The sequence below is a fragment of the Acinetobacter sp. CAU_H_29a_1 genome (genome assembly GCF_058599505.1).
In genome coordinates this window covers 576,714-634,384 of record NZ_CM178655.1, presented here as the reverse complement: position 1 = coordinate 634,384, position 57,671 = coordinate 576,714, and the positions used below count along the sequence as shown (strand labels likewise).

The following is a 57,671-nucleotide window of genomic DNA, read 5'->3' as shown; positions in this document are numbered from 1 at the left end:
AGGTGCCGCAAACTCTTCGACTGGCTCGTACTGTGCATCTACTTCTGCGAATTGGCTTTGATCATCGGTCAACAAACCATCAAAGTCGGCATGCGACAAGTTCAATTGCATCGCTTCAGCTTGAGCTTGCTTTTGAGCTTCCATTTCAGCCAGCTCTTCAGCCGTTGGTACATGTACGCGAGATAAGTCAGTTACAACATCCGATTTGATAATCGCCAACATATTTACAAATAAGTTATACGCTTCTTTTTTGTATTCTTGCTCAGGATTTTTCTGTGCATAACCACGTAAGTGAATGCCTTGACGTAAATAATCCATCGCTGCCAAGTGATCTTTCCAGTGACGATCCAGCGAGTTCAACATGAAGTGACGCTCCAGCATAACTGCTGTTTCATCGCCCATTTGCTCACGGCGGCTACGGTAGCGCTGTACCACTTCATCAGTAATACGTTCAACCAAAGATTCTTCATCTAAACGACGGTCATCTTCCAACCATTGATTGATTGGCAAATCAATCGCGAGGTCTTCACGTAACGCTTTTTCAAGCCCGTCAATATCCCATTGATCATGAATTGACTCAGGTGGAATATAGTTAGAAATCACGCCTTGCATCACATCACGTTGCATCTCTTCGATATAATCTTGCAATGTGCTTTCGGCCAAAACCTCATCACGTTGAGAGTAAATAATTTTACGCTGTTCGTTGTTGACGTCATCGTATTTCAATAAGTTCTTACGAATATCGAAGTTACGTGCTTCAACTTTACGCTGCGCATTTTCAATCGAACGTGACACCATTTTATGCTCAATGGCTTCGTCTTCTTGTAAGCCCATCGCACGCATCATGCCCACAACACGATCACCCGCAAAGATACGCATTAAGTCATCTTCAAGTGACAAGTAGAAACGTGACACACCTGGGTCACCCTGACGACCTGCACGACCACGAAGCTGGTTATCAATACGACGTGATTCATGACGCTCAGAACCAATGATGTGTAAGCCACCCGAACTCAATACCATTTCATGGTTTTGTTCCCATTCGGCTTTTAAGCGCGCTTCGTCTTCAGCAGTTGGGTTTTCAATTTTTGCCAGTAAAGCTTTCCAGTTACCACCGAGCAGAATGTCTGTACCACGACCTGCCATGTTGGTTGCAATGGTTACTGCTCGCGGTGCACCCGCTTGCGCAATAATATCCGCTTCACGTTCGTGTTGTTTTGCGTTCAACACTTCATGCTGAATGCCTGCATCACGCAATTTATCAGAAAGAATCTCAGACGCTTCAATCGTTGCAGTACCAATCAAAATTGGGGCTACACCAGACTCATGCACGCGTTGAATTTCTTGAATAATCGCGTTGTATTTACCATTACGATTTAAATAGATTAAATCGTTTTGGTCGAGACGAATCATTGGACGATGCGTCGGAATGATCACCACGTCTAGACCATAAATTTCTTTCATTTCCGCAGCTTCAGTATCGGCAGTACCGGTCATACCCGAAAGCTTTTTGTATAGACGGAAATAGTTTTGGAAGGTTGTGGTTGCAAGCGTTTGGTTTTCAGGCTGGATTTCTAAGCCTTCTTTTGCTTCAACTGCTTGGTGTAAACCTTCTGACCAGCGACGACCTGGCATGGTACGTCCTGTGTTTTCATCGACAATGATCACTTCACCATCATTGATGATGTAGTGCACATTGCGTTGATATAAGTAATGCGCACGAATGGCAGCAGTCACATGGTGAACCAAGTTCAGGTTGGTCGATGAATATAGACTTTCACCTTCAGCCAACAAGCCCATCTCAATCAGTTCATTTTCAACCGTTTCAAAACCAATTTCTGTCATTTCAACAGAACGTTGTTTTTCATCAATCCAGAAATGCCCGCCATCCGCGACTTTTTCTTCTTTCTGCGCATGCAGTTTGGGTGGAATGCTATTGATTGCAGCATACAACTGTGAAGAGTCATCACTTTGACCTGAAATAATCAACGGCGTACGTGCTTCATCAATTAAGATCGAATCGACTTCATCTATGATGGCATAGATCAAACCACGTTGTTTTTTCTCAGCAAGCGAGAACACCATGTTGTCACGTAGATAGTCAAAGCCAAATTCGTTGTTGGTACCGTAGGTAATATCGGCACGATAGGCTTCAGCTTTCTCTGTTGGATCTTGCATGGAATAGATAATCCCGATGCTTAAACCCAAAAATTCAAAGAGCGGACGGTTTAATTCAGCATCACGCTGTGCCAAATAGTCATTCACGGTAATGACGTGAACACCTTGAGCACTAATCGCGTTTAAATAACACGCCAAGGTACCCATTAGGGTTTTACCTTCACCTGTACGCATCTCTGCAATTTTACCTTCGTGTAAGGTAATACCACCAATCAACTGTACATCATAATGACGCATGCCCATGACACGCTTAGCTGCTTCACGGCAGACGGCAAATGCTTCCGGGAGTAATTTATCGAGGCTTTCGCCCTTGTTATATCGTTGTTTAAATTCTTCAGTTTTTGCAGATAAGTCTGCATCGCCAAGAGCGGATATCGTCGGCTCGAGCGCATTAATCTTGTCTACGATTTTACGCATGCGTTTGAGTTCGCGCTCATTTTTGGTACCGAAGATTCCTCCGATCAGACTTGCCAACATGAATAGACTCTCTAAATCTTGCTTGTCAAATGAATATGTTTTCTTAGTCGTTATTATGGTGCTAGAAATTTGAAGTACAAGGGCTTTACACAAAACCATTTAAAAAATCTATTCATTGTTTCTAGCCCGTCGAATCTAAGGCAAACTAATGTAACAAATTTTAAACAGCCGACATAGAGATTTCATCCGAACTCATCAGGATTCAACAGTCTTTTTAAAGTAGCGACTTTAATTGTTTGCAGTTATTCAAGGTTTTGCTTTCAAGCGCTTGATTTTTCCGCAGCGAGGCTTTCACCCCATTATTGGACTGACTTGGATTCATGCTCTGTAGAAAACCCAAGAGTTGTTCATCATTGACTCGCATTGCGGTAAGAATCGGAACAAGCTGTACACAAGCAACTTGATAAATATTATTCGTATTCTGACCTTGAGCTAACTCTCGCTCGAGAGCCTGTGAAAGGGTGGCTTTACGCTGTTTGAGGCTTTTTTGAGACGCTAGATATTGATCTGTAATTTGTTGTGGCGTTTGACGAGCAGTACTGACTTGGGCTTGTTTCAATTGCCCACCATTCTGCGCATGGGTTACTTCCAGTCCCCATAACACTAAAGTCAGGGCTATCCCTATTTTTTTCATTGTTCTAATACTCAAGTTTTTTATACTTTGTGAAATTGCTTTAAAAAACAACTATAAATCAATGATGAAAAGAATTATATCCAATCATAAACCGATCGAATGCGCAATCAATTCTATAGAGCGATACACTTCACAGAAGCAGAAAAAATCTCGTCTAAACACCGTTACCAAATATGCAAATAAACGGTCTCTAGAGCAACAATGAGGTCATCTTTGGCATCCCCAAATACATAACAGCTATCCGACCAATTATGAATATTTTGTATAAATAAATAATAAAACACTATTTTTCATGCAAAAGAAATTGCGCCATAGTGATGTTCATCCCATAGACATAAAGATAATTTGAGGTTCAACATGAGTTTACGTTTAGGCGACATCGCACCCAACTTTCAACAGGCTTCGAGCGAAGGCAAAATCGATTTTTATCAATTTTTAGGCGATAGCTGGGGAGTACTGTTTTCACATCCTGCTGACTACACGCCAGTATGTACCACCGAGCTTGGCTTTACCGCAAAACTCAAAGATGAATTTGAAAAACGTGGGGTAAAAGCCATTGCTCTCTCGGTCGATGATGTTGAGTCACATCTAGGTTGGATTAAAGACATCAATGCAACCCAAAATACCACGGTGAATTTCCCGATCATTGCCGACCAAGACCGTAAAGTGTCTGAGCTATATGGTTTTATCCATCCTAATGCCAGTGAAACATTAACAGTTCGCTCTTTAGTGATTATCGATCCAAACAAAAAAGTCCGTTTGATTATCACTTATCCTGCATCGACTGGTCGTAATTTCCATGAAATCTTACGCGTGATTGACTCACTGCAACTGACCGATCACCACAAAGTTGCAACTCCTGCGAACTGGCAACAAGGCGAAGATGTGGTGATTGTGCCGTCACTCAAAGATGAAGCTGAAATCGCACAGCGCTTTCCGAAAGGTTATAAAGCAGTTACCCCGTATTTACGCCTGACTCCACAGCCTGAGCAAAGATAAAATATTCTGCTGTGGCAGCAGACAAGTGAAGCCCGAGGTTTTGACCGAGCAGCTCCATTGAAAACAAAATGGGGCCCGAACTTCAAGCAATCAAAAGAGGAGACTAACCCATAAAAATACGCTCTGAGTCACCTTGTATGATCGTTTCAAACTCCAATGACGAGCCGGGTTTGAACTTTTGAAAGCCTGTCAATCGACAGGCTTTTTTCCGCTTAAAGCAGGCATGCATGACTCTTTAACAAAATCAAACTGTTAAAACTAAAATCTTCCGCTATAACAGTCAAAACAATACGATAAAAATGACTTTATGATCTATAACATTCACCATTTACATTGCGGCACCATGTGTCCAGTGTGTGCCCCACTCTTTGGTCAAAAAGGTTTTCAAGCTAAGGTCGTGTGCCATTGTCTTTTGGTTGAAACAGATCAAGGGCTGGTGCTGATTGATACGGGCTTAGGCATACAGGACTATCTACACACCAAACAGCGTTTGGGGCAGTTGGTGGCTCGAATTGGAAAAATTGAACAAAACTTAGAATTAACAGCCATTGCACAAATCCAAAAACTTGGCTTTAGCCCAAAGGATGTCAAACACATTTTGGTTTCACATCTGGATTTTGACCATGCGGGGGGTATTTCCGACTTTCCCAATGCAACAGTACATATACTTTCTAACGAATATAATGCTGCACAAAACCTGAAGTCATTTAAAAATAAAGCCCGTTATAAAACACAACAATTTCAGCAGCATCGCCATTGGCACTTTATTGAGCCGATTCACGGTGACGCATGGTTTAATTTGACTCAAGTGCAAGGGTTTGACTTATTTCATAATGAGATTCTTTTGATTCCACTGTTTGGGCATACTGAAGGCCACTGTGGCATTGCCATTAAAACCCAACAAGGTTGGAAACTCTTCTGCGGGGATGCTTACTACTCCCACCTAGAACTTACCCCCCAAAACAGACTTCGCAGCTTAAATGCCTTGGAAGTATTTTTTGCCGAAGATAATGCACAGCGTTTAAGTAACTTGCATAAAATTCAACACTTGGCACAGTCTGAACCACGTATCGAAATCTTTTGCGCGCATGATCCGGTTGAACTTTCACACCATCAGAGCCTGATCCTATGACCAAATATCTTGTTATGCTTTCTCTGTGTATCAGTGTTTCTGGCTGTATGACTACACCTTCACTGCCAGATACAGAGCGCCCACAACACTGGGGGCAGTCGATGCAGCCTGCGCATAATTTCTATCAAATCAGTGAAACTGTTTTTCGTAGTGAGCAACCCGATCAAAATTTAGTTCCGAGTTTAAAAGCACAGAAAATTGATGTAATTATTAATTTACGCTCACGCAATCAAGACCTGAAAAAACTGTCCAACCAAGGGTTTAAACTGGTGCATATCCCCATTCATACATGGGCGATTGACCGAGAAGACTTGTTAAAGGTGATGCAGCAAATCCAACATGCGCAGCAAAACCAGCAAAAAGTTTTATTGCATTGCTACCATGGTTCAGACCGTACAGGCGCCAGTGTGGCTATGTACCGCATTATTTTTCAAAACTGGTCTACCGCTGATGCCTTGGCTGAGATGAAACATGGGGGTTATGGTTTTCATCCAATTTGGCAAAATATCGAGCCTTTATTTAGCCCCGAAAATATAAAATGGATTCAACAGCAACTGTTAAATCCATCTTAGTGAAGGCAATTGGATTTAACCCGATCTTAACGTTTGTCGAGTGGCACCCAGTCAATCACCCATGCGGACTTCATACCGAGGCTCGCATCTGCAGTAATCTTTTTGCGGGCTGCATCGGCAGTATCACGGTCTTTAGATGGCCCCACCATAATCCTTACACCTTTAGATGTTGGACTTTTAGTGACCTTATAGCCCTTGGCACGAAGCTTAGCAGCCAGTGCATCCGCATTGGCTTCATTGGCAGCCAATGCCACCTGTACCATCCACTGCTTATCGCCATGTTCAAGCAAATCACGCGCTTTCTCAGCTTCCGCCTTTTTCTTGGCTTCATCAGCTTTACGCTTTTCATCTGCCTTACGTTTGTCTTCCGCTTTTTTCTCAGCATCTGCTTTACGTTCGGCTTCTTTTTTCGCTTCAGCTTTACGCTCATCTTCTGCTTTACGTTTAGCCTCAGCTTCTCGCTTAGCTTTATCTTCAAGCGCTTGCTTTTCTGCTAAGGCTTTTTGCTCAGCCAGTTTTTTTGCAGCCGCTGCTTTTTCAGCTTCAGTACGCGCTTGCAGCTTTTGCTGTTCCAACTTCTTTACTTCAGCCGCTTTGTCCGCAGCAATTCGCTGTTGCTTGGCTTTTTCATCTTCAACCAATTCTGGTGGAATGTTGTCCGAGCTTTGCTGTGCAGCATTACGGTGCGCATTCAACGCGGCATATTCTTCCGCTGCTTTACGCGCAGCATCTGCTTCGGCTTGCTGTTGCATTGCTAAAAATTCGGCCGCACGAGCTTCTTGTTCAGCAACCGATTTTTCACGTGCTACACGTTGTTGTTCAAGTAAACGCTTTTCTGTTTCGACATCAACCGTTAACGGCTGAAGTTGAACCAACTCACCTTCGGCATTGCGTTGCACATTTTGTGTGACTAGCTCTGGTGTTTTAATATTATTTTGATGTATTTCTTCTTTGCCTTTAAGCAGTAATGCCGCCAAAAGGACACCACCACCTAATAAAACAACGCCACCCATCCAACGTTGTTTGCTATTCATTGACATTCTTCCAAATACTCCCATACCGCTTCTAAGGTATGAAATGAACCACATACCAAAATCAGCTGATTATTCTTTGTTTCGTCGAGCGCTGATTTAAAAGCCAATTTCACACTGTCAAAGTGCTGCACATGTTGCCCTTGCAGCGCTTGATCCAATTGTTCAATTGGAGCTGCACGCGGGACAGTTAATGCCGCAATTTTCCACATTTGTATGGAGTCTTTCAATAACTCTGTGACAGATTTCACATCTTTATCTGCCAACATCGAGAAAACACTGACTACTTCAGTGTACTGTTTATTGTATTTTAGGAAATTTCGCAATTGATTTAATAAAAAAGCAACACCATGCGGGTTATGCCCTGCATCAAAAATTACCGTTTTGTTCTGTATTTGGCGAATTTCAAAACGACCTTGCAATTTTGCGTTTTGAATTCCTTCAGAAATAGCCGCTTGAGTGACAGTTAAACCACTCAATAAAACAGCAGCAACAGCTGTTGAAATATTCTCAACCGCCAATGTGCCGAGAGGTAAATTTAAAGTAGTGCCGCTGGATGCAAACATCCATGACTGACCATGCTCACTGCGTTGATAAAAATAGTCACGATTCACTGCATAAAGTTTTGCAGCACAAGCATCCGCTTTATCGATAATCGCTTGAGGGATTTGTTGTAAGCCGCCAAACACCACAGGAATATTGGGACGGATAATGCCTGCCTTTTCAAAGGCAATCTTTTCAATGGTATCGCCCAGCCAGTCAGTATGGTCTAAACCAATATTGGTGATCACCGCAACATCGGGTTCAATCACGTTGACCACATCTAAGCGACCACCTAGACCGACTTCAAGGACCCAAACATCACATACTTGGTCTTTAAAAATGACAAAAGCCGCGAGTGTGGTCGCCTCAAAGAACGAGAGGCTTAAATCACAATCACGGCGCGCTTGATCCACTTGTACAAAAGCATCGACCAAGCTTTGGTTATCGACCTCTACACCACGTAATTTAATCCGCTCATTAAAACGGTAAATATGTGGTGACTGATACAGTCCCACCTTATAGCCTTGCGCATTTAAAATGGCAGCCAGTGTGGTGGTGGTCGAACCTTTCCCGTTGGTTCCCGCTACAGTTAAAACTTTGGCATCGGGACGCGTTACACCGAGCTTTTCAGCTACAGGAATAACCCGTTCCAATCCTAAATCAATCCCCGTAACGTGAACATGGCCCCAATAATCGAGCCATGTTTCTAAAGAGTCTGTTGCAAGTGGTGCTGTGTTCAAGACAAATTCATCAGTTTCGCGACAATACGATAAACTGTATCACGTAATGCGTGACGGTGAACAATTTGATCGATTACACCATGATCAAGCAAGTATTCCGCACGCTGGAACGGCTCTTCTAGCTTTTCACGCACAGTTTGTTCGATCACCCGTTTACCTGCAAAGCCAATCATCGCTTTCGGCTCTGCAATATGTACATCACCGAGCATTGCTAAAGATGCGGTTACACCACCATAAACAGGATGGGTCAACACCACCAAATAAGGTAAGCCAGCATCTTTCATTTTTTGGATGGCTGCTGAAGTACGCGCCATTTGCATCAAAGACAACATGCCTTCTTGCATACGCGCACCGCCCGAAGCAGCAAAGCAAATCAAAGGTTGTTTGTCCGCAATGGCTTTTTCAGCCGCTTGCACAAAACGGTCACCAACAACCGTACCCATTGAACCACCCATGAAGTCAAATTCAAAGGCACAGGCAACCAAAGGAATACCTTTGAGTAAACCTTGCATCACCACCAAGGCTTCAGTTTCACCTGTTTTGGTCTGCGCTTCACTCATACGCGCTGGATATGGCTTTGAGTCGACAAATTTCAACGGATCTTTGGCTTTAAATTCCTGTCCCAATTCTGTTTGCACTTGGTCAAAGAACCAATTCAAACGATCACGGGCTTTCATACGCAAATGTTCATCACACTGAGGGCAAACATACGCGTTAAATGACATTGCAGTACGTGTAACAAGTGCATGGCACTCAGGGCATTCAATCGTTGGTTCTGTAAACGTCGCCTTGAGTGAGGTTTGCTCATCAGGTACTTGAATACCGGGTACACCACGTTCAGTCCATGGCGTCGATGGGCTTAGGATTTTCCCTGATTTAACATCTTGACTCATACTAACTCATCGAGCGCTGCTCGAAGCTCCTTGACTTTATTAACCGTTTCAACCACGGCTTGTTCTGGTGCTAAGTTTGCAAATTGCTTAACAAAAGCACTACCAACAATCACAGCATCAGCCACTCCGCCCATTGCTTTGGCAGATGTCGCATCACTGATCCCAAAACCAACACCGACAGGAATATCTGTTTCTGCTTTAATTTTCGCAATTCGGTTTGCAGCTTCAGCAACGTCTAAAGTTGCTGCACCTGTGACCCCTTTTAAAGACACGTAATAGATGAAACCACTCGCCTGTTTCACCACATGTTTAATGCGTTCGTCCGTTGACGTTGGCGCTAGTAAAAAGATTTGATCCATATCAAATTGCTTCAATACAACATCAAGCTCTGCTGCTTCTTCTGGTGGTAAGTCCACCAGTAGAATGCCATCGACACCACATGCATGCGCAGTCGATACAAACTTTTCATAACCAATGACTTCAACTGGATTCAGATAACCCATCAATACGACTGGGGTCTCTTGATCCTTTTGACGGAACTCTTTGACCATATTCAAAGCGTCTAAGGTATTGGTGCCACCTGCCAATGCGCGTTCTGCAGCAAGGGCAATCACAGGACCATCTGCCATAGGGTCTGAAAATGGAAGACCGAGTTCAATCACATCTACACCCGCCTCGACCATCTGATGTAACAAAGGAACTGTTACCTGTGGATGAGGGTCACCAGCCATAACATAAGAAACCAAAGCTTTACGCTGTTGAGATTTAAGCTGTCCAAAACGAGTGGCTAAACGTGACATAGGGTTGTGCTTTCCTTAACTTGTTTAAAATTAAAACTACTGAGGAGTTGGCTTTGTAAAAATACAAGACGCTGCATTGTAACGCTATTTTTTACTCATTGAATAGAGCACATCGCGTTCGCGTTCCAATTCATTTTTCGTCAAATATTCTCAGAACAACCGTAAAGCACCATTTACTGATATTTCGGTTTTTTTCTCAATGATCAAAGATGCCTAATTTTAGGAAATACCAAAATGTCTAAGTTTTAGATAAACTTATTTTTATTTGCAAAAAAATGATAAAAATAGGTGGTTTAGCTTTTACATTTAAAGTTTTATGAAATAGCAAAACCTGCATTATACTACGCACATTCTTTCATTTCCCTATCTCCTATGACCACCGATAACTCAGGTTTAGTGCAAGCACGTGCGCTTGCGCTGTTACCGCTTATTGTTTTTTTAGCCATTTTCTTAGGCAGTGGTATTTACCATTCTGTGATTGGAACCGAGTTTGCGTTCTATCAAATGAAAGCGCCTGTTGCGGCCATTCCTGCCATTATCTTGGCGGTGTTGATTTACCGCGGTGAGCTGAATCAAGGCATCGAAACCTTTCTGCGCGGTGCAAGTCACCCGAACCTCATCTTAATGTTTATGGTGTTCATGCTGGCAGGTGCATTTGCCAGTACCACCAACGCCATTGGTAGTGTTGAAGCCACAGTACAAATGGGCTTGTCTGCAATTCCACCCGCCTTTGTGTTACCGATGCTATTTATTATTTCAGCGTTCATTGCAACAGCAATGGGCACCTCGATGGGCACCATTGCGGCCTGTGCACCGATTGCCTTTGGTTTCTCTCAAGCCACCGATATTGCTGCGGTCTATGCCATAGGTGCGGTCGTGGGCGGTGCGATGTTTGGTGATAACCTATCGATGATTTCGGATACCACCATTGCAGCCACCACCAGTCAAAAAGTTCAACTTCGAGACAAGTTTCGCGTCAATGTCTGGATTGCAGTACCTGCGGCTTTAATCACAATCGCGATTTATGTCTTTAGTATTCACCAAACCGAAACCGTTCAGTCGAAAGACTTTAATCCTTGGCTAGTATTACCCTATGTGGTGGTATTTTTCCTCGCATTCAGTCGTTTACACGTGCTTGCGGTACTTACAGTCGGTGTAGTGCTCTCTGGGGTGATGGGACTGATTACACAGCCAGAATTTACGGTCATTCAACTCAACACAGCCATCTATGATGGTTTTGTCGGTATGTTTGAAGTCGCTTTACTGTCGATGTTCTTGGGCGGTCTTTCGACCATTATGCAAAAAGAAGGTGGTCTCGACTGGCTTATTCAACGCATTTACAGCCTAACCCGTTTATTTAAAGTGGGTCGTGAGCGCGCAGGTGAAATCGGATTGAGCTTTTTGGTGGTTTTCTCCAACATTTTTGTGGCCAACAATACTGTAGCGATTATTTTATCGGGAGATATGGCACGTGAAGTCGCGAAAGAATATGGCGTAGACCCCAAACGTGCAGCCGCTTTGCTCGACATCTTTTCATGTGTTGTACAAGGGCTTATTCCCTATGGTGCACAGCTTCTATTGGCCTGCTCAATTGCAAAGCTTTCGCCAGTTGAACTCATCGGCAGCATTTACTACTGTTGGATACTGGCAATTTTTGCCATCCTTGCGATTGCATTCCGTTTTCCACGACTGAAATCAGTCTGATCATTGCATACATTTCAGCGCCTCCCCAAAGGCGCTTTTTTTATGCCAGCTGTTATTTCAGTTGTCGTTTCAACTGTAATAATGTCTGTCCACTGTGCTGTTTATAGGCACGCGCTAAAGCAGACTGTCCCGAATAGCCGAGTTGTAAGGCGATTTCAGTTAAACTCAAACCTTGTTGTAAGAGATATTCACATCGTTTCATGCGCTCTGACTCAAGTACTCGCTTAAATGAACTATCCCAGTCTTGCAACTGGCGTTGTAAGGTTCGCGTCGACAAGTGTAATTCATTGGCAATCTGTTCGATTTTAGGGACTTCCGCATACGCTTTAAGATAATCAGCCACGGCGCTATGAATCTGTTGTAATACGCTTTCATAACGAGGCTTGAGGGCAATTGCAACCTCTGCTTGTTTCAGTAAAAGCTGCGTTAAAGAAGGATCAGCAAAGCCCGATTTTAAAATCAAACTGTCCGCACTCATCACATAGGCATAGCAGGCTTGATTAAAGCTCACTTCACAGCCATAAAATTTTTGATAATGATACTGTGCCATCTGGGCTGGATGCGCCATTTGGATTTTTAAGAATTGTAATTGATCGGGGAAAATTTTCTTGGCCAAATGAACAATAGATGCCATGGTTATTTCATTCAGTGAAGCATATTTCTCATTGAGAAAAGGCCAAGTCAGCCAAATTTCATTGCCCCTTTGTTGCATCTGCATGGGACTAACTTCCGCCCCATCAATCACCAAACGACTAAAACGCATCACATAACTCAGTGCTTCAGCCACGCTATTACTGCGTGTGGCCATATAGCCCAAAACACCAAAATGCTCAGGTTGAATAAATTTTGCCATCTCCATAATCAACTGAGGACAATCCAATTGTTCTCGCGTCAGTTGTAAAATCGTTTGAAAGAATGAAAATGGCGATTGGGTATCGATTGGCAGTTGTAATACATGCTCCAGTTCATACTGATATTGCGCTAAAAAACCGAGTTGATGAAAATCAATTCCTTGCTCTATGAGATACATATTCCAGAGCTGAAAATAACCATTGGGGATTTGTAATTCTTGCATGACGGCCCACCCGCTATTTGACATGCGATATTTTCACATTGGCGTAAAATGTATAAAAAATGGCAATATCTGTCAAAACAAACTGCATTTTCTCCGACATACTGCAATCATCCAAGGCAAATGAAGTAAAACAAAATGAATGCCATTGTTAAAGCCCCTGTTGAACCGATTGTGCGAACCCAACTCAATTTTAAGCTCGATGAAGTGCCCCGTTTTTGGTTTGGCGGCGACCCATTTCGGACGCGCATGTTCGATGCACTCAGCCTCACTTTCCCCGATGGAGAACGCTATTTTATTCAAAGCGTGCGTTTGTTTCGGGACCAAATTACAGACCCAAGCTTAGCGGCTCGTGTAAGCGACTTTATTAAGCAAGAAGCACAGCATGGCATTGTCCACGACAAAATGAATCAGGTCATGCGAGAACAAGGCATGCCTGTCGATCAGTTTATTCAGCGTTTAAATAAAATCTTTAAGTTCGAATTAAGCAAACGCTCGCCGCAATACAACATTGCCATGACTGCGGCAGCAGAACATTTAACCGCACTGATGGCCGAGACTTTTTATAGCCATAAAGCCACGTTGGCTGAGGCCCACCCCTATGTGCGTGCTTTATTTGCATGGCATGCCATTGAAGAAATGGAACACCGTGATGTCGCATTTGATGTGATGAAACAAGTCGGACATGTGCCTGAAGCGACGCGTCTATTTGCATTGGCCTTTACCACGGTGATGATGTTTGGTTTCACCACCTATCGTGCAGATGTCATGCTCAAACATGATGGCTTTAACCGTATTCAGCGCTTGCAAATGATGCGTAAAGGGCTGCCTTGGTTCTTTGGGCAAAAAGGGATACTGTCTCGGATGCGTGGTCAATATCTGGATTGGTTTAAGAAAGACTTTCATCCCAATCAACATCCTGTGATTGAACAGTACGATGTTTGGATCGATACCCTAGCAGAAAGTCATGATCCGATTTTAGCCGGTGAAGCTTTTTGGCAAGCAGGGAAATAAATTCATAAACATAACAAAAGAAAAAACCAGCATGATGCTGGTTTTTTTGTTATAGGTCTTTTACCACTTTGCATAGTGCTGTTCGAGCAGTCCATATTCATTTAGCAATACAATTTCTTGATCATCCTGCTGAATCGTACCGCTAATTTTGGCTTGCCACTGACTAAACTGACTGCCCACAAGACGCAAATTTAGGTTTTCAAAACGGCGCCAACCCGTAGTCACTGTTAAATTTAAGCGTTCATCTAACGAGCGAATGCTCCAATGTCCTTCTTCTTCCATTTGGAACAGAACATCACTCACGGTATAGAGCTTTCCATTCATCCACAGACAGTTTTCATTACCATAACTTTCATTCACACCAGAAGCTAAATTGAGCCCAATACGTCTGCCCTCAGCATCCCAAAAACTACAAGAGAGCCAAAACCAAGCTGTTTCCGGTCGGAGGAAACCACAGGTATCATCTATCGCAGCCAAGGTTCGCTCATTAAACTGAATGATCTGCCCCACTTTATTGGTAAAAAAACCCTCACAGGCTAAGGTGGTCAATTTTTGGGTATAAGTCCAACCATTAATCCCTGTTGGACTGCACATACTCAATGGATCAGTGCCTGCGCAGAAAATACGGGCACTCAGCTTAATTTCACCATACTTGGTGACTTGAACATAGCGCACACCATTGGCATGCTGAATTTCAATTTGAAAAGGTGAATTTGCAAATACACTTTGATTATATAAAGGCTGTTCATCTAATACAGTTTTACGCGCCAGAAAATTGACGGCGTTCCATTCAAGCACTTCATTTTTGAGATGATCATAAATATAAACAAAACCATGGCCAGCCCAAGCAATATCAGCAATCGCTAAGCCAATGGTGTAATGCTCATGTTGAATACTACAAAACTTGAATTTCTTATATTTCAGCTTTTTCCGCCAACCGGTGAGTACTTCACCATATGGGGTTTTATACTGATACTTATTTAAATCAATGGTTTTTGGAAGTTCGCTAAACCGACCATAATGTGGTTGTCCGTTGGACTGTATCAAATCCATTGATGCTTTATCCTTAAGCAAAAGTTAATTAATATCCATAAGCCTATTATGCCTATAATTTTAAAGGTGAAAAGTATTTAGTTTGTTTTTTCATCAAATTATTCGCTAAACCTGCTTTTCGTTTTAATACATCACTTAAAAAATTAGGAATAATCCAACCTAATTTAACATGAGATATGTATTTTCCCATGTGTTTGCATCGAATTCAGCTTCAACCAAAACCACATAACGCCCATGTACACAATCAATCGCAATACAATCATCGACATCTAAAACACGGTCAGTATGTTGCTTTTGCCACTTTTGATCAAAATATTGTTTGCCAAGCTGTTTGGCTTCTGAGGCATGTTGGGCAACGACGAGTACATAACGATGTAACTCACCAAATTCACGTGTGTCATAGCCACCCAAGTTGATTAACCACAGTTTTTCATCTGTGACTTGAGGCTGTGCATCGCTAAACTGTATTTGATATTTTTTCCCTCGACATTCAATACCATTCACTTGCGTCCAAGCATCAATATGTAAGCCTTTTTGTTCACCAAACCACGCATTTTTAAGTTGCGGGTAACTCTCTTCTAAACTGTCAGCGACTGCAAATACAACATCATGAACTTCGGTATTGGCACGGGCATGACGACCACCAAGCATGACCATAAATAGGCTAGGCATGTTTTACTCCTTTTCAAATTAAAATGTACATGACGGAGTCTTACAGTTTGTACTTCTTATTTGCAGAGCTCGTCATGTTACTTTGGTTTTGCCCAAAGTAACCAAAGGCATTTCCGTTTGCAAAACTCGGCACATATCATCAATTCGTTCACTATATCGCAGAAACTGTATAGTTCAACTAATAGTCTGCCTCAAACAATTGCAAACAGTCTTTCCTCGAATCAAATAATTATATTAATTTTTAAACTCTTAAGCGCTCATTTTTGAACCAAAACTATCTACATAAGAAAAAATCGTGCTGAGCTTTCACCCAACACGATTCTTTAAATCTAGTCGTAAAACCTCCCCTACATGGGGGAGGCTTCAAGGAAGTAATTACATCTCAACCATTTCTACGCCATCAATACGTGCCACAGTCATTAAGTCCTTATCACCACGGCCTGAAACCGTCGCAATAATAATTTGGTCTTTAGACATGGTTGGCGCAAGTTTAGTCACATAGGCCATGGCATGAGAGCTTTCCAGTGCTGGAATAATCCCTTCAATCTGGGTTAAATCACGGAAACCTTGTAAAGCCTCATTGTCATTGATTGGCACATAATCCACGCGGTGCATATCTTTTAAGAAACTATGCTCAGGGCCTACACCTGGATAATCTAAACCTGCTGAAATCGAATGGGTTTCAATGATCTGACCTTGTTCATCAGACATCAAATATGTACGGTTACCATGCAATACACCAACATGACCAGCATTTAACGGTGCAGAATGTTTGCCCGTTTCAATGCCATAACCTGCAGCTTCAACACCGTACATTTTCACATCAGCATCGTTTAAGAATGGGTAGAACAAGCCCATTGCATTTGAACCACCACCTACACATGCTACCAAGGCATCAGGTAAACGCCCTGCTTGTTCCTGAATTTGTTTGCGAGCTTCACGACCAATAATCGATTGGAAATCACGAACCAATTGAGGATATGGGTGCGGGCCTGCAACTGTACCAATCACATAGTAAGTTGAATCAACATTGGTCACCCAATCACGCATTGCTTCGTTCATGGCATCTTTCAATGTTTTAGAGCCACTTTCCACAGGCACAACGGTCGCACCGAGTAAACGCATACGATAGACATTCATGGCTTGACGTTTCACGTCTTCTGCACCCATGAATACCACACATTCAAGCCCTAAACGCGCTGCAATCGTAGCCGTTGCAACACCGTGCTGACCTGCGCCAGTTTCAGCAATAATTCGTTTTTTACCCGACAATTTTGCCAATAAAGCCTGACCAATGGTGTTGTTCACTTTATGTGAACCTGTATGATTGAGGTCTTCACGTTTTAAGTAAATTTGCGCACCACCCAATTCTTTCGACCATCGCTCAGCATAATATAAAGGACTAGGACGACCTACATAATAGGCGAGGTCACGGTCGAATTCTGCCAGAAACTGCTCATCATCCTTCATACGGAAATAGAGCTTTTCTAAGTCTTCTAATGCTGCCATTAGAGTTTCTGACACAAAACGTCCGCCATGGATACCAAAATGCCCACGTTCATCTGGGTATTGGGTATAGTCAATCACATTACTTTGCTGATCCACGATGGACTCCTTGCATGAAGTTTTCTATAAGTTGTTGGTCTTTTATACCTTTAGCGGATTCGACGCCTCCGCTGACATCTACAGCATAAGCCCCAGTCGTCTTTATAGCGTCTTCAACATTAGTTGGGGTTAAACCACCAGCTAAAATTAAAGGAATATCGAGCTTAGGGAATTGTGACCAGTCAAAACTGTGTCCTGTTCCCCCTTTCAGTTCAGGATGCCATGCATCTAAGAGCACTGCACTTGCCCCGGCCTGTTGGAAGCGTTGAACTTCTGCAACCACATCCAGTTCAGGTTTCACCTGAATGGCTTTATACCAACGACGTCCTACTTGTGCCGCAATTGCCTGACAGTCTTTTGGTGTTTCATCACCATGAAACTGAATAATATCCAGTGCCACTTGTTTTAACACATCGGCAATGTCATCCGCAGTTGCATTCACAAAAAGCCCAACAGTTTGCACATAGGCAGGCACATATCGAATCAATTCTTTGGCTTGAGCTGCACTGACATGACGTGGACTAGGCGGGAAAAATACAAAACCAATCGCATCAGCCCCAGCATTGACCACAGCTTGAATATCTTGGCTACGGGTAATTCCACAAATTTTGGCACGGGTTCGCATAGGTTATGACTCTGGCTCAACCCTATTTATAGCTGATCTATAAATAACAGGGCGAATCATTGTAATGCAATTTTTTCACCTTGCGTAAAGTTCATCCTGAAAAATCTTTACATAGATTGTTTAATTCGCATACAAACCTTATACTTCGCCCAAATGCAATAAGTCTGAGCACTATGCTTTAGGGAAGTTGGTGAGAGTCCAACACTGCCCCCGCAACGGTAAAACGAAACGTATATCTTTATAAGTGTTTACACTTACATCACTGCACTCGTGTGGGAAGATGGATATACCAATATTGTTCGCAATATTTATATTTAAGTCCGGAGACCTGCTTATTGCGCCATTTAACTCAATCATTCACGGGGGGTGAATGTATGGAGCCAGCATGCCAAATTTATTTCAGCCTACAGCTTTAGTGGGCGCAATCGCTATTGCGATGGGTTTCTCCGCAACAGCATTTGCACAAGACAATACGAATGTTGTTAATGCTTCTTTAGACACACTCGTTGTAACTGCAACACGTTCTGAAGAAAAGATTAAAGACGTTCCTTCAAGAATCTCTATTATTGAACCACAAATTGTTGAACAATCTCCTATTGCAGAATTACCACATTTGCTCATGAGTGATGCTTCTATCGATATGATGCAATATGGCGGTTATGGTCAAACTGCATCTATCTATATGCGTGGAACAAACGATACTCATACTCTTGTATTACGAGATGGTGTTCGTCTAAATACTGGCTCTGCAGGTTCTGCTTCACTCTCATTCATTGATACCACTGATATTAAAAAAATTGAAGTACTCAAAGGTCCAGCCTCTGTATTATATGGAACAGATGCAATTGGTGGCGTAGTACAACTCGTATCCAAAACACCAGAAAAAACTGGGGCTTTTGTAACTGGTGAAATCGGTGAGCATAATACCTATAAGTCTGTCATTGGTGCAGATTTGGCTGAGAATGGAATTTATGCACAAATTCGTGGACAACGCTTAGAATCTGATGGTACACAAGTTACAGACTTCAAAGATGCTCAAGTCAATGCAGGAGCCTATGATCAAAAGGGTTTTAGTGCAAAATTCGGTGTAGAAAAAGAACTATATGCGGCTTCTGTTGATTATTCGGAAAACCAAGGTAATTCAACTTATGTTGATGGTATATATGATAATGATTGGAACGTCATAGGCTTAGAAAATATCTCGCAAGATTTTAAAAATGAAATCATTAATGTGAAAGGTCGTATAAACCTAAGCGATAACTTTGCACTTCATGCTCGCTTATCTCAATTCAAAGATGAACTTGAGCAAAATGATTCTCATGATGCAATCTACAATACAACAAAAGAAGCTGAACTTTATAGTAAATGGCAATTTAGCTCTACTCAGAATCTCTTGGCAGGAATTGCAACAAAAAATATTAAATCTGATGTCTTTTCTGTAAGTTCTTTTGGTATTGTCGACTACGATAAAACCGTTGAAAGTACAGGTTATTTTGTTCAACACCAATACCAATCCGAAAAACTACACACCCAATTAGGTGTCCGTGTAGAAGATCATGAGACATTTGGGACTCATACAGTAGGACAAGCTGCTGCACGTTATCAAATTTTACCAGCTACTAGTATTTATACCAATATTGGTACTGCTTTCCGCGCTCCAACGAATAATGACTTATATGCATTAAGCTGGGGTGGGAATCCTGAGTTGAAACCAGAAGAAAGTATTTCATATGAAATTGGTCTCGACCAACAACTTACAGATCACTTAACAATGGGCTTATCTGCATACCGAAATGAAGTTGATGATCTGATTACTTATGTAACCGATCCAATTACATATGAAGGTCGCCTATACAATGTTAAAAAAGCAACATTTACAGGTGGCGAGTTTAACCTTGATTGGGCAAAAGATGAGTTATTTACCAATCTTTCATATGCTTATGTACAACCAAAAGACAAAGAAACTGATAAAGATATATCTCGCCGTTCACGCCAAAGTCTGACTTTGACATCAGGACTACAAAATGAAGTGTATGGCATTAGTGCATCACTTTCAGCTAAATCTAGACCCAAAAATAGTACAATTTCTGGATATGCTACTGTTGATGTAAATGCATTCTGGAATGTAAATCCTAACGTTAAATTATTTACAAATATTCAGAATATTGGTGATGTTGAATACAAAACGACATCTTATGGTAGCGGATACTATTATGTGAATGGCGGTCGCCTTGCTACCGCCGGAGTCACTTTCCGTTATTAATTTAATGTAAAGACTCAAAAAACAATTTAAAACAGCGCAGTTTATGGATAATGTTTTGACCGGCATTATCCTTTTTTTTTCATTTCAACATAAGGAAAAGTTATGGGCCACCGTTTAAGTAAAATTTATACCCGTACTGGCGACTCAGGCACCACAGGTCTGGGTGATGGATCACGTGTAACTAAAGATGATCTACGAATTACCGCACTTGGTGATGTCGATGAGCTCAATTCAACAATTGGTGTACTTCGTGCTCAAATTAATGTAAGCCAAATCACAGACAAAGCCACATGGGACAAAAGCTTAAGCCTCATTCAACATTGGCTTTTCGACTTAGGTGGTGAAGTGTGTATTCCAAACTATCACTTGCTTCAACCGGTTTGTATTGAGTTTCTTGAACAAGAAATTGACCGTATGAATGAAGACTTACCTATGCTTAAAGAATTTATCTTACCTTCAGGTTCTTTAGCATGTAGCTATGCCCATCAAGCACGAGCGGTATGTCGCCGAGCTGAACGTAGCTTAATGTCGGTGCACACTCGTGATCAAAATATTCAAAGCACCGCACTACAGTTACTCAACCGCTTATCTGATTGGCTTTTTGTTGCATCGCGTGCTTTACAGCGTGCTGAAGGTGGCTCGGAAGTACTTTGGCAAAAAAATATCAATGAAACTATTTAAACGATTCTAAGTTTTTAGAACGAAATAGATTTTTTCAGAGTCTTCCTGTGATCAATTCACTGGAAGACTTTTTGATATTATTTTTCTTTTGTGAAAAGAAACCAAAACCATTTTCCAAGCGTAAAACGTAAGCGTCCGCTGAATCCCATACCAATTTTTAATTCGATTTAGGTTTCCAGCAGTGCGGCAGCAATTCTTCAATCTGGGTCACTTTATGCGTCGGCAGCCTTTTCAGCACATCACTTAAATAGGCATACGGATCCAAGCCATTCAGCTTTGCTGACTGGATTAAAGTCATGATATTCGCCGCTCGCTGGCCGCTGCGCAGCGAGCCAGCAAACAGCCAGTTCTTGTGCCCTAAGGCCCAAGGTCGCATTTGATTCTCTACCCAATTATTGCAAATCGGTAGATTGCCATCATCCAAATAGCGGCTTAAAGCTGGCCAACGCTTCAGAGTGTAATTGATGGCCTTGGCGGTGGGAGAACTCGATGGCACTGTCAGATGATGTTGGTTGAGCCATTCATATAGTTGTTGCATCACTGGTTGACTATGCTGTTGTCGGTATTCGCGGCGGTCTTCCGCTGTACCATCGGTCTTTTTCCTGAGTTCTGCTTCTATCGCATACAGTTTCTGAATCAGCACCAATGCCTGTTCAGCGACCTGACTTTTCCCAGTTACATGCAGTTCATGGAATTTACGACGTGCATGGGCCATGCAGCCCACCTCTATGACCTGGCCTGATTTAAAGCGTGCTTTATAACCACTGTAATCATCACAGACTAGATAACCCTGCCAGCCTTTCAAGAACTCTGCAGCATGCTGGCCTGAACGACTATCCTGAAAGTCATAGATCACCGCCTGAACTGGATTGTACTGTGTAGTGGCATAGGCCCAGACATAACCTTTCTTCGGTTTTTTATCATTCTCCCCCATCCGCATGATGGTGACCGGTGTTTCATCTGCATGCAGCACCTGCTGTTGTAGTACCACCTCTTTTAAGGCATTGGCCAGAGGTTCCAGTTCTACACCGCAGCGACCTATCCAGTCAGATAAAGTTGATCTAGAAAGTTCGATTCCCGCCCGCTGATAGATCAGACGTTGACGGTACAGCGGCAAATGATCGGCATACTTCGATACCAGCACATGGCTGAGCAATTCAGGTGAAGCAATGCCTTTATCAATCACATAGGCGGGCATCGCTTGCTGAGTCAGAGTGTCACACTGATCACAGACCCATTTACCACGCACATGCTGTTCCTTATAGAACTGTGCCGGTCTGAAATGCAGTTTTTCACTGACATCTTCGCCGATACGACGAAGTTGGCAGCCACAAGCACATTGGGTTGATGCAGGTTCATGCTCAATACGGATGGTGTGTAGATGATCTGGCAGTGGTCGACGTTTAGGTTTATTGGTTTTGGCTTTCTGTGTCGCTGCATTGGTTTTATCTGCATTTAGCCGTTCCAGTTCTAGATCAACCGCGGCAATATCTTCTTCAACCGCTTCATCCCACAGATGGATTTGTTTTGCCGTTAAGTGTTCATTCTTTTGGGCGAATTTGTGCTTTTTAAACAGCGCCAGTTCATGCTCGTATTTTTGATTGAGAATAGAAAGATGTTGAACTTTAGAATCTAATTGCTGATTGGTGACTTCAAGATGTTGAACTCTGGCATCTAATTGCTGATTTGATTGTTCCAGTTGTTGTTTAGATTGTGCCAGAGACTGATGCTGCATCGCCAACTGTCTGGTGAATTCCAGCAGTTGTTCATGGGTCAGTTGGCTTAAGTCAGGCAGCGTATTCATGACCGCAGTATGCCTGAGGTCATGAAGATAATGAAATAGAACGTTTGGAGGATGGCAGAATGGTCGAGCTTGGTTTAGAGCATATTCACCACTTGCTGCAATCCAATTCTCTGCCAGGGCAAACCTTGGATTAATGCCTGTAACTGTTCCGGGCTGAGGGCCACGGTTTCACCTTGGTGAACTTGAGCCCAGTGAAATTTACCCTGTTCCAAACGCCGGGCACACAGCCAGATGCCCAGTCCATCATGTACCAACACTTTCATACGATGACCACGTTTATTACAGAACAGGTAGGCGCAATGCGGTTTGATGTAGCCAAAGGCTCTCACCACCTGAGCCATGACAGTATCCATACCTGCTCGCATATCCATGGGCTGGGTAGAGAGCCAAATTTCATTGATACGGATCATGTTGCAAGTGCCTTGAGTAATTCTGCCAAGGCAGGTATTTCTGATGTCTGCCATTTTAGCTGAATATCATTATTCGTATGAGGCACGGTGATACACAACGTGATCCTCTCATCAATAGGTTGGCTGATTGCAGCAGTGTAAGGCAAAGCAATAAATGCTGGATTCACATGAGTAGGATCCTGCACGGCACCATCATGATGGCTGAAGATCCTGATCCAACGACTGACAAGGTTGGCATTAATACTATGTTGCAGTGCGACCGAAGCGATCGAGGTATTAGGATTTTTGCAGGCATTGACAATACTGAGTTTGAATTCTTTGCTGTATTTTCGGCGTTTTTTAGCAACAGGAAGTGTTGCTGAATATATATCCATGTTCATGGATTAAGTCCCCACTTGTTTTTAGGTGGGAACTAAATTAAGGCTTATAGGATCGCTTGGTAAGGCTGTGTTAGCCGGATGCTTACCGTAAAACTCGTCTACTACCATCTCTTATCCTAAATATCACAGAAACATTTCATTCAAATTCAGTCCTACCTCAAACCATTACGAATCGCATTTACGCATATCTGATATTTCCACCTTAGAATCTATCCCAATCAGATATTTTTAGCGCTACAATCACGCAAAAGACGTATATAGATCAGGTTCAATATGAGAATCATCGGACATCGTGGTGCACGTGGCGAAGCCCCAGAAAATACACTCGGCGGTTTTCGATATATTCATGATCTAGGCATACGTGCGGTTGAATTTGATGTTCGTCAGCTCAACGACCATGAGCTGATCATTATGCATGATGACAACATGCTCCGAACCACTGGGATCGACCAAGCGCTCTACCCATTAAGCAGCACACAACTCGATAGCTATAACCAAGCACATATTTGGCTAGACTGGGAAAAGCAAAGTACCCCAACACTACGACAAGCACTCCAGATTATGCAGGACTTTGAACATCTTGAAGTTGAAGTCAAAGCTGTAGAAACACAAGCTGAAGCGGAACGACTAACACACCATCTCACACAGCAACTTAGAGGCTTTGAACACAGTGCGGTCATCACCAGTTTTGATCTTAAAATCCTACAAGCACTCCAAGATCAACACTCAACATTTAAACGTGGCTTATTGATTGAAGACGATATTCAACATCTTGCGATTGAACAAGCGCTCAAATACGACTGTTGCCAAATCGGCTGGATGAACCAACTGGCAACCGATGACTTGTTAAAAGCCACACAACAAGCGAATTTAGCCACTAGTGTCTGGACGGTAAATGACATCGAGCGCGCCAAACATTTACGTGACTGCGGCATTGATGGATTAATTACAGATTTTCCTAAAATGATGCTACAACATTTGATAGATGTGCATTGAACAGGCCACAGATTGACTTGAGTTTTACATGAGCAGTGGCACTGAAAATGTTTATTTTTCATATTGATCGCTCTGCTACGATAAAGCCTAGAAATGCTTCGATAATTTCGATATCTAAACATTCGTATTCTGTTACTGTTTAGTACAATACATCTGTACAATAATGCTAGTGAACCAAGGTTCGCTCATGCTAATATGCTGTAGCTTAATCCATGCAAAAAGTAATGGATTGACCTTCCATTTATACCTCCCAAGGTTTCAGGAGTGCTGTTGGAGATGAATGCTCCCCTACCCAAAGCCCCATTTAACTGGGTTGCAATTTTTGCATTGGTTTTTCTTCCCATTGTGGCTGTGATTGCAATTCCCTTATATGCCTTTCAGCATGATTTCAGCTTAGCCGCTTGGATCAGCATGTTTGTATTACTGGGTGTTAGTAGCTTAGGTATTACCGCTGGCTATCACCGCTTATGGGCACACCGTGCTTATGAAGCAAGCTTACCTTTAAAAATCATTTTGATGATTATGGGTACCTTTGCCGTGCAAAACAGTATTTTATTTTGGAGTTCAGGTCACCGGACCCATCACCGCCATGTCGATGATATCGAGAAAGATCCGTACTCGATTAACAATGGTTTTTGGTATGCGCACATGGGGTGGATGCTTCGTGACTATCCATCAGCAGAACCTGATTTTAAAAATGCACCCGATTTACTGAATGATAAATTGGTGATGTTCCAACACAAATACTATGTTCCTTTAGTAATCAGCGTCCACATGGGTATTTTATTACCGATTGGTTGGGCCGTAGGTGACTTATGGGGCGTGTTATTATTGGGTGGATTAATGCGTTTAATCCTGAGCCACCACGTCACGTTCTTCATTAACTCTTTATGCCACATGTGGGGCAAACGTCCATATACCGACGAAAATACTGCACGTGACAACTTCTGGTTAGCCATTGCCACTTGGGGTGAGGGTTATCATAACTACCACCACATTTTCCAATACGACTATCGTAACGGGGTGAAATGGTGGCAATATGACCCAACCAAATGGTTGATTTGGTCATGCTCAAAACTGGGTTTAGCTAAAAACTTACGTCGTATTCCGAGCTTTAATATTAAAAAAGCTGAACTTGCAATGAAGTTTAAATATGCTGAACAAGACTTAGAAGTTCATGGTCTGAATGTCAGTGATGACATTAGTTCCGCGAAAGCTCGTATTGCGCAAGAGTATGATGCATTCACCCAAACCTTGAATGACTGGGCAAAATTGAAAGAACAAGAAATTCAAGCCAAGAAAACAGCAGTGGCTGAAAAAATCCATCAAATGGATGAGAAGCTCAAAATTGAATTTCAATTGGTTGAACAGCGCTTAGGTCATCACCGTCAAACCTTGACCACACTGATGCGTAGCATTAAAAAAGCCCCTGTTTCACAATAATTAATCTCTGATTCAGCATTTCAAAAGAAAGCTCCGCAAGGGGCTTTTTTTAGCAGTTCATAAAGGATAACAGCATGGATATTAAGAATATTCCTTTCGGTATCACCAACTGGGCCGAGATACCAACCACCCGCCATACAGGTGATCAGGGTTATGCCCTATGGCGTACTCAGCAATTTGACGCGATTCGCGTGCGTATGGTGGAGTATTCGGAAAACTATCTGGCCGACCATTGGTGTTCTAAAGGACATATCCTGTTGTGCTTAGAAGGCGAACTACACACCGAACTAGATGATGGTCGTAGCTTTACCCTCACGGCTGGCATGAGTTACCAAGTTGCGGATCAAGCCGAAGCCCATCGCTCATCCACCTCAAAAGGTGCCAAACTGTTTATAGTTGACTGAAACAGTTGGATATATGTCTTAACACTAAAACTTTGCTATATTGATGGGGTCATGGCTTATCCCTTGTGATCCTTCACTATGCAGTTCAATTCACGCTATTCTCTCCTTCCGTCAAAACTTTATCACCATCAACAGCCCCTGCCACTAAAAGGCGCAAAAGCAGGTCACTTCAATGCAGCCTTGGCAGAACAGTTGCAATGGTCTGAAGCCGACAAACAGTCTTGGGTAGAGATTTGTAGCGGACAAAAAACCTTTAGTGAATTTGAACCATTGGCAATGGTCTATGCAGGACATCAATTTGGTCAGTGGGCAGGACAGCTCGGTGATGGTCGGGGTTTATTGATCGCACAGATTCTCAATCAACATGGGCAAACCATTGACCTGCATTTAAAGGGTGCCGGCTCTACTCCTTACTCACGTATGGGAGATGGTCGTGCGGTACTTCGCTCCGTCATTCGTGAGTACTTGGCTGGACATGCGCTGAATAGTTTAGGCGTGGCTTCAAGCAACGCGGTGGGCTTTACTTCATCAGCTCAAGGTGTGCAGCGGGAGAAACTGGAACTCGGTGCGATGATGTTACGTACATCGGACTGTCATATTCGCTTGGGACATTTTGAGTGGATAAACCAGTACCAACCTAATTTACTCGACGAATTTACCCAAAAATGCATCGCTTGGCATTACCCCGAGTGTTTAGAGGCAGAGCAACCTGTTTTGGCATTTGCAACTCAAGTGATTCAACGGACTGCAGTAATGATTGCCAAATGGCAACTGGTCGGCTTCGCACATGGGGTGATGAATACTGATAATTTAAACATTACAGGTTCAACCCTCGATTTTGGCCCTTATGGTTTTATGGAGCGCTTCCGCCCGAATTGGATTAACAATCACTCCGACTACCAAGGTCGCTATACCTATCAGCAGCAGCCGAGCATTGGACACTGGAACTTATGGACATGGTTGAATAACCTCATTCCACTTTGTCCGCAAGACTATGACAAAGAACAATGGAAGCAAGACCTTGCAGATTGCTTAGAGCACTATGAACCCACGTTCTTGGAGCACTACAAACTGGGTTTAAGTCAAAAAATGGGCTTACCTCATTTCCACATGGACAGTTTTGACTGTGCCATGACTTTCTTACGGATTCTACAAACCGAACAGCTCGACTACACACAAAGCTTTACGCGTTTACAGAATCAACAATATGAAACGATTAAAGATGACTGCCTTGACCGTCGTCAATTTGAAAGTTTCCTCGCACAATATGAACAAATTCGTGCAAATCAAGACACAACAGAACTCAATGTAGCCATGCAACAAGCCAATCCCGTTTATATCCTACGCAATCACATGGCACAAAAAGCGATTGAACTAGCTGAGCGGAATGACTTCTCAGAAGTCGAACGCTTATTTGACCTGCTTAGCCGCCCGTTTGAGCGGAATCTAGCACTAGAGAAAGCTGAGGATTTAGCACCTTTACCAACGGATGTTCCTGAGGTGATGGTGAGTTGTTCCTCTTAAGCATTTGGCTTAAACTGTGGATAAATTAAACAATATCCACAGGGCTTCGCCCACTAGAGTGATGATCAACATGTCCTTACACCTTATTGCTGCAAAAGCTGCACTTGCCCTGCCAGAAGTGACGTGTAGTCAGCCCTTTGGTGAAGGCTGTGATGTATATAAAGTCATGGATAAAATGTTTTTGCTCAATTCATCTTTAAGTGGCGCGGCTTTAAGTAACTTAAAAGTTACGCCTGACCACGGCGCGATGCTACGTGATATTTATCCGTATATTCATGCAGGTTGGCATATGAATAAAAAGCATTGGATTTCAATATATGAAGATGAAGACTTAGATCCGGATTTAGTCATTGATCTGGTACATAGCTCTTATGAGCTCGTGGTATCCAAGCTGAATAAACTACAAAGACAGCGAATCGCTGCGCTTCAAGCCATCACCTAAATATGTATTGAATGAAAAAATTTTTAATTATTCCTATTACATTTTGTAAAGCTCAACCCTATCACTGCATCAAACAGGTCATGGATTTGAACGTATATTGTCTCGGCTAGACAGTTTTTCGACGTTTTCTACGTATTGCCCATTTGAACCCAAATTTTGAAACTAAAAGTGAAATGAGGCATTCATAGATCATAAAAAAAGCCCGACATCCTGTCGCAATGCTGTTCACTTAAGAGGAGCAGCATTTCGATCTACTGGATAACGGGTTTTTGACATCTTAACCGTTCGGGGTGTTGTTGCCCTCGAACGCCTTTCCAGAAACAGGCTACCTATCCCTGATCTCAGCTCCGATAGCCGCCTGCCAGTTCTTGATAATGGGTTGGCATTCGCCATCACGATCAGCTGAACGGCTATGTACTGGCATACAGGCTTGAAACGGATATCCGAAGGTGAACGCCCAAAGGCTACCGCTGCAAATGCCGCTTCTCGCCGGATAATATTGTAGGTCAGCAATAGACCCCACAGCTCTTGATAAACCAGCTCTACTGTCTTGCTGCGAAGCGTGATGGCATTATGCTGCATCGAGCTTTTGATATCCCGAAAACCTAATTCGATTTCCCAGCGTTCTTGATAGAGTCTAGCGATATCCTTTGCAGGATACTGATCGGCCGGCAGCGAGGTCAGAACCGTCTTTATTCGTCCCTTATCCACAGCATAACTGACTTGCCTGACTTCCCAGTATTCGGGGAGCATCGGGTTGTTCTTTCTTGCTTGGGGTGATACTTTCATCCGTACCCGCACGTCATCTTCTGCATACGTCTCGATCACCTCACTTTTCAGATTTTTGCGTTCCGGAATCAACCAGTGACGACCTTGACCCTGCATCGAGAGTGAAAGCAATAAGTCCGCACTCCAAAAACCCTTGTCAAACAAGGTGATCGAATGATCGGGAATCTGGCTGAGAAACTTCGACGCCAGAGGAATCTCCCCCCGGCGATAGGGACTGATCTGCGCATCGACTAATATATGCGAGCGCACATTCATCAGTGCGACGAGCCGTAGCATCGGAAATGGCGTCTGGCGCTGCGTGGAAGTATTCCCTGAGCCAAAATGCTCACGAAGATCATTTGTATCTTGGGTTCGCAAGAGTGCACCGTCGACAGCAAAGACCTGAAGCCCCTGCCATTGATCATCTGGGTAACGCTCATGTCCCCAGTGCTGACCTGTCTGGCGAAACAGCCACTCCACAGGATCTGCACCCAAACGCTTACGTGCTTCAGTTACCCCGCTGCGTGCCAACAGGTCAAGAGAGGCCAGTCCTTGAGCGCAAATATTTAGTCTTCTTGCCACTTCATGGACAGGCTCATCACGAAAAATCGCCATTCCGAGAACCAGCCAAAGAACCTGATCTGCGGGCAAGCGTCGCCTGCGGATAGTAGCCGAACTGCTCAATTTAAGTGCAGATTCAACCCACTCAATGGGGATATTATGAGTAAATGTATTCAGATCCGAGAAGTTAAACAGACTGTTGAGGTCGAGAAGATCCTGCTGAAACACCATAAAAAATCCAATGCCAAACCCGACATCGGATTCTCTAACAAACTCCGCCACGCTTCAATTGCTTAAGTGAACAGCATTGCGACATCCTGTCGGGCTTTTTCGTATTGGTTAGCTAGGTATAACTCCTGTCGTACCTCACATCCTAGTGTTGAACTTATCATTTTTGTTTTATGTTTTGGAACTTCCTGTTCTCTATGACTGCATCATATAAAAAATCTTGGGACTGACCTAGACGCAATCCGCTTGAATAGTTGTAAGCCAAAACGTACATGGAAAAATAAGCTTAATTAGACTTACCCCCAAAATTATCCGCAGAAATTGTGGATAGTTTTCAGGACAACTGAAGCTAAACTTGACTCCTTAAAATGAATTTTTGAGTACTTTAAAAGCAACTTTATAGCTCAGTACTTCAATCTGTTGGAAATACAATCACTCTTTCTCGATTTTGCCTATTTAATTATCTATACATATCAATCCGAAAAGATGAAGTATGAGAGTCGCTCACTCTCCACCCAAGTTAATCAGCAGGTCATGCCAAACCTCAGATAAAGACCCATTGAGAATCAGTAAAATCTTGTTCATTTTCATATTCAGTTGCTGATTTGAATATCGACTCATCAACTTTGTCTAAAACAAACGTAAAAGTAAAAAGACAAACTAAAACATTATTTTAGATACTTATAATTCACCCATGAACCAGAACCCTAAATGATCAAAAACCCAATAAAAAAAGTACTCAATATGAGTCCTTTTCAACATCATCACTTGCGCTTTAGCTCTTCTTCGGCTTCAATGTTTTAAATAACACAAATAACACGAGGATCCACACAGGAAGCATCAACACGGAAAGCATAAAACCCTGATTCCACATGATATATAAAATCATCAGCATAAACACTAAAACAAAATAATTGCTAAACGGTGTAAATAACGCTGGAAACTTAGTTTGAATGCCCTGCTTTTTCATACTCTGTCTAAATTTAAGATGGATCAAACTGATCATCATCCAATTCAACACCGCCGCACTGACCACAATATAAATCAGATAACTGAGCGCTTTTTCAGGCAAGAAGTAATTTAGCAGCACACACCCAAAAATCAGTAATGCTGAAAATAAAACAGCCGCAATCGGTGTCCCTTGCCGATTCACCTGCTTAAAAACTTGCGGGGCATTGCCTTGTTCTGCCAGACCTAAAAGCATGCGACTATTGGCATACATCCCACTATTACAAACAGAAACTGATGCCGTCAGAATAATAAAATTCAGTAAATGCGCTGCCCAATCAATGCCAATTTGCTTAAAAATAAGCACAAATGGACTTTTATCTAAGCCACCCAAATCCAATTCATTCCAAGGCACTAAAGACAAAAGAATCGCCAGTGAGCAAATATAGAACAGGAAAACCCGAATCACCGTTTGATTGACGGCTTTTGGAATGTTCTTTTCAGGATCTTCTGTTTCCGCAGCCGCCATACTGATCAGCTCAATGCCGCCAAAGGCAAACATCATAAAGGCCAGCATATAAAACAAGCCTTCAAAGCCATGCGGGAAAAACCCGCCATGTGCCCATAAGTTCGTGACGGATGCGGTTGAACCGACATCAGCCGTCAACAACAGATAAACCCCGAAGATGATCATGGCGATAATCGCCACAACTTTAATCATCGACAGCCAAAACTCAGACTCCGCATACAGTTTGACATTGGCAAGATTGGCCAGTGTGATCACCACAAAAAACACCAGCACCGAGACCCACGCAGGAATATGTGGCCACCAGTAATTCACATATTTACCAATCGCGGTCAGCTCAGTCATCACCACTAAGATGTACAGCACCCAGTAGTTCCAGCCCGTTAAAAAGCCTGAAAACCGCCCCCAATATTTAAAAGCAAAGTAGCTAAATGAACCCGTCACTGGCTCATGCACAATCATCTCACCGAGCTGACGCATAATTAAAAATGCAATCAAACCGCCAATCATATAACCCAAAATAATCGATGGGCCAGCAGATTCAATAATATGTGCTGAACCTAAGAACAGCCCTGTGCCAATTGCACCACCCATGGCGATCAACTGGATATGGCGGTTCTTTAAACGGCGCTGAAGTTTAGGCGTCTCGCTGCTCAAAACACATGCTCATCTGATAAAAAAATGAATTGTACCGCTTGCACAGACGATCAACCAGTCTTGTCCTTTTAAATTGCAGATTGCTCGGTTTCATTTCACAAGCTAGAGGTTTAAGCGAACTGCTGATTTCGATTGCCGCCTTTGCTTGAATCCCATAAAAAAAGCGGATAAACCTCAGCTTATCCGCTTTTTTTATCGTTCAGAAAACTGAATTAATCTTCAGGATATTCAAAACGGTAGCCTACACCATATACCGCCTGCACCCATTCATGACGGTTACCTGTTTCAGCTGCATCCGAAATCTTACGACGTAAGTTCTTAATATGGCTATCAATCACACGGTCAGCTACTTCAAAACTGTCTGGGTTAATATGATCTAGTAACTGCGCACGTGAATAGACTTGTCCCACATGCTCTAAAAACAACTCCAGTAAACGAAACTCGGTCGGTGTTAGGTTTAAAGGCTTTTGTTGATACCAAATACGTTGCTGCGCTTTATCCATACGGAACAAAGACTGATCTTCAGGCTCAGCCTTACGCTCTAAACGGCGTAACACAGCTTGGACACGCGCTACCAATTCTTTCGGGCTAAAGGGTTTACACACATAGTCATCTGCCCCCATGTTCAAGCCAAGCACGCGGTCAATTTCTTCCGTACGTGCAGTGACCATAATGATCGGCAAATCAGACTGTTCACGGACTTTACGGCAAATGGTCAAGCCATCCATACGCGGCACCATTAAATCTAAAATCATCAGACTCGGTTTACGCTGCGTAAAGCTATCAAATGCGTCCTGACCATCGTGAAACATACTGACTTCAAAGCCCCCTGCTTCAAGATAATCGCGGACCAATTGTGCAAGTTCTACTTCATCTTCAACCAGCATAATATGTTTCATACATACTTCCTTTTGTGTTTCATTTTTTTGGGAACGTTAACTTGCAACGTAAACCACCCAAAGGCGAATGATCAAAACTCAATTCGCCGCCCAAAGCCTGAGCCAGTTTAGCCGATAAAGCCAAACCTAAACCTGTACCACCTGTGCTCCGCGTACGCGAGTCATCGACTCGATAGAAACGCTCACCGAGTCGTGCCAGTTGCTCATCAGTTAAACCATATGGACTGTCATCGACATAGACTGTCCAATCTGTTGCAGACTGTTCCGTATGGACTCGAACCTGACCACCCGCTTCGGTATAACGAATGCTATTGCCCAACAAATTGACCATGATTTGCTTAAAGCGGTCAATATCAAGTTGTAACTCGGCGCCCTCACCTTCGACACTAATGCTTAAATGGGCCTGTTCAAATTTAGGCTTAAAGTTTTCCACTTCTTGCTCAATCACCGCCCACGGGTTCACGGTTGCAAAGTAACAGTTTAATTGCTGTGCTTCCGCTTGTGCCAAATCAGCCAAGTCATGCGTGAGTTTTTTCAAGCTGGTGACTTGACGTAACATCGATTCAAAATGCTCAGGCGTTGGTTTTCGAATTCCGTCTTGCATCGCTTCGATCTGCGCTTGTAACACTGCCAGCGGTGTTTTCAACTCGTGCGAAGTATCTGACACCCACTGACGACGTGAAATTTCATGCTGATCTAAAATCACCGCCAGTTGGTTCAGTTCATTGGATAAATCACCCAGCTCATCGTTTCGATTCACTTTAACTTGATGCTGAAAATTACCCTTGGTTAATTCACGCGTACCATTCAATAAACGTTGAATTGGCGTCTTAAAATAAGTCGCAAGTAACAGTGCAGCAATTAAACTAGCAAAAACGGTTAAACCATAGACCAGCAATAAATAACGTTTTTGGTTACTAAAGAAGTTGATACTCAACGCATCATCTTGATCGAGAACTGGTTTCAGCCCCAAGTAGCCCACCACTTGGTTATTCACCACAATAGGACGGAAAGAAACTTGATCATCCGAGGGTTCACCGACCACAAACTGACGCTGCGTATCGTATAAAGACAAACGCGAGCTAAGACCTAAACGGTCAGGCGTGGAAATAAACTGTTTTTTGCCTGCGTTTTGTTTGCTCTCTTGTTCAATCTCTTCTTTTTTACGATCTGGACGGAAAACATTTTGATTGGCGCTGAGCGGAAACTTTAAACCTTCAAAGGGTTGAAACTCCGAAGGTAAGTTTTCCTCCAAAGCTTGCAGTTCTTGTTCGGTTAAAATCTGTTTTTCATGTTTGACTTCAGTGGTAGAGACATCACTGAGTAAGGTTTTGGTATTCTCTTTAAAATAACGCTGTTGCAGAGCAATATCGTACTGGCGGCGCAGCCACCAACGAGAGAGACGGTCATAATCATCTGGCGCGGCATGTCCTTCAATCTGCAAAATTTGTGCTTGAATGGCATTGCCCCAGTCATGATAGGTACTATAAACGCCAGCCAAGTTATCAATCAGATGATCGAGCTTTTGCATTTCCACGTCCGCCACATATTTGGCAAAATTCTTTTGCATCGTCCAATGCAGCACACCTAAACTCACCGTGGTAATCACCAAAGTGGTCAGCAATACAGTGAGGAATAAGCGTAAAGCAATCGGTACGCGGCGAATCTTCAAAAGCAATCTCTCGGTCGTTCTTTTGCCTTGTTATTGTATAGAACACTGCACCAAAAAACTCTCCATTGTTTCTACATCTTTATTATTTAATCTTTAATCATCCAAAATGAGATGCTCTTGTATGGGGGAGTTGTAGAATGAATAAGATGACAAAAATGGCTTTAGCCACTGCCAGCGTTTTATCTGTAGGTGCGTTGACTGCCTGTCAATCCACCCAAGCACCGAAAGATATGGAGCAGTCGCAACATATGCATGGTCATTATCAGAAAGACCGTCACATGACACCTGAACAACGCGAACAGTTTGAAAAAATGCGTACTGAACGTAAACAGGTCATGCAAGACATTAAAAAAGCCTGCGATGGCAAAGCAGTGGGTTCAGCAGTCCAAGTTAAAGCAGGTGAACAAACACTAGAAGGCACATGTGCGATTTCGTTTAAACCGAACCGTGATGAAATGAAACGTGGTGAACATCGACCAATGCGTGGTGATCAAGCCGATCGTGGTGAATTCCGTGGCATGCATATGCAGCGTGGCGAACCACTAACCGATGCGAAACGTGCTGAGTTAACCCAGCAATACGATCAACGTTTAGCTGAACGTCAAGCGCGTCAACAAGCCGCAACCAAAGCCTGCCAAGGTCAAACCGATGGTAAAGCCGTGCAGTTAAAAGTTGGCACACAAACAGTAGATGGCAAATGTATAGTTCACTTCCAGCCTAAAGCCCCTGTTTCAGCACCGAATAAGGCCGCTTAAGCCACTCTAAAAAGCATAAATAGATAAAAAAGGCGCAAATTGCGCCTTTTTTATTGGACATAACTTTTTACGCTTTTTGACTATTTATGTCATGCCAAAAGCAGCAAAACTGTTTACACTCAGTGCACTTAGCGATTTTGAATAATATTTATTTGACTTTACAGTCACCAAGAAAAGCACCCGAACCGCTTGTACCAAATTAGAAGATGTTGCACGATTAAGTTATTCCAATCCGTGTCAAAGAAGACACGTTTTTATGTTTATTAGGATTATAAGCTGGTTAAACCAGTATTGAGGAAACCGATATGCCACAATACAAAGCGCCCTTACGTGATATGCAATTCGTACTGCATGAGCTATTGAATGCAGAAGAACACTATTCTAAATTGCCTGCATTTCAGGAAACCGTAAGCCGTGAATTGGTTGACCAATATTTAGAAGCTGCTGCAGATTTCTGTGAAAACGAATTGTCTCCAATCAACCAAAGCGGCGACCGCGAAGGTTGTACTTGGAATGATGGCGTTGTTACAACTCCAACTGGCTTTAAAGAAGCGTATCAAAAATATATCGAACTTGGCTTCCCTTCTCTTTCTGCTGAAGAGCAATACGGCGGTCAAGCATTACCTGTTTCTTTGGGTAACGTGATTTCAGAAATGGTCGGTACTGCAAACTGGGCATGGGGCATGTACCCAGGTCTTTCTCATGGTGCAGTTCGTACTTTAGAACATCACGGTTCTGCTGAACAAAAAGATGCTTACTTACCAAACCTTGTTTCAGGTGTTTGGACAGGTACGATGTGCTTGACAGAATCTCATGCAGGTTCTGACTTGGGGATTATCCGTACGAAAGCTGAACCACAAGCAGACGGTAGCTATGCAATCACGGGTGAGAAAATCTTTATCTCAGCGGGTGAACATGACATGGCTGAGAACATTGTTCACATCGTCCTTGCTCGTCTTCCTGGCGCACCTAAAGGCACCAAAGGTATTTCTTTATTCATCGTACCAAAGTTTAATTTAAACGCAGACGGTACTGTGGGTGAGCGTAACGCGGTGCGTTGTGGTTCTATCGAACACAAAATGGGTATCCATGGTAACTCAACTTGCGTGATCAACTTTGACAATGCAAAAGGTTTCCTGATTGGCCCTGAAAACCGTGGCTTAAACTGCATGTTCACTTTCATGAACACCGCACGTATTGGTACTGCTGTTCAAGGTCTTGCTGCATCTGAAGGTGCATTCCAAGGTGCATTAACTTATGCGAAAGACCGTTTGGCAATGCGTTCTTTGACAGGTCCTAAAGCACCAGAAAAAGAAGCCGATCCAATTATTGTTCACCCTGCTGTTCGTAACATGCTGTTAACTCAAAAAGCATTTGCTGAAGGTGGTCGTGCACTGGTTTACTTATTGTCTCTACATGCTGACGTAGTTGAGCAAGGTGCAACTGAAGAAGAGCGTAAATCTTCTGACAACATCTTGTCACTCCTTACCCCAATTGCAAAAGCATTCTTGACTGAAACAGGTTCTGAATCTGCAAAACACGGCGTTCAAGTGTTTGGTGGTCATGGTTTTATTTCAGAGCATGGTATGGAACAAATCGTTCGTGATACACGTATTGCGTGTCTATACGAAGGGACAACTGAAATCCAAGCGCTTGACTTGTTAGGTCGTAAAGTTTTGGGTACTCAAGGTGCAATGTTGAAAGACTTCACTAAGATTATTCACAAATTTGTTGAAGCAAACAAAGACAATGCTGCAATGAAAGAGTTTGTTGAACCTCTTGCTGCTCTGAACAAAGAGTGGGGCGACTTAACCATGCAAATTGGTATGAAAGCAATGCAAAACCCAGATGAAGTGGGTGCTGCTGCGGTCGATTACCTCTACTTCTCTGGTTATGTAACCCTTGCTTACCTATGGGCGCGCATGGCACTTGTAGCACAAGAAACATTGGCTGCAGGTACCACTGAAGTTGACTTCTACAACGCAAAAACAACGACTGCACGTTTCTACTTCAAGAAGATCCTTCCACGTGTTCGCTCACACGTTGACGTGATTGCTGGTGGCGTAGAACCGTTATTCGCATTAGATGCAGAGCACTTTGCATTCTAAGTAGTTAATAACTAATTCGATATTCGAAATAGTTGTACTCTTGAGTACAGAAATGAAAAAGGACAGTCATAGCTTTGGCAGTCCTTTTTCTTTATAAATAGAGCGTTATTTCGCTTGGGTCATCTGACAACACTCTCCGTTGTTAATTAAGCTGTCCTAAGTCTACAGAAATTCAAACAATAAACAGGTGAACGAACATGCCAATTTATAATGCCCCACTTGCGGATATGAAGTTTATCCTCAATGACGTTTTCAATGCAGATCAGTTCTGGCAGTCTAATGAAAATCTAGCTCATGTAGACAGTGCGACGGCTGAAGCGATCCTCGAGGAAATGGCTAAATTTGCGCAGAACGTCACCCTACCTATAAACCGTACAGGTGATGAAGAAGGTGCAACATTTAGTAATGGTGCAGTGACTACCCCTGCGGGTTTTAAAGAAGCGTTTAAGCAATATGCTGAAGGCGGTTGGATTGGCTTAGCGGCTGATGAAGAATGGGGCGGTCAAGGCATGCCAAAAATGCTGACTGTTCTTGCAGATGAAATGCTGTTCGCAACTAACCCATCATTCATGCTCTACCCGCTTCTTTCTGTCGGTGCTGGCATGGCGCTGAACAGCTATGCATCGCAAGAACAAAAAGAAACCTATTTACCTAAAATTTACTCAGGCGAATGGTCTGGGACCATGTGTTTAACTGAGCCACATGCAGGTACAGATTTAGGCATTATCAAAACTAAAGCTGAACGTAACGAAGACGGCACCTATAACATTACAGGGACCAAAATCTTTATTACTGGCGGTGACCACGACTTAGCTGAAAACATCATTCACTTAGTTTTGGCAAAAACTCCTGATGCACCTGCGGGTTCACGTGGTATTTCATTATTCATCGTACCTAAATTCTTAGTGAATGCAGATGGTTCTGTAGGCGAGCGTAATGCGGCAGGTCCAGGTTCAATTGAACACAAAATGGGGATCAAAGCGTCTGCAACTTGTGTAATGAACTTTGACGGTGCCAAAGGTTACTTGGTGGGTAAAGAAAATGAAGGCCTTGCGGCAATGTTCGTGATGATGAACTACGAACGTTTGTCGATGGGTATTCAAGGTTTAGGCGCATCTGAATTTGCTTACCAAAATGCGGCACAGTACGCAACAGACCGTCTACAAGGTCGTAGCGCTTCTGGTGTTCAATCGCCAGCTAAACCTGCTGATAGCATTCTAGTTCATGGTGATGTGCGTCGCATGTTGCTTAATGCACGTGCCAATAATGAAGCATCTCGCGCATTTGCAGTTTACGTGGGTCAGCAACTGGATATCACCAAGTTCTCAACAGACCCTGAAGCTGTGAAAGCAGCCAATGACCGCGTGGCATTGTTAACCCCAATTGCAAAAGCGTATTTAACCGACACAGCATTCCAAGCAACTTTAGATGCACAAATGGTCTTCGGTGGTCATGGTTATATTCGTGAATGGGGCATGGAGCAATGTGTACGTGACTTACGTATTGCACAAATCTATGAAGGTACCAACGGCGTTCAGTCTCAAGATTTAATCGGTCGTAAAACCATTAAATGTGGTGGTGCATTCATCGCAGACTACATTACTGAAATCCGTGACTTTGCTAACGGCTTAGATGCAGACCTAAACTTCATTAAAGATGCAACACTCGATGCAGCAACTGAAGTGGAAGAAGTGACCAAGTATGTTCTTGAACGTGCTGCTGAAAGTGCAGAGTTCCCGAATGCAGCAGCAGTAGATTACTTACATGCAGTCGGCCTACTCAGCTTTGCCTATATGTTTGCAAGAATTGCCAATGCTGCAAAAGCTAAAGATGGTGACTTCTATCAAAACAAACTGGCACTTGCAGCTTATTTTGCTCAACGTATTTTGCCTGAAATCGACTTACGTATTGCAAAAGTAAAAGCAGGTGCAGAAGTCATCATGAACTTCTCTGAAGACTACTTCACCAGCCAAGCTTAATCGCTTAAAGACTGAATAAAAAAACGCCTGCTTCGTCAGGCGTTTTTTTATGGCTCAGCTTTATTTTTGCTTTTATACGTCATGTGCATGAAATTTGCTTATGATGCAATAAACCACCATCAACATATCAGGAGGCAGCCATGACTAACCGTGACCCTAAAATAGAGAAAATAGAAACCCTCCTCGATAAACTGGGCAATACTGCAGTAGAAAGCTTTCACTATGTGGCTTTATTTATTATTGGCTGTATGGTGATTTGGTCGGCAGGACATACCGTTTATGAGATCCTGACCATTAAACAATATGCCTCAATTGATGATATTTTACTGTTATTCATCTACTTAGAACTTGGTGCAATGGTTGGTATCTATTTTAAAACCAACCACATGCCTGTCCGCTTTTTAATTTATATTGCCATCACTGCCCTCACCCGACTTTTAATTTCCGATATCCAGCATGACCACAAAGCTGATATGGATTTGGTGATTATTACGGGTTCAATTTTAATTATGGCGATTGCAATTTTGGTGGTGCGTTATGCATCGTGGAATTACCCTTCAGTTATTCGGGATAAACATGCCGACAAGCCTTTGCCTGAAGGGAAAACACCACGCCCACAAGATGATGAACTCGCTTAATTCTTTATTGACCACTAAAAAACCCTCCGTCTAAACAAGGGAGGGTTTTCTGTATCAAGCAAAGATTCATTTATTTTGAATCAGGTTCTAAAGTGTAGCGCCCATTTTCATAGATCCAGTGCATACCTTCAGGTGGGTCTGGCAATCCCAAACGTCGCCAATCGCTAATCAACACATAATCACGGCTTTCAATACTGGAGTCGCCATCCCCATACACATAGCTATTGGTTTCCTGACTATAGGTTGAATAGCTGGGCGCTCGGTAAATAATACTCACACCGGGTCGCATTGGATATCCGCCATGTGATGGATGGTGCGGAGGTGGTCTGTGATGAGGGGGTTCAATTTGAGGCGGTGATGTAGGTCTGGGCATTGCACCTTGATACGGTCCAGCATAGGTTGGGAAACGCTGGGTTTGCGAAGTCAGCGGTTTTCCATAATAACGCGTCGCTGGTTGAGCAAAACTCAGTGCAGGAAATAAGCTGAGTAAACTTATTCCATAGATTATTTTTAAATATTTCATCATCTTCCTCCACTGAGGTTAATATTATAGGACTTACGCATTGACGGATTCAAAAAAGTATTAAAATACTTTATAAAGTATCTGTGATCAGACGAATTAAAAATGCTTCTACAGCAACTTGTACTCTACCCATTTATATGGGCTTTCTCATGACAGAACCGAACTCTATTAGCTGCACACAACTTGCCGAGACTTATAACATCTCGCATGATAGTGTAAATCGCTTTCTAGAACGTGAAGACTACACACCTCACGACCTATATCAAGAAGCAATTCAACATATTGATAATAATAAACTTATAGTCAGTATTGATGATACTGTTTTAGATAAACCATATAGTCAGCATATGGACTTAGTTAGCTATTTTTGGTCAGGCAAACACCACCGATCCGTCAAGGGTATTAATCTCATTACCTTGTATGCGACAGATCAAAATGGTCAAAATATTCCAATTAATTTCCGAATTTATGACAAATCTGAAGGTAAAACCAAGAATGATTACTTTATGGATATGTTAAGTGAAGTACTCAGTTGGGGTGCAAAGATTCAATTTATTACAGGTGATAGTTGGTATTCATCGACTGGAAATCTAAAAACCATAAGAAAACATGGTATTCGATTTATGTTTGGTATCGACTGTAACCGTAAGGTTTCCCCAGAAAAAGGACAATGGTTTCAACTGCGTTTATTGCCAAATTTCCATCAGGGTCAAGTGGTCTGGCTCAAAGATTTTGGCTTTGTACAATTATTTAAGACTCAGTTAAAAGAACAGCAGAGGTTTTATATTGTGCATCAAGATGAAGATGATTTATTGTCCTTTGAGGGTTTTCATGAATTACATTCAAGTCATTGGAAAATAGAACAATATCACCGAGTGATTAAACAGGTTTGTCATATTGAAAAGTTTCAAGTAAGACGATCTAAACTGATTTCGAATCATATTTTTTCAGCCTTGATGGCCTATGTTGAGATACAAAAGAACCAGTTTGAGCGGATCTTTGAAAATGTATATCGTTGGCAGAAGAAGTTATTTAGACCAATGATCAAAAACTTCATTGATGACTTTATTCTCGATAAAAATCATCTGCTACCACAGAGAGTCTATAAATAACAGTGCGTAAGTCCTATATTATTATTTTAAACCTATTTTATGGATGAAAAATGTACAAGCCATCAATTTTGGATCACTGACCATTATCACCACTATAAGGTATGAAGCAGGATTTCTTTGAAAAGCAAAAAATCGTATATGTTTTCAGTTTATACTTAATCTTTGTTTATAAATGTATTGGATGAACAATCGTGGCTGAATTAAGTTTTGATCGACTCTATGAATATTTTGCAAAAGTGCCCAGTATTCAAAAAAATCTGATTGATGCTTATGGCACAGATGGAAAAAGTGCATGGTGGTTTAAGTTTCAAATTGATGTAGATCATCCTTTGGCATGGCAAACGGTACAAGAGTTGGGACATGTACTGAACTATATTTCTAAAAATGAGCGCCTACCGACGCAGTTTTTACCTGTGTCACCGCCGCCGTATATGAATGGTGAAGCCAAGCAATTCTTGGCATGGGTCATTCAGTGTAACCATCCTGATTTTCCACCTGATGTCATTTGTGACTGGTTAGAAGCACGCCTACCAAGCCCTGTAGAAGATATTGAAAAATGGAAAATCAAAACTGATCTGCATGAACTCGATAAGATGACCGATAAAGATTTGGATGAGATCATCCCGCCAAATCCTGAACAGTAAAATCTTAAAAATTAAATCTCCCTAAATCCCTCTTTAAAAAGAGGGACTTTTCATCTTGCACAATAGAGGGAGTGCCGCTTTTCATGAAACGGCAAAAGGAATTCGAAATTAAAACGTCGACAAACCACTCCACTCCATAAAGCGGTATAGCCCATATTTGAGTTTCGACTCATCTTTATATTGCTCATAGCCCACACTCATTTGACGACCATTTAAGTTCGACCATGCCCCATCAAAATATTGCTGTGCATCTGTAAACACCGCTGCGTTAGACTGGCCAATCACACGTAAATTGGTCTCTAAGTTATAATTCTTCAAATTCCGTGCGGTAAAATTCGCAGAACCTAAAATGAGCTCTGCTTCTTGCGCATGGCGTTTTAAAATCATTTTGCTATGACACTGCTCTCCTTGAGTATTACACCAACGTACTGTAATACCTGCATCGTTAAGCTCAGACGCAACTTGACGGTTGGGAATTCCATTCTTTTGACGACCAAATGCATCTTTATTTGGGTCGAGTAAAATCCGAAGTTTAACGCCGCGGTTCTGCGCATCTTTTAAAGCATTGATAATTTGACGCTCAGACAAATAGAACATCGCCAAATCAATCTGGTCATTGGTTTTTGCCGTATTCAACAAGTTGAGTGTTGCGTCTAGGATTGCTTTTTCCGTCAGCACCTGTACCTGCGGTTGAGATGGATTTCCTGCAATTTCGCCTAGAATCACCATCGGCACATCGCCCTGAGACAGGTGAGCCACAGTTTGCTCGGTTTTCAAGACATCAATTGCCGTATTGCCTGTCACCAACAGCGCTACATTGGAGTGTCGCGAACTGCCATCATGTGGATTCGCAGATGTGACCAAGGTTTTCCAACCTTCCGCGGTATCGACCACCAATGTTTTGCGGTGATTGGCTTTAAAGTTAAATAAGTTTAAATAACTACGTAGGGTAATTTTTTCATCCCCAAACGGGTTTCTTAACCAACCGCCGTCGGGATTATTGCCTGCATTTTGGCAACAGAGATACCAAAAACCAGACCAAACTGGATTCGATGCACGGAGCGGACGTAAATCGGTTTCAATTACATCCACGCCTGCCTGACGTAACTTACGGTAATGCTCAGGTAATAGCCCACCATATACCGAGTTAATCGGGTCAGTAATGACTTTGATTTCAATATTCGGATGCAAGCTTCGCTTGACAATCAACGCATCGGTCAGCTGACGAGTCAAAGCACGTTGTGATGCTTGAGATGTCCCCACATCATCATTAAACAAGAACATATCCAACACAATCGTGGTTTGTGCATCTTCAATCAGTTTAAATACTGCGTTGAAAATATGATGATTTTGTTGCTGCTTGCCTTGTGCATCGATGTAGGTTTGATCTGCAATAAATTTGACATCGGCATGACGTAACTTGCCTGTATAGTCCAACCCATCAGGCAGTGGTTTAACGCTATGGTAAACTGCGGAGGTTAAATAAGTCAGAGCCAATAAACCCACCACGACACCGACATAACGGGTCGATGTCCAGTTGAGCTTTTGATGTAATTTTCGAAAGATACGCATAACAAAAAACCTAATCCAATATACTCAGACTAGGTTTTATTGTTTGATTTTTCAAGAGGATTTCTGTTGTCGAACGCTTTGCTTAAATCACTTTAAACAGCGTCTTAGAAACTAAAGTCCAGTCCAACTGTGAAGTTACGCCCAACTTGTGGAATGGTCGATAAGAAAGAGGTATGCGAATAAACCGTCTCATCTAGGAGGTTATTGGCTTTGAAATACACGCGATAATCATTGCCCTGCATATACTGACCATTATACGCCAAGCCCAAATTCACCATGTTATAACCCTCGGTTTCGGTCTCATAGCTTGCAATTCGATCTTGCTCAAACACATGGTAGTACTCTGCCGTTCCCGACCACGTGTCACTAAAGTTCGCATTCACTTTTGTTCCTAAACGGCCAGCAGGCACCCGCGGAGCATTTTCATTGTCAATTTTGCCACGGACATAATCACCAAAGACACTCATTTTATACACATCATTGATGGTATAAGACGCTTCCGCTTCAGTCCCATAAAAACGTGCTTTGTCTTGGGTGTAGTCCACTAGACGGAAGTTTTCGTATCGGTCTGCGGTTTGAGCATAAATGTAGTTGTCATACCAGTTGTGGTAAACATGAACGTGATAATCAATTTTATCCGTATCGTAATGGAAACCTAACTCTAAGTTATTGGACTTTTCGACATCGAGATTTTCATTGCCACGTTCATAGGTATTGGTTGCAAGATGCTTACCATCAGCATAAAGCTCTTGCGCCAAAGGTAAACGCTCTTGATGTGATCCAACCAAAGACAGCTTATAGTTCGGTGCAAACATCCAATTCACAGCACTCGAATAGGACACGGCATAATCATCATAGTCTTTTCGATTGGACTCAATATCAATGGTCTGATGATCGACACGTGCCCCTAACTCAAAATGAAAGTCATTCCACTGCTTATGTTCTAAACCAAATACGCTCCACTTTTGCGTCTTGGCCGGTTCTAAAATAGACTCTTCACCAGTGATATCTAGTTTTTGTTGATTGTACTGTACGCCAACCACACCTTCCCAATCCGCAATCGGCTGATGCACCATTTCTAGACGCGCATCATAACCTTTACTTTTAAAGGTAGTTGCAACACTATCGCCTTCAATTTCATCATGTTGGTAGTCGGTATAACTGGCATGGGCACGTAACTTCTCAAACCCTGCAAGCGGATTTAAAATTTCTGTACGGAAGTCATAACGCTCCGACTTTAAATCAACCCAAGGCCCTGTCTCATGTTCGTCGCCATAATCTTCCTCACCACATCCAATTAATAAATTACCTGATACAGTGCAACTTTCATATTCATGGCTGTGCCCAGGTAAACCGTATTGATCTTGACGGTTGGTATAGGCGATACCCGCAAAACCACGCTCACCAATCCATGAACCACCAACACTGACAGTTTCGCCTTTGGCAAAGGTATTTCCGACACGACGTTCTTTTTCGAGTTCACCCTCATGCTCATGGAAATAGTTCGGCGCAATATAGTCATTCGCTTCACGCTTTGAACCTTCAACCCGTAGAGCAAACTGACTGCCCAAAGCAACCGTCGCCCCAGCACTGGCCAACTTTTCATCACTGCCAGAGTTGTAGCGTAATCCAGCCGTACCTTCTAAACCTTTTTCAGGCATGCTGGTTGGAATTTTTTGATCGGTGACATTGACCAAACCGCCCACGGTACCTGCACTATATAACAGGGTTGAAGGGCCACGGATGATTTCAATTTGCTTGGCCAAAATCGGATCGACCGTCACGGCATGGTCTGGCGATAAACACGAGACATCAGCAGTTTCTGAAGCATGTTGTAAGACTTTCACGCGTGGGCCATCTTGACCACGAATCACGGGTCGACTTGAACCTGAACCATATTGATTTGAATATAAGCCTAGCTCATCGGCCAAAGCATCCCCGATGGTCGGTGCACGTTCTTTTAAGCTTTTTTGCTCGATAATCTGATCGGCGACGGCAAAATCAGCAGCGGTCTGAACGAGTGGATGTGCTTGGCTGGTCAACGTTTCAAGTTGTTGTGTTGTTGTGTCATCTGCAAAAACGGCAGGTGCGACCACCGCCAAAATAGAGAGCGTTATCAAATTTTTATGGAAAGCCATGGAACTCACTCAAGCGTACAATTTTTGAATAACGTTATAATATAACATTTCAAATTCATTGCAATAAAAAACATTCCAATCGCAGAAAAAAGATAAACTGCCCTATCCAACTAAGTCGATGCCAACACCAACAGATCAATGCCCTTTACCATTTCACATGCCGTTCTCGCGCCCCCTTTAGCCAAACTCAGTGGTGACCGTTTACCGATTGCTGCCATTGCCATTGGCAGTATGACCCCCGATCTTTATCGACTGTTTACACAAGCCAATTCAAATACGACCCACTACTGGACTTCACTGATTCACCCCGATCTTTGGATTGGACTCAGTTTTTGTGTTTTGTGGTACGCGCTATTACGGCCCTGTTTTTATCGTTTTTTAGGCATTCAGCATGAATTAAGACTCAGCAATATGCTGCGTTTTTTTAAATTTTCGGTGGGCGTTATTCTCGCGATACTGCTCGGCACAGCAACGCATCTGTTATGGGATGGACTCACCCATGTCGACTTCCGCACCTTGTTCGGACATGAATTTTTAAGCCAGAAGATTCCTTTGTTAGGGCACTATTATCCTCTACACCGCATTTTACAAATTGGTACATCGGCACTGGCCCTCCCCTTGTTGGCGTGGATGTGTTGGCGTTATTACCAAACCTATCAGCAACATTTTCCTGTCAGTCTAAAAATCAAACGCTTCGCGATGGGGCTGTTCATACTGAGCCTGTTGGGCGGTTTAGTCAGTGTTTGGGACTATGCACGTTATATCCCCACTCAAGTGTGGCAGTCAGACCTGTATTATTTTACGGGGCGAAGTATTAATGAATTTAGCCAAGTCGCTTTGCTAATTCTAATCTTTGGCTGCATTCTGTTTTTATTTTTAGATCGAGACTATCGTTTAGGCTGAATTTAGACCAACGCTTAAATGCTATTTCATGCCTTTTTTAAGCTATGCCTTGAGAGTCAATGCCCAAAGAGGCATAATCCTACCTTTATTTCTGGCGGTACGCTGTTTACGTATTCGCTACCTTTAGCCATATAGTTGGATTTTTAACGCCATGATGCGAACTCATTACTGCGGTTCTTTAACCGAAACTCAAATTGATGAAACAGTAACTCTCTGCGGTTGGGTACACCGTCGCCGTGACCACGGTGGTGTCATCTTCCTTGATATGCGTGACCGTGATGGTCTTGTGCAAGTGGTTATTGACCCAGACACTCCTGAAGCATTCGCAACTGCAGATAAAGTACGTTCAGAATTCGTATTAAAAATTACAGGTCGTGTACGTCGCCGTTATGAAGGCACAGAAAATGCCAATATGGTGAGCGGTCAAATCGAAGTGTTGGGTAAAGAAATCGAAGTTCTTGCTGCATCAGAAACTCCGCCGTTCCCATTGAATGACGACAACACCAATATTTCTGAAGAAATTCGTTTGAAATACCGTTTCTTGGACATCCGTCGTCCTGAAATGTTAGATCGTTTACGTTTCCGTTCTAAACTAACCAACTTAATTCGTAACTATTTCGAAGACAATGGTTTCTTGGACGTTGAAACTCCGATTTTAACCCGTGCAACGCCTGAAGGTGCGCGTGACTACTTAGTGCCAAGCCGTGTTTCAAACGGTAGCTTCTACGCACTTCCACAATCACCACAATTATTCAAACAATTATTGATGGTCGGTGGTATCGATCGTTACTACCAAATCGCAAAATGTTTCCGTGATGAAGACTTACGTGCAGACCGTCAGCCTGAATTCACCCAAATCGACGTTGAAACATCGTTCATGAGTGACGATGACATCATGGATTTAATGGAAACGTTGACGGTTAAGATGTTCAAAGAACTGCTTAATGTTCAATTCGATAAATTCCCGCGCATGACCTATACAGATGCTATGCGTGACTATGCATCGGACAAACCAGACTTACGTATTCCTTTGAAATTGGTTGACGTTGCAGACCTGATGCAAGAAGTTGAATTCAAAGTATTCGCAGGTCCAGCGAAAGATCCTAAAGGCCGTATCGTTGCATTACGTGTTCCAGGTGCAGGTTCTTTACCACGTAGCCAAATCGATGAATACACGAAATTTGTCGGCATCTATGGTGCAAAAGGTTTAGCGTACATCAAAGTAAACGAGCTTGAAAAAGGTATCGAAGGTTTACAATCTCCAATCGTGAAATTCATCGAGCCAATCGTGCTTGATCTCTTGAAACGTGTTGGCGCAGAAAATGGCGATATCGTGTTCTTTGGTGCAGACAAAGCTAAAGTTGTGAACGATGCCATGGGTGCTTTACGTATTAAAGTCGGTCATGACTTGAAAATGTCGACTTGCGAATGGGCACCGCTTTGGGTGGTTGACTTCCCAATGTTTGAAGAAACAGATGATGGCAAATGGACTTCTGTTCACCACCCATTCACACTGCCTAAATCAAGCGTTGAAGATGTGAAAAATAACCCAGGTGCTGCGCTTTCTGTGGCTTATGACATGGTTTTAAACGGTACTGAAATTGGTGGTGGTTCACTGCGTATTCATAACCTAGAAATGCAAAAAGCAATTTTTGAAGCTTTAGGTATTGGTGAAGAAGAAGCAGAAGAGAAATTTAGCTTCTTACTCAATGCATTACGTTACGGTGCTCCTCCGCATGGTGGTTTAGCATTCGGTCTAGACCGTTTAGTCATGCTCATGACGGGTGGTGCGTCTATTCGTGATGTGATTGCATTCCCGAAAACCAAAACTGCTGAATGTCCATTAACGCAAGCGCCTGCACCAGTTGAATCAAATCAACTACGTGATTTAGGTATTCGCTTACGTGAAAAACCAAAAGCTGAAGAAACAAAATAATCTTTAGATTTTGATTAAAGAAACCCTGCCATGCGCAGGGTTTTTTCATTCAAGACCAGACCATCCATTCCATAGATATTATTTTCGCTTCAAATTTTCCAAAATTTCTTTTGAACTTTTGATCTATCCCCCTTACAGTGATTCACGATAGTCTATATTTTATTGCAGCAGTTCTGGCACTGAATCACTCTATTGATTTATTCATTTATTTTGTTCTTAAGACGCTCATCTTTTTTTGATTCTATCTATCTTAGATTTTTAAGTCTCTTTGCAAAATTTTCTCTCATCTCATCTTTTCAAAAGATTTCTGAGTCAAAATATGGCTATTTATTATCTGCTTAAAATCATCTCACTTTTTCCATTGTTCTTTTTACAATACATCGCACGCGGAATTGCACACCTGCTTTACTATAGTGACTCTTCAATCAAGCGTATCACCACTATTAATCTGCAGTTGGCCTACCCTGAGCTCGACCCAATAGCACTCCAGAAACGTGTTCATCTCAGCATTCAAAGCCAGTGCCAGACCTATATTGAATTTTTAAAATGTTGGGGAATGCCACCACAATACAACCTAGATTTATTAAAAAATATTCAGGGGGAATCTGTTCTAACAGAGGCTTTAGCCAATAAAAAAGGCGTGATTGTGGTCATTCCTCATTTTGGTTGTTGGGAGCTGTTAAATGCATGGTTAAATGTCTATACGCAACCCATGATTATGTACAAACCCTATAAAATTAAAGGTGTTAATCGCTATATTTTAGCTGCACGGCAAAAGTTTAATGCAACCCTTGTTCCCACTAATGAAACGGGTATCCGCAGTATCTTCAGACACTTAAAACAAGGTGGGCTGACGGTGATTTTACCGGATCATCTGCCAAAACCGAGTGGCGGTATTTATTCATATTTTTTCCAGCAAAATACTTTGTCCACGACACTGGTCTCTAAAATGGCGGCTAAAACACAATGCAATGTGGTTGGATTAAGTTGTATTCGTAGTGCTAACGCAGCGAGTTTTGATGTGTACTGTACAGAATTATCTCAAGATATTTTATCGACAGATCTACAGCTGTCGGTGGACAGTTTAAATCTTGCCATGCAAGACATAATTAACCAAGCACCTGAACAGTATATTTGGTCCTATAAACGTTTTCGAAATTGTTACGGCAATATCAATGCTTATCGGATAAAGCCTCCAAAGTAGGCTCCACAAACCAACACGCGATCTCAAGCCGTCTGAAAACAATCATGTAGTTATTTCCTAGAGGCCTGAATAGAATACTTTTATTCATTTGAGATCAATTCTCAGCAGTGGCATAATAGCGCACTGTTTTAGATAAGTTGCGAGCAACCAAATGGCTATGCGTCCTGAAGTCCGTCGTCGTGGTATTGTGCTAATTGTTTTTGCAATCGTACAATGGTTTTTCATGCGCTATATTCTAGACAATCAATTATTTAATTTAACCACCTATGACCGTATTGTCTTTTTCTGTGTAAGTAGCCTTGCGGGTGCTTTTGTCATTTTTGTCGGTTTGATTTATATGGTGCTGAAAGGCAACGCGAATAAACAAGATTAATCGCAATGTCGTTTTATACCACTTTACTCCGTATCCTACCTTTAGCATTTTTGCGCAGTATTGCAAAAGTGGCGGCTTACTTTATTAATCAAAACCCAGATAAAAGTATGCTTTGGAAAACACGGGTAAATCTAAGTCTTACTTATCCAGATATTCCTGAGAGTGAGCGTGAAAAGCTTGCTAAAGAAAGCGTAACGAAGCAATGTCTAAGTTATATCGAATCTGGGAAATGCTGGGCAATGCCTCCCGAATGGAGTATCCAGCAAATAAAGACGGTTCATCACTTAGATGTACTAACAAATGCATTAAATGATCACCGCGGTGCTTTAATTATTACCCCTCACCTCGGTACATGGGAAATGATGAATGCGTGGGTACACCAATATGGTATTCCTACCATTATGTATAAACCCATGAAAGACTCAGGATTTAATGCTTTTGCTTTACATGCTCGCCAACGGTTAAACGCGACATTAGTTCCAACTGATGCCAACGGTGTTAAAGCATTATTCAAAAACCTCAAACAAGGTGGTTTCAGTGTAATTCTGCCAGATCATGTCCCTCAACCCTCTGGTGGTGTCGTGGTTCCTTTTTTTTGAATTCCTTGCTTAACCAGTACTTTAGCCAGCAAAATGGCACAAAAAACTCAATGCCGCTTAGTGGGATTAAGTTGTTTCCGTAGAGAGGATGGTGAAGGTTTTGAGGTCTACTGTGATGATCTCAATGATCCTGAACTTTATGATCGAGATATAGAAGTTGCGACAACTGCATTAAATAAAGCGGTAGAGCAAATGATCAACCGCTTTCCTGCTGAATATATGTGGGGATATAAGCGGTTTAAGGGAAATCCTAATTTTGAAAATTACTACCAACCATCATCTCAATAATAATCATTCCTTCCTAAATTTAACTAAGCAAATAATCGACTCAGAAGTCTGTTCATCACTCATAACCGCCGCCGTATTACTTAAATTTTATTTTAATCAAAGCCTTACCCTTGATAGATTGAATTCTTTCTTGGAAAAATACATGAACTTGCAAGATTAAACGACTCATTTCACGTTTCATTTTGCCCAATAAAGTTAATTTCTTCTTACTTTTATCCTCACCCTTTCGCGCATTTCTCACGTTTTCAAGTGAACTTGGAAAGTTTGTCTTGCCTTTGGTTAAAATCACATCTTGAATACATATTGCTGGGGACAATTGAAAAATCTTTTCGCCTGAGGACTCAGGGAATTCTCTAAAAAGAATATGATCAATTGGTATTAGTTTTGGACTTCGCAATACATACTCCAATAATTCCTTCGCGACATTTAATGAAAGTATATAACCACCTGCACCCATATGTGGCTCGCCCAATAACATGAGTTTTCTATTCAAATGCAAAGGAATAATTGATTGCATCTTAGGAAGTTGAATCTTTTTATTTAAGGTTTCTAATTTAATGATGCCGCAGAAAGATGGTATCCACGCAACATTGGTAAGAAACGAAACAGCCTGTTTACCCAAATAAATATCATCTTCAAAAATAGCAATATAGTCTAACTGTTCATCTACTGCTTTTTTCCACAACACCACATGACTCAATAGACAAGCAACTTCATTCTGATGTAAATCAGTTTGCTTAGTTACTAAGCCTATTGCAGATGAAGTTGCTTGTAATGTCACAGGGGTAATTGCATCAAAAAACTCGAAATCGACCTTTTCTTTAGCAAACTCCGAACTTATATGCGCTCGTCGAAGAGTCGCGCTAGACAAACTAATAACAAAATTTCTCATAAACTAAGGCTAAATTTATTCTTAAATTCAATAATAACAATTTTCTATAAAATTAAACTAGACATTATTTGAATTCATTTTAACAAAGGGTTTTGTATTATTTGCTTTCAGATTATACTTATCAAACTGCTTGCTATCTTCTGCGTGACGAGAATCAGAATGCCCAAAGAAACAATTAAAATTTTTGTTGGCTGTGATCCAAATAACTGTGATTTAGAACAAATGATGGTGCTTGATTATAGCATCCGTAAAAATACACAGCACCCAATTGAAATTACATGGATGCAGTTGAGCCATGATCCTACTAGTCCGTGGTATAGCAATCAAGAAACGCATGAAGGATGGCATACTGAGAAATGGGCAACCCCATTTTCTGGTTTCCGTTGGGCAATTCCTGAATCATCCAACTTTGAAGGGCGTTCGATCTATATGGATGCTGATGTCATCGTTTTATGTGATATCGCAGAGTTATGGTCGCATCCGATGAAAGATGATGCAATCGTCATCGCCAAAGGTGGCAAAAGTTCAGCTCGTTTATGTACTTGTGTTTGGGATTGTAAAAAAGCTAAACAATATTTACCTTCACTTAAAACGTTGCAATCGGATCCAGATGGTCACAAGAAGTTAATGCAACTAATCAAAGACCAACCGCATTTAGTCCAAAACTACAATAATTCATATAACTGTATTGATGGTGAAGGCTTAAAAATAGAAGACATCAAAATTCTACATTACTCCGACATGGGTACTCAGTTTAGCCATAAATACTCGTTACCGCGCCTAGAAAAAAACAATCAAAAACATTGGTTTGATGGAAAAATCATGCCTCATCCAAGACAAGACTTAGTTGAGTTATTTGATCAATATTATCAAGAAGCATTGGATAATGGTTATAAACCTGAAGACTATTTAGTAAAAGCTTATGGTCCATTTCAAAAAGCGACTCAAATCAATTATCAAGGCAATAAAGTTACACGCCCTGTCAAAGGGACAACTTGGCTTACAGCTAGCATCAAAGCCATAAAATCAAAGTTTAGTAAAAAACCTAATTTTACTTTAGATGACTAAAATTGGTAGCAGGCTACGTTGTATCCTGTTTCATATTTTCTTACATAGAATTTGATCTTTATGTCTCAACCAATAATCTCAGCCCAACGTTTTTTTTCAAATTATATCCTTAGAAATCTGTATAAATTTATTTACAAGTATAGTCATCCAAAATCATATAAACACAATCGTCGCTATTGGCCATACTATCAAGTAGAACGTAGTCCCGATGGTGATTTGCAAAAAATTTATTTTAAAAAACAACTTATTGTCGATAATTCCCAATTAAATTTTAGTCCCAATCGAAAATGTATGCTAATTGCAACAGGTCCATCTGTGCATCAACTAGAAACGTCATATTTACAGCGATCGGATATTGATTATATTGGTGTAAATGGTGCAATTGCCTTAAGTGGTGTCAAATTTAAATATTATGTGATCATTGATCACAATTTCACCAACAATCGTTTTGATCTAATTGAAAATGTACTTAAAACTTCCTTTTGTACACTATTTACAACACCACGTTGTTTAGACCTGATTTTAAGAAAAATAAAATTAGAAAATATTCTTTGCGACATTAAAGTTGTTGAGCCTATAACTGAAGGTGAAATTGAGCGATTTTTAGGTGAGCGGATACGCGTGACTGAAACTCCAAATTATTTTCATATCTATGACCGCTTAGGGTTTTCTAGTCACATTTTTAATGCTGTTTTTGACTATTTTACAGTGGCTTATGTTGCACTTCAAATCACTTATCATTTGAAATATAAAGACATTTATATTGCAGGTTTGGATATGAATAATTTTTCCCAACCCAGATTCTATGAAAATAAAGAAAATAAACAACCCACTATGTTGAATCAGTATTTAGATGTAACATTGCCTGCATTCGATGCCGCTGCCCGCTTTCTAAAATCTCAGCAAATAAATGTCTATAATTTATCTCAGAACAGTGCAGTAAAAGCTTTTGAAAAAATACCTCCTGAACAATTACAAAATACTCTATTGACACAAAGTGGTGAGTAGAGCTTACAATTCACCTGTAATTTCCTTCCATCCTTATGTGAACGCTCAAGTCTTTCTGTAGTCATCCCAAATATATGAATAATCATCAATTTAGAACTGATATTAATGGACTTCGAGCATATGCTGTAGTTTTTGTTGTTCTTTTCCATTTCAATGTATTCGGTTTCTCTGCTGGGTACTTGGGCGTTGATGTTTTCTTCGTGATATCAGGCTATCTGATGACAAAAATCATTGTGGAAAAGCTTGAACACAATAATTTTTCTTTTGTTGATTTTTACTTATCTCGAATTATTCGTATTTATCCCGCACTATTATTCTTAGTCTTAGTTTTAACGGCTTTGGGGCTATTTGTGTTTATCCCAGAAGATCTAAAAAACTTTGCTAAAGATGCGAGATACAGTCTCACTTTCTTATCAAATAATCTCTTCTATGAACAATCAGGAGACTATTTTGCAACTAGTTCACATGATAAAGCATTACTGCATACCTGGTCTTTAGCTGTTGAATGGCAGTTCTACATCCTTTTTCCCATCATTTTGTACACATTTAAAAAGCTTACAAAACAAACTAAATATATAGGCATATTACTTCTAATATTATTTTCTTGCTCATTTTTGTTGTCTGTAAAACTTACACCAGAAAATCCGATATATGCTTTCTTTAAACTCTCAACACGTGCATGGGAGTTAATTGCAGGTGGACTGGTGTACTTTTATTTTAACCAATATTCTTTATCATCTATTAAGCAAAAAATTATTGAATATACAGGTTTTGGACTTTTAGCGCTAAGCTTGATTTTTTTAACCAAAGATACGCCTTGGCCTGGTTATGCTGCATCCCTTCCTGTTTTGGGTACAGTTTTAATTCTAATCGCCAACCGTCAAAACTCTATACTAACGAAACCCAAGTTTATACAGAGTTTAGGCAGTGCTTCATATTCTATTTATTTGTGGCATTGGCCGATCTCATTTTTATTGAGCTATTTCCTAATTCAAAAAAATATTATCAATATCAGTTTTGCTCTTTTATTATCTTTTATTTTAGGATGGTTGAGTTACAAACATATTGAACCCTGTCGTATTCATCTGAATAAAATCAATAAAAAGTATGTTTATCTACTTTTTATCTTAAGTATTGCGATTCTCTATCCATTTTATAAGTTTCTAGGTAAGGATGGGTTAGAAAATCGAGCCGATGCAGAATACCTAAAGCGTATTGAGAAAATACAGATGCCTATGGTCTCGAATGGTTGGTGTTTCTATAACATTAAAGATGATCATAGTCTGACTGTTGGAGAAAATGGATTAAAATGTCATATAGCATCTAACTCAACAAATGCTAAATCAGCTCTTTTGTTTGGAGATTCATTTGCAGGTCACAATATTCCATTTTGGGATCATCTAGGCAAAAAGCTAAACTTGAACATCCATACGATCAGTACGAATTGGTGCTATCCAAGTCTTGATAAAGAATTTACAGGTGACAAGTCATCTACCGCTTATCAGCAGTGCTTAATCAATCGAAACTATCTGAAGAATCATATAGCTCAGTATGACGTTCTTATTTTTGCTGGTCGTTGGACTGATATTGTTCGTCAAAATCAGCAGAATTCATTTAGTGAGCTACTCAAAGTTGCACAAATGAATAATAAGAAAGTGATTGTAATGTCTGAACCATATACTTTTGATCAAAACATCAGCTCAATTTTCAAACGTGCAATATGGTTAGAGCGAGACTTTAATCTAAATGAGTATATGAACAAACCACTCGCTACAAAGCAAAAATATGCAACGAGTGTGATTAATAAAATCGTTTCAGAACATCCGAATACACTCTTGTTAAGCCAAGCAGATCTATTTAAATCAGATCATATGGCAACCAAAAACACACCGTATTCATTTGATGGACGTCATATCTCAATTGTTGGGTCATTAGCATCTGAACAATACTTTGAAACACGACCAAAATTTAAAGTATTAGAAAACTTTATTGCTAAAAAGTAGTGATTAGATATCAATAAACGAGTCGTTAAAATACATTTTTTTACTGTAATAACGACTTAATATTCCCCTTTCTTTTCCTGCCAGTTTGATCAGCTTAGGCTTTTCAACTGGCGGATAATTGAGGGCAAGATCAATCAACACTTTTTCTTTCATCCATTTATTTTTTACTTGATAGAAAAAAGCATTCCGATCACAGTTAATCAAGGTCATACTCGGTAAAGTTGTACGCATAATTTTTTGGCAGGCAACATAAGCAACCAAATATTCTAAACGGCCTATCTCTTGAAAATAGTCCTGATAATTTTCGTTATTTTCTTTAATCTGCTGAATATAAACCTTTGGTGTTAATTCTATAGCTTTTAATAACTCCTCAAACCAAGACTTAAAAAACATATTTTTGGCAGAACTTGCCAATAACCAATTCTCTAAAACAGGAAAGTCTGGGCAAGTCGTATTTTTCTTTCGATAATAGGCAAAACTGTTAGTTTGATGTTGAGTAACTAACCTTTCAATCCAATCTAGATTTTCATAAACAATTGTACTGGCATCTAACCATATCCCACCGTGTTGATAAATTAATTCAAATCGAATGAGATCAGCTTTCTGTTGTGGTGTCGCATGCTTTAAACGACCATAATCAATATCACAAAACTCTTTGACATTATTAGGTGTTAGAAAGTTTACAACATAGTTTGGATTGTTCTTTTTTATATTATCAACGCACTTCTGCACAAACTCAGGGAGTGAGCCTTCCCAATACATCCAGATAATTTTGGGAATAACTGCATTTTTCTGACCAGGATTGAGAACGATCAGGTCCGCGTAGTTATCTATTGACTCATTGATTTCTCTTTTTTGTTTTGAATACATTGTATAAAATTTCAAAAGATAGAAGAGCTTCTTAAAAAACTTCATAAAATGTACTCAACAAAATAAAGAAAATTATTTATTACAGTCTATAACTAGGACTCAAGACATTAAATGTTTAATTGCATAAAAGCGATCACGCCACATACGCTTCTGTTTCTTAAATCCATGAGAAGCACTTCGATTCTCAAGTTGCTTCCGTTTGATACCTTGAGCAGCAACAGTACCTAAAATATCACTATCCAGACCTGCTGGCTGCACAAATGGCTGCCAAACGCCAAGCCCTTTTCCTGTTTTACTTAACCAACTTTGGAAGAAAATATCGACTGGAACGGTCATGATTTTACCCAGTTGTACAAACTGTTCAGCTCCTTTTCGAGACCAAACCAAGCCTACACCACGTATTGGGAAATAATATGCATGCCACAAGGTATAATGATCAAACTCAACAATGTCTTTTGCTAATTTTTTCTTTTTAGCAGCAATATTGACGGTATACCAATCCAACTCTTTATGTTGATCTAAATAACTTAATAAAGATTCAAGCTTCTGTTTAAAGTTAGGCAACACTTCAATGTCATCTTCTAAGACAACTAAATAATCGGCATCCGTTTCTAGAAATTTTTCAGCACAACCGTAGTGACTTAGATAACAACCCAACTCAGAATTCATTAAACTACGCCCTAATATTTTCTGAGCAGCAAGATCATC

General features: G+C 41.5%; 49 protein-coding genes, 1 pseudogene and 1 riboswitch (2 of these 51 cut by a window edge). Of the genes and pseudogenes, 26 read left to right on the top strand and 24 right to left on the bottom strand.

Going from position 1 to position 57,671, the window contains the following annotated elements:
• Both secA and AC4MDD_RS03155 read right to left on the bottom strand, forming a co-directional pair.
• Positions 1–2,655: the 5' portion of a preprotein translocase subunit SecA gene (secA, locus tag AC4MDD_RS03160; protein ID WP_114837870.1), read on the bottom strand. It extends 69 nt beyond the left edge of the window; the window shows 2,655 of its 2,724 coding nt (coding positions 1–2,655); the start codon lies at positions 2,653–2,655; the stop codon falls past the left edge of the window.
• Between the two features lie 214 nt (positions 2,656–2,869).
• Positions 2,870–3,304, bottom strand: a complete 435-nt coding sequence (locus tag AC4MDD_RS03155) for an ABC-three component system protein (RefSeq protein WP_227557044.1) — start codon at positions 3,302–3,304, stop codon at positions 2,870–2,872.
• 342 nt (positions 3,305–3,646) lie between these two features.
• Here AC4MDD_RS03155 and AC4MDD_RS03150 point away from each other — a divergent pair, with 342 nt between their 5' ends.
• The 3 genes from AC4MDD_RS03150 to AC4MDD_RS03140 all read left to right on the top strand — a co-directional run bounded on the left by AC4MDD_RS03150 (position 3,647) and on the right by AC4MDD_RS03140 (position 5,992).
• On the top strand, positions 3,647–4,288 hold the full coding sequence (locus AC4MDD_RS03150; RefSeq protein WP_114837869.1) for a peroxiredoxin: 642 nt from the start codon (positions 3,647–3,649) through the stop codon (positions 4,286–4,288).
• 307 nt (positions 4,289–4,595) lie between these two features.
• Entirely contained in the window at positions 4,596–5,420 is an 825-nt protein-coding gene (locus tag AC4MDD_RS03145) for an MBL fold metallo-hydrolase (protein ID WP_491882279.1), read from the top strand.
• Entirely contained in the window at positions 5,417–5,992 is a 576-nt protein-coding gene (locus AC4MDD_RS03140) for a dual specificity protein phosphatase family protein (RefSeq protein ID WP_491882278.1), read from the top strand. The genes AC4MDD_RS03145 and AC4MDD_RS03140 overlap by 4 nt, the downstream gene beginning before the upstream one ends.
• Before the next feature lie 26 nt (positions 5,993–6,018).
• On the opposite strand, the gene AC4MDD_RS03135 is transcribed toward AC4MDD_RS03140, so the two are convergent.
• The 4 genes from AC4MDD_RS03135 to trpA are packed head-to-tail and all read right to left on the bottom strand — an operon-like array spanning position 6,019 to position 9,999.
• On the bottom strand, positions 6,019–7,032 hold the full coding sequence (locus tag AC4MDD_RS03135) for an SPOR domain-containing protein (protein ID WP_371746425.1): 1,014 nt from the start codon (positions 7,030–7,032) through the stop codon (positions 6,019–6,021).
• Positions 7,023–8,306: a bifunctional tetrahydrofolate synthase/dihydrofolate synthase gene (gene folC / locus AC4MDD_RS03130; protein WP_491882277.1), complete on the bottom strand. Its 1,284-nt coding sequence runs from the start codon at positions 8,304–8,306 to the stop codon at positions 7,023–7,025. Before folC ends, AC4MDD_RS03135 begins: the two co-directional genes overlap by 10 nt.
• On the bottom strand, positions 8,303–9,199 hold the full coding sequence (gene accD, locus AC4MDD_RS03125; RefSeq protein WP_004697788.1) for an acetyl-CoA carboxylase, carboxyltransferase subunit beta: 897 nt from the start codon (positions 9,197–9,199) through the stop codon (positions 8,303–8,305). The genes folC and accD overlap by 4 nt, the downstream gene beginning before the upstream one ends.
• Positions 9,196–9,999 carry a tryptophan synthase subunit alpha gene (trpA, locus tag AC4MDD_RS03120; protein ID WP_005401958.1) on the bottom strand — a complete coding sequence of 268 codons (804 nt, stop codon included), beginning with the start codon at positions 9,997–9,999 and terminating at the stop codon, positions 9,196–9,198. Before trpA ends, accD begins: the two co-directional genes overlap by 4 nt.
• Before the next feature lie 372 nt (positions 10,000–10,371).
• Between trpA and AC4MDD_RS03115 the strand changes: the two genes are divergently transcribed.
• Positions 10,372–11,703 (top strand): Na+/H+ antiporter NhaC family protein, encoded by a 1,332-nt coding sequence (locus AC4MDD_RS03115; RefSeq protein ID WP_078425707.1) that lies wholly within the window; start codon positions 10,372–10,374, stop codon positions 11,701–11,703.
• Positions 11,704–11,755: 52 nt separating this feature from the next.
• Here the strand turns inward: AC4MDD_RS03115 and AC4MDD_RS03110 are convergent, their stop codons facing one another.
• The gene (locus tag AC4MDD_RS03110; protein ID WP_491882276.1) at positions 11,756–12,778 is read right to left on the bottom strand and encodes an AraC family transcriptional regulator; all 1,023 of its coding nucleotides are present in this window, start codon (positions 12,776–12,778) and stop codon (positions 11,756–11,758) included.
• 135 nt (positions 12,779–12,913) lie between these two features.
• Here AC4MDD_RS03110 and AC4MDD_RS03105 point away from each other — a divergent pair, with 135 nt between their 5' ends.
• A complete protein-coding gene (locus AC4MDD_RS03105; RefSeq protein ID WP_491882275.1) occupies positions 12,914–13,789 on the top strand; it encodes a metal-dependent hydrolase in 876 nt (291 codons plus the stop codon).
• Between the two features lie 60 nt (positions 13,790–13,849).
• Here AC4MDD_RS03105 and AC4MDD_RS03100 read toward each other — a convergent pair whose 3' ends face one another.
• The 4 genes from AC4MDD_RS03100 to AC4MDD_RS03085 form a co-directional block, all read right to left on the bottom strand.
• Positions 13,850–14,842 carry a DUF2804 domain-containing protein gene (locus tag AC4MDD_RS03100; protein ID WP_491882274.1) on the bottom strand — a complete coding sequence of 331 codons (993 nt, stop codon included), beginning with the start codon at positions 14,840–14,842 and terminating at the stop codon, positions 13,850–13,852.
• Positions 14,843–15,001: 159 nt separating this feature from the next.
• Positions 15,002–15,514, bottom strand: a complete 513-nt coding sequence (locus AC4MDD_RS03095) for a DUF1543 domain-containing protein (RefSeq protein ID WP_062031374.1) — start codon at positions 15,512–15,514, stop codon at positions 15,002–15,004.
• Positions 15,515–15,889: 375 nt separating this feature from the next.
• Positions 15,890–17,119 carry a tryptophan synthase subunit beta gene (gene trpB / locus AC4MDD_RS03090; RefSeq protein ID WP_183173866.1) on the bottom strand — a complete coding sequence of 410 codons (1,230 nt, stop codon included), beginning with the start codon at positions 17,117–17,119 and terminating at the stop codon, positions 15,890–15,892.
• On the bottom strand, positions 17,103–17,744 hold the full coding sequence (locus tag AC4MDD_RS03085) for a phosphoribosylanthranilate isomerase (protein ID WP_062031377.1): 642 nt from the start codon (positions 17,742–17,744) through the stop codon (positions 17,103–17,105). The genes trpB and AC4MDD_RS03085 overlap by 17 nt, the downstream gene beginning before the upstream one ends.
• Before the next feature lie 143 nt (positions 17,745–17,887).
• A riboswitch (cobalamin riboswitch) is annotated at positions 17,888–18,094 on the top strand.
• A 35-nt stretch (positions 18,095–18,129) separates the two neighbouring features.
• Between AC4MDD_RS03085 and AC4MDD_RS03080 the strand changes: the two genes are divergently transcribed.
• Complete coding sequence (locus AC4MDD_RS03080; RefSeq protein ID WP_183173867.1) at positions 18,130–20,007, top strand: TonB-dependent receptor domain-containing protein; 1,878 nt, start codon at positions 18,130–18,132, stop codon at positions 20,005–20,007.
• A 102-nt stretch (positions 20,008–20,109) separates the two neighbouring features.
• Positions 20,110–20,688, top strand: coding sequence for a cob(I)yrinic acid a,c-diamide adenosyltransferase (locus tag AC4MDD_RS03075; protein WP_491882273.1), 579 nt, complete (start codon positions 20,110–20,112; stop codon positions 20,686–20,688).
• Between the two features lie 157 nt (positions 20,689–20,845).
• Here the strand turns inward: AC4MDD_RS03075 and tnpC are convergent, their stop codons facing one another.
• From tnpC to AC4MDD_RS03060, 3 genes are all read right to left on the bottom strand, one after another.
• Positions 20,846–22,492, bottom strand: a complete 1,647-nt coding sequence (tnpC, locus tag AC4MDD_RS03070; protein WP_491882272.1) for an IS66 family transposase — start codon at positions 22,490–22,492, stop codon at positions 20,846–20,848.
• Between the two features lie 74 nt (positions 22,493–22,566).
• A complete protein-coding gene (gene tnpB, locus AC4MDD_RS03065; protein ID WP_000619347.1) occupies positions 22,567–22,902 on the bottom strand; it encodes an IS66 family insertion sequence element accessory protein TnpB in 336 nt (111 codons plus the stop codon).
• On the bottom strand, positions 22,899–23,282 hold the full coding sequence (locus AC4MDD_RS03060; RefSeq protein WP_151707538.1) for a transposase: 384 nt from the start codon (positions 23,280–23,282) through the stop codon (positions 22,899–22,901). Before AC4MDD_RS03060 ends, tnpB begins: the two co-directional genes overlap by 4 nt.
• 273 nt (positions 23,283–23,555) lie before the next feature.
• Here AC4MDD_RS03060 and AC4MDD_RS03055 point away from each other — a divergent pair, with 273 nt between their 5' ends.
• The 5 genes from AC4MDD_RS03055 to AC4MDD_RS03035 all read left to right on the top strand — a co-directional run bounded on the left by AC4MDD_RS03055 (position 23,556) and on the right by AC4MDD_RS03035 (position 28,091).
• Positions 23,556–24,278: a glycerophosphodiester phosphodiesterase gene (locus AC4MDD_RS03055; RefSeq protein ID WP_058951656.1), complete on the top strand. Its 723-nt coding sequence runs from the start codon at positions 23,556–23,558 to the stop codon at positions 24,276–24,278.
• A gap of 276 nt (positions 24,279–24,554) precedes the next feature.
• The gene (locus AC4MDD_RS03050) at positions 24,555–25,721 is read left to right on the top strand and encodes an acyl-CoA desaturase (RefSeq protein ID WP_004697764.1); all 1,167 of its coding nucleotides are present in this window, start codon (positions 24,555–24,557) and stop codon (positions 25,719–25,721) included.
• A gap of 74 nt (positions 25,722–25,795) precedes the next feature.
• A complete protein-coding gene (locus tag AC4MDD_RS03045; protein WP_062031386.1) occupies positions 25,796–26,125 on the top strand; it encodes a DHCW motif cupin fold protein in 330 nt (109 codons plus the stop codon).
• 78 nt (positions 26,126–26,203) lie between these two features.
• Positions 26,204–27,649: a protein adenylyltransferase SelO gene (locus AC4MDD_RS03040; RefSeq protein ID WP_062031389.1), complete on the top strand. Its 1,446-nt coding sequence runs from the start codon at positions 26,204–26,206 to the stop codon at positions 27,647–27,649.
• Between the two features lie 70 nt (positions 27,650–27,719).
• Complete coding sequence (locus AC4MDD_RS03035; protein WP_062031393.1) at positions 27,720–28,091, top strand: MmcQ/YjbR family DNA-binding protein; 372 nt, start codon at positions 27,720–27,722, stop codon at positions 28,089–28,091.
• A 225-nt stretch (positions 28,092–28,316) separates the two neighbouring features.
• Here the strand turns inward: AC4MDD_RS03035 and AC4MDD_RS03030 are convergent, their stop codons facing one another.
• The 4 genes from AC4MDD_RS03030 to baeS all read right to left on the bottom strand — a co-directional run bounded on the left by AC4MDD_RS03030 (position 28,317) and on the right by baeS (position 34,350).
• A complete protein-coding gene (locus AC4MDD_RS03030) occupies positions 28,317–29,651 on the bottom strand; it encodes an IS4 family transposase (protein ID WP_201953753.1) in 1,335 nt (444 codons plus the stop codon).
• A 772-nt stretch (positions 29,652–30,423) separates the two neighbouring features.
• Complete coding sequence (locus AC4MDD_RS03025; protein WP_062031396.1) at positions 30,424–31,779, bottom strand: amino acid permease; 1,356 nt, start codon at positions 31,777–31,779, stop codon at positions 30,424–30,426.
• 212 nt (positions 31,780–31,991) lie between these two features.
• Positions 31,992–32,678, bottom strand: a complete 687-nt coding sequence (locus tag AC4MDD_RS03020) for a response regulator (protein WP_491882271.1) — start codon at positions 32,676–32,678, stop codon at positions 31,992–31,994.
• Positions 32,679–32,697: 19 nt separating this feature from the next.
• Positions 32,698–34,350 carry a sensor histidine kinase efflux regulator BaeS gene (gene baeS, locus AC4MDD_RS03015; RefSeq protein WP_062031476.1) on the bottom strand — a complete coding sequence of 551 codons (1,653 nt, stop codon included), beginning with the start codon at positions 34,348–34,350 and terminating at the stop codon, positions 32,698–32,700.
• A 137-nt stretch (positions 34,351–34,487) separates the two neighbouring features.
• On the opposite strand from baeS, the gene AC4MDD_RS03010 reads away from it, so the two are divergent.
• From AC4MDD_RS03010 to AC4MDD_RS02995, 4 genes are all read left to right on the top strand, one after another.
• Positions 34,488–35,105, top strand: coding sequence for a hypothetical protein (locus tag AC4MDD_RS03010; RefSeq protein ID WP_062031399.1), 618 nt, complete (start codon positions 34,488–34,490; stop codon positions 35,103–35,105).
• Positions 35,106–35,410: 305 nt separating this feature from the next.
• Positions 35,411–37,213, top strand: coding sequence for an acyl-CoA dehydrogenase C-terminal domain-containing protein (locus AC4MDD_RS03005; protein ID WP_004697748.1), 1,803 nt, complete (start codon positions 35,411–35,413; stop codon positions 37,211–37,213).
• A gap of 197 nt (positions 37,214–37,410) precedes the next feature.
• On the top strand, positions 37,411–39,192 hold the full coding sequence (locus tag AC4MDD_RS03000; protein ID WP_286406698.1) for an acyl-CoA dehydrogenase C-terminal domain-containing protein: 1,782 nt from the start codon (positions 37,411–37,413) through the stop codon (positions 39,190–39,192).
• A gap of 140 nt (positions 39,193–39,332) precedes the next feature.
• A complete protein-coding gene (locus AC4MDD_RS02995) occupies positions 39,333–39,830 on the top strand; it encodes a phosphate-starvation-inducible protein PsiE (RefSeq protein WP_004983586.1) in 498 nt (165 codons plus the stop codon).
• Between the two features lie 70 nt (positions 39,831–39,900).
• Here AC4MDD_RS02995 and AC4MDD_RS02990 read toward each other — a convergent pair whose 3' ends face one another.
• Complete coding sequence (locus AC4MDD_RS02990) at positions 39,901–40,356, bottom strand: RcnB family protein (protein WP_491882270.1); 456 nt, start codon at positions 40,354–40,356, stop codon at positions 39,901–39,903.
• 80 nt (positions 40,357–40,436) lie between these two features.
• On the opposite strand from AC4MDD_RS02990, the gene AC4MDD_RS02985 reads away from it, so the two are divergent.
• Positions 40,437–41,465, top strand: a complete 1,029-nt coding sequence (locus tag AC4MDD_RS02985; RefSeq protein WP_082188993.1) for an IS701 family transposase — start codon at positions 40,437–40,439, stop codon at positions 41,463–41,465.
• A 191-nt stretch (positions 41,466–41,656) separates the two neighbouring features.
• Positions 41,657–42,109: a hypothetical protein gene (locus tag AC4MDD_RS02980; RefSeq protein ID WP_333640540.1), complete on the top strand. Its 453-nt coding sequence runs from the start codon at positions 41,657–41,659 to the stop codon at positions 42,107–42,109.
• Between the two features lie 108 nt (positions 42,110–42,217).
• On the opposite strand, the gene AC4MDD_RS02975 is transcribed toward AC4MDD_RS02980, so the two are convergent.
• Both AC4MDD_RS02975 and znuD read right to left on the bottom strand, forming a co-directional pair.
• Entirely contained in the window at positions 42,218–43,681 is a 1,464-nt protein-coding gene (locus AC4MDD_RS02975; RefSeq protein ID WP_491882269.1) for a phospholipase D family protein, read from the bottom strand.
• A gap of 104 nt (positions 43,682–43,785) precedes the next feature.
• Positions 43,786–45,819 carry a zinc piracy TonB-dependent receptor ZnuD gene (gene znuD / locus AC4MDD_RS02970; RefSeq protein WP_491882268.1) on the bottom strand — a complete coding sequence of 678 codons (2,034 nt, stop codon included), beginning with the start codon at positions 45,817–45,819 and terminating at the stop codon, positions 43,786–43,788.
• A 138-nt stretch (positions 45,820–45,957) separates the two neighbouring features.
• On the opposite strand from znuD, the gene AC4MDD_RS02965 reads away from it, so the two are divergent.
• The 5 genes and pseudogenes from AC4MDD_RS02965 (at position 45,958) to AC4MDD_RS02945 (ending at position 51,122) form a co-directional block, all read left to right on the top strand.
• Positions 45,958–46,722 (top strand): DUF4184 family protein, encoded by a 765-nt coding sequence (locus tag AC4MDD_RS02965; protein WP_491882267.1) that lies wholly within the window; start codon positions 45,958–45,960, stop codon positions 46,720–46,722.
• Positions 46,723–46,873: 151 nt separating this feature from the next.
• Positions 46,874–48,658, top strand: a complete 1,785-nt coding sequence (gene aspS, locus AC4MDD_RS02960; RefSeq protein WP_491882266.1) for an aspartate--tRNA ligase — start codon at positions 46,874–46,876, stop codon at positions 48,656–48,658.
• Between the two features lie 319 nt (positions 48,659–48,977).
• Entirely contained in the window at positions 48,978–49,862 is an 885-nt protein-coding gene (locus AC4MDD_RS02955) for a lysophospholipid acyltransferase family protein (protein ID WP_491882265.1), read from the top strand.
• A 151-nt stretch (positions 49,863–50,013) separates the two neighbouring features.
• Positions 50,014–50,235 (top strand): hypothetical protein, encoded by a 222-nt coding sequence (locus AC4MDD_RS02950; protein WP_125281242.1) that lies wholly within the window; start codon positions 50,014–50,016, stop codon positions 50,233–50,235.
• Positions 50,236–50,240: 5 nt separating this feature from the next.
• Positions 50,241–51,122: pseudogene (locus AC4MDD_RS02945) on the top strand (lysophospholipid acyltransferase family protein).
• Between the two features lie 76 nt (positions 51,123–51,198).
• Here the strand turns inward: AC4MDD_RS02945 and AC4MDD_RS02940 are convergent.
• Positions 51,199–52,014 carry a glycosyltransferase family 25 protein gene (locus AC4MDD_RS02940; protein ID WP_125280189.1) on the bottom strand — a complete coding sequence of 272 codons (816 nt, stop codon included), beginning with the start codon at positions 52,012–52,014 and terminating at the stop codon, positions 51,199–51,201.
• A gap of 159 nt (positions 52,015–52,173) precedes the next feature.
• Between AC4MDD_RS02940 and AC4MDD_RS02935 the strand changes: the two genes are divergently transcribed.
• From AC4MDD_RS02935 to AC4MDD_RS02925, 3 genes are all read left to right on the top strand, one after another.
• Entirely contained in the window at positions 52,174–53,082 is a 909-nt protein-coding gene (locus AC4MDD_RS02935) for a glycosyltransferase family protein (protein ID WP_004697719.1), read from the top strand.
• Positions 53,083–53,142: 60 nt separating this feature from the next.
• Positions 53,143–54,090, top strand: a complete 948-nt coding sequence (locus tag AC4MDD_RS02930; protein ID WP_004697717.1) for a WaaZ-like lipopolysaccharide core biosynthesis protein — start codon at positions 53,143–53,145, stop codon at positions 54,088–54,090.
• Between the two features lie 74 nt (positions 54,091–54,164).
• A complete protein-coding gene (locus AC4MDD_RS02925; protein WP_491882264.1) occupies positions 54,165–56,093 on the top strand; it encodes an acyltransferase family protein in 1,929 nt (642 codons plus the stop codon).
• 3 nt (positions 56,094–56,096) lie between these two features.
• Here AC4MDD_RS02925 and AC4MDD_RS02920 read toward each other — a convergent pair whose 3' ends face one another.
• Positions 56,097–57,008: a glycosyltransferase family 32 protein gene (locus AC4MDD_RS02920; protein WP_491882263.1), complete on the bottom strand. Its 912-nt coding sequence runs from the start codon at positions 57,006–57,008 to the stop codon at positions 56,097–56,099.
• Between the two features lie 54 nt (positions 57,009–57,062).
• Positions 57,063–57,671: the 3' portion of a glycosyltransferase family 25 protein gene (locus AC4MDD_RS02915; protein WP_004697713.1), read on the bottom strand. 150 nt of this gene lie beyond the right edge of the window; 609 of the gene's 759 nt are visible here — the last part of the coding sequence; its start codon lies beyond the right edge, outside the window — the gene reads right to left on this strand; it ends in the stop codon at positions 57,063–57,065.

Bases quoted from the DNA above. Each gene is read 5' to 3' on its own strand.
- AC4MDD_RS02950 (WP_125281242.1), top strand. From the start codon at position 50,014: ATGGCTATGCGTCCTGAAGTCCGTCGTCGTGGTATTGTGCTAATTGTT.
- AC4MDD_RS03030 (WP_201953753.1), bottom strand. From the start codon at position 29,651: ATGGTGTTTCAGCAGGATCTTCTCGACCTCAACAGTCTGTTTAACTTC.
- AC4MDD_RS03105 (WP_491882275.1), top strand. From the start codon at position 12,914: ATGAATGCCATTGTTAAAGCCCCTGTTGAACCGATTGTGCGAACCCAA.
- AC4MDD_RS03145 (WP_491882279.1), top strand. From the start codon at position 4,596: ATGATCTATAACATTCACCATTTACATTGCGGCACCATGTGTCCAGTG.
- AC4MDD_RS03095 (WP_062031374.1), bottom strand. From the start codon at position 15,514: ATGCCTAGCCTATTTATGGTCATGCTTGGTGGTCGTCATGCCCGTGCC.
- trpA (WP_005401958.1), bottom strand. From the start codon at position 9,999: ATGTCACGTTTAGCCACTCGTTTTGGACAGCTTAAATCTCAACAGCGT.
- tnpB (WP_000619347.1), bottom strand. From the start codon at position 22,902: ATGATCCGTATCAATGAAATTTGGCTCTCTACCCAGCCCATGGATATG.
- AC4MDD_RS02925 (WP_491882264.1), top strand. From the start codon at position 54,165: ATGAATAATCATCAATTTAGAACTGATATTAATGGACTTCGAGCATAT.
- AC4MDD_RS03005 (WP_004697748.1), top strand. From the start codon at position 35,411: ATGCCACAATACAAAGCGCCCTTACGTGATATGCAATTCGTACTGCAT.
- AC4MDD_RS03060 (WP_151707538.1), bottom strand. From the start codon at position 23,282: ATGAACATGGATATATATTCAGCAACACTTCCTGTTGCTAAAAAACGC.
- AC4MDD_RS03115 (WP_078425707.1), top strand. From the start codon at position 10,372: ATGACCACCGATAACTCAGGTTTAGTGCAAGCACGTGCGCTTGCGCTG.
- AC4MDD_RS02940 (WP_125280189.1), bottom strand. From the start codon at position 52,014: ATGAGAAATTTTGTTATTAGTTTGTCTAGCGCGACTCTTCGACGAGCG.
- AC4MDD_RS02935 (WP_004697719.1), top strand. From the start codon at position 52,174: ATGCCCAAAGAAACAATTAAAATTTTTGTTGGCTGTGATCCAAATAAC.
- tnpC (WP_491882272.1), bottom strand. From the start codon at position 22,492: ATGAATACGCTGCCTGACTTAAGCCAACTGACCCATGAACAACTGCTG.
- AC4MDD_RS02955 (WP_491882265.1), top strand. From the start codon at position 48,978: ATGGCTATTTATTATCTGCTTAAAATCATCTCACTTTTTCCATTGTTC.
- AC4MDD_RS03035 (WP_062031393.1), top strand. From the start codon at position 27,720: ATGTCCTTACACCTTATTGCTGCAAAAGCTGCACTTGCCCTGCCAGAA.
- AC4MDD_RS02975 (WP_491882269.1), bottom strand. From the start codon at position 43,681: ATGCGTATCTTTCGAAAATTACATCAAAAGCTCAACTGGACATCGACC.
- AC4MDD_RS03020 (WP_491882271.1), bottom strand. From the start codon at position 32,678: ATGAAACATATTATGCTGGTTGAAGATGAAGTAGAACTTGCACAATTG.
- AC4MDD_RS03110 (WP_491882276.1), bottom strand. From the start codon at position 12,778: ATGCAAGAATTACAAATCCCCAATGGTTATTTTCAGCTCTGGAATATG.
- AC4MDD_RS02965 (WP_491882267.1), top strand. From the start codon at position 45,958: ATGCCCTTTACCATTTCACATGCCGTTCTCGCGCCCCCTTTAGCCAAA.
- AC4MDD_RS03040 (WP_062031389.1), top strand. From the start codon at position 26,204: ATGCAGTTCAATTCACGCTATTCTCTCCTTCCGTCAAAACTTTATCAC.
- AC4MDD_RS03100 (WP_491882274.1), bottom strand. From the start codon at position 14,842: ATGGATTTGATACAGTCCAACGGACAACCACATTATGGTCGGTTTAGC.
- AC4MDD_RS02990 (WP_491882270.1), bottom strand. From the start codon at position 40,356: ATGATGAAATATTTAAAAATAATCTATGGAATAAGTTTACTCAGCTTA.
- AC4MDD_RS03045 (WP_062031386.1), top strand. From the start codon at position 25,796: ATGGATATTAAGAATATTCCTTTCGGTATCACCAACTGGGCCGAGATA.
- AC4MDD_RS02930 (WP_004697717.1), top strand. From the start codon at position 53,143: ATGTCTCAACCAATAATCTCAGCCCAACGTTTTTTTTCAAATTATATC.
- AC4MDD_RS03075 (WP_491882273.1), top strand. From the start codon at position 20,110: ATGGGCCACCGTTTAAGTAAAATTTATACCCGTACTGGCGACTCAGGC.
- AC4MDD_RS03000 (WP_286406698.1), top strand. From the start codon at position 37,411: ATGCCAATTTATAATGCCCCACTTGCGGATATGAAGTTTATCCTCAAT.
- AC4MDD_RS03085 (WP_062031377.1), bottom strand. From the start codon at position 17,744: ATGCGAACCCGTGCCAAAATTTGTGGAATTACCCGTAGCCAAGATATT.
- accD (WP_004697788.1), bottom strand. From the start codon at position 9,199: ATGAGTCAAGATGTTAAATCAGGGAAAATCCTAAGCCCATCGACGCCA.
- AC4MDD_RS03055 (WP_058951656.1), top strand. From the start codon at position 23,556: ATGAGAATCATCGGACATCGTGGTGCACGTGGCGAAGCCCCAGAAAAT.
- znuD (WP_491882268.1), bottom strand. From the start codon at position 45,819: ATGGCTTTCCATAAAAATTTGATAACGCTCTCTATTTTGGCGGTGGTC.
- AC4MDD_RS03080 (WP_183173867.1), top strand. From the start codon at position 18,130: ATGCCAAATTTATTTCAGCCTACAGCTTTAGTGGGCGCAATCGCTATT.
- aspS (WP_491882266.1), top strand. From the start codon at position 46,874: ATGATGCGAACTCATTACTGCGGTTCTTTAACCGAAACTCAAATTGAT.
- AC4MDD_RS02920 (WP_491882263.1), bottom strand. From the start codon at position 57,008: ATGAAGTTTTTTAAGAAGCTCTTCTATCTTTTGAAATTTTATACAATG.
- AC4MDD_RS02995 (WP_004983586.1), top strand. From the start codon at position 39,333: ATGACTAACCGTGACCCTAAAATAGAGAAAATAGAAACCCTCCTCGAT.
- AC4MDD_RS03140 (WP_491882278.1), top strand. From the start codon at position 5,417: ATGACCAAATATCTTGTTATGCTTTCTCTGTGTATCAGTGTTTCTGGC.
- AC4MDD_RS03150 (WP_114837869.1), top strand. From the start codon at position 3,647: ATGAGTTTACGTTTAGGCGACATCGCACCCAACTTTCAACAGGCTTCG.
- AC4MDD_RS03010 (WP_062031399.1), top strand. From the start codon at position 34,488: ATGAATAAGATGACAAAAATGGCTTTAGCCACTGCCAGCGTTTTATCT.
- AC4MDD_RS03050 (WP_004697764.1), top strand. From the start codon at position 24,555: ATGAATGCTCCCCTACCCAAAGCCCCATTTAACTGGGTTGCAATTTTT.
- AC4MDD_RS03135 (WP_371746425.1), bottom strand. From the start codon at position 7,032: ATGTCAATGAATAGCAAACAACGTTGGATGGGTGGCGTTGTTTTATTA.